Origin of the sequence: Neoakkermansia glycaniphila (assembly GCF_001683795.1) — a bacterium.
Taxonomy (GTDB): Bacteria; Verrucomicrobiota; Verrucomicrobiia; order Verrucomicrobiales; family Akkermansiaceae; genus Akkermansia; species Akkermansia glycaniphila.
The window spans coordinates 57,672-112,538 of sequence record NZ_LIGX01000026.1; the positions used below are offsets into that span (position 1 = coordinate 57,672).

45 protein-coding genes, 1 tRNA gene and 1 other RNA gene are annotated in these 54,867 nt (G+C 56.8%); 24 read left to right on the top strand and 23 right to left on the bottom strand.

Translation table 11 applies throughout. The features are described from left to right. The first annotated feature begins 91 nt into the window (after positions 1 to 91). From AC781_RS07735 to AC781_RS07760, 6 genes are read left to right on the top strand one after another with little or no spacing between them, the layout of a single operon-like run. Positions 92 to 583 (top strand): universal stress protein, encoded by a 492-nt coding sequence (locus AC781_RS07735; RefSeq protein WP_067776095.1) that lies wholly within the window; start codon positions 92 to 94, stop codon positions 581 to 583. Next, entirely contained in the window at positions 580 to 1,380 is an 801-nt protein-coding gene (locus AC781_RS07740; protein ID WP_245741084.1) for a TIGR00282 family metallophosphoesterase, read from the top strand. The genes AC781_RS07735 and AC781_RS07740 overlap by 4 nt, the downstream gene beginning before the upstream one ends. 3 nt (positions 1,381 to 1,383) lie before the next feature. Then, on the top strand, positions 1,384 to 2,178 hold the full coding sequence (locus AC781_RS07745; protein WP_067776098.1) for a tRNA threonylcarbamoyladenosine dehydratase: 795 nt from the start codon (positions 1,384 to 1,386) through the stop codon (positions 2,176 to 2,178). After that, positions 2,175 to 2,687, top strand: coding sequence for a hypothetical protein (locus AC781_RS07750; RefSeq protein WP_067776101.1), 513 nt, complete (start codon positions 2,175 to 2,177; stop codon positions 2,685 to 2,687). Before AC781_RS07745 ends, AC781_RS07750 begins: the two co-directional genes overlap by 4 nt. A gap of 42 nt (positions 2,688 to 2,729) precedes the next feature. Beyond that, complete coding sequence (locus AC781_RS07755) at positions 2,730 to 3,659, top strand: glycosyltransferase family 2 protein (RefSeq protein WP_067776104.1); 930 nt, start codon at positions 2,730 to 2,732, stop codon at positions 3,657 to 3,659. Positions 3,660 to 3,672: 13 nt separating this feature from the next. Continuing rightward, positions 3,673 to 4,149: a GNAT family N-acetyltransferase gene (locus AC781_RS07760; RefSeq protein WP_197677920.1), complete on the top strand. Its 477-nt coding sequence runs from the start codon at positions 3,673 to 3,675 to the stop codon at positions 4,147 to 4,149. Positions 4,150 to 4,156: 7 nt separating this feature from the next. Here the strand turns inward: AC781_RS07760 and AC781_RS07765 are convergent, their stop codons facing one another. Together AC781_RS07765 and AC781_RS07770 are read right to left on the bottom strand one after the other, a co-directional pair. Next, positions 4,157 to 5,809 (bottom strand): FAD-dependent oxidoreductase, encoded by a 1,653-nt coding sequence (locus tag AC781_RS07765; protein WP_067776107.1) that lies wholly within the window; start codon positions 5,807 to 5,809, stop codon positions 4,157 to 4,159. 25 nt (positions 5,810 to 5,834) lie between these two features. After that, the gene (locus AC781_RS07770; protein WP_083076783.1) at positions 5,835 to 6,353 is read right to left on the bottom strand and encodes a rhodanese-like domain-containing protein; all 519 of its coding nucleotides are present in this window, start codon (positions 6,351 to 6,353) and stop codon (positions 5,835 to 5,837) included. A 73-nt stretch (positions 6,354 to 6,426) separates the two neighbouring features. Here AC781_RS07770 and AC781_RS14050 point away from each other — a divergent pair, with 73 nt between their 5' ends. Then, positions 6,427 to 6,792: an ArsR/SmtB family transcription factor gene (locus AC781_RS14050; protein WP_067776110.1), complete on the top strand. Its 366-nt coding sequence runs from the start codon at positions 6,427 to 6,429 to the stop codon at positions 6,790 to 6,792. A 19-nt stretch (positions 6,793 to 6,811) separates the two neighbouring features. Here the strand turns inward: AC781_RS14050 and AC781_RS07780 are convergent, their stop codons facing one another. The 3 genes from AC781_RS07780 to AC781_RS07790 are packed head-to-tail and all read right to left on the bottom strand — an operon-like array spanning position 6,812 to position 8,934. Then, positions 6,812 to 7,369 carry a hypothetical protein gene (locus AC781_RS07780; protein ID WP_067776113.1) on the bottom strand — a complete coding sequence of 186 codons (558 nt, stop codon included), beginning with the start codon at positions 7,367 to 7,369 and terminating at the stop codon, positions 6,812 to 6,814. Positions 7,370 to 7,394: 25 nt separating this feature from the next. After that, positions 7,395 to 8,387, bottom strand: a complete 993-nt coding sequence (locus AC781_RS07785) for a hypothetical protein (protein ID WP_067776116.1) — start codon at positions 8,385 to 8,387, stop codon at positions 7,395 to 7,397. Next, positions 8,377 to 8,934 carry a DJ-1 family glyoxalase III gene (locus tag AC781_RS07790; protein ID WP_083076785.1) on the bottom strand — a complete coding sequence of 186 codons (558 nt, stop codon included), beginning with the start codon at positions 8,932 to 8,934 and terminating at the stop codon, positions 8,377 to 8,379. The genes AC781_RS07785 and AC781_RS07790 overlap by 11 nt, the downstream gene beginning before the upstream one ends. 141 nt (positions 8,935 to 9,075) lie before the next feature. Here AC781_RS07790 and AC781_RS07795 point away from each other — a divergent pair, with 141 nt between their 5' ends. Then, positions 9,076 to 10,002 (top strand): Fic family protein, encoded by a 927-nt coding sequence (locus tag AC781_RS07795; protein ID WP_067776119.1) that lies wholly within the window; start codon positions 9,076 to 9,078, stop codon positions 10,000 to 10,002. Between the two features lie 6 nt (positions 10,003 to 10,008). Here AC781_RS07795 and AC781_RS07800 read toward each other — a convergent pair whose 3' ends face one another. From AC781_RS07800 to AC781_RS07810, 3 genes are all read right to left on the bottom strand, one after another. Then, a complete protein-coding gene (locus AC781_RS07800) occupies positions 10,009 to 10,353 on the bottom strand; it encodes a DMT family transporter (RefSeq protein WP_067776124.1) in 345 nt (114 codons plus the stop codon). After that, a complete protein-coding gene (locus AC781_RS07805; protein WP_067776127.1) occupies positions 10,350 to 10,928 on the bottom strand; it encodes a TetR/AcrR family transcriptional regulator in 579 nt (192 codons plus the stop codon). The genes AC781_RS07800 and AC781_RS07805 overlap by 4 nt, the downstream gene beginning before the upstream one ends. A 299-nt stretch (positions 10,929 to 11,227) precedes the next feature. After that, positions 11,228 to 12,193: a thioredoxin family protein gene (locus tag AC781_RS07810; protein WP_067776130.1), complete on the bottom strand. Its 966-nt coding sequence runs from the start codon at positions 12,191 to 12,193 to the stop codon at positions 11,228 to 11,230. A gap of 239 nt (positions 12,194 to 12,432) precedes the next feature. On the opposite strand from AC781_RS07810, the gene nagA reads away from it, so the two are divergent. The 5 genes from nagA (at position 12,433) to AC781_RS07835 (ending at position 17,474) form a co-directional block, all read left to right on the top strand. Beyond that, on the top strand, positions 12,433 to 13,584 hold the full coding sequence (gene nagA / locus AC781_RS07815; RefSeq protein ID WP_067776133.1) for an N-acetylglucosamine-6-phosphate deacetylase: 1,152 nt from the start codon (positions 12,433 to 12,435) through the stop codon (positions 13,582 to 13,584). A gap of 36 nt (positions 13,585 to 13,620) precedes the next feature. After that, positions 13,621 to 14,394 carry an E3 binding domain-containing protein gene (locus AC781_RS07820; RefSeq protein WP_176712509.1) on the top strand — a complete coding sequence of 258 codons (774 nt, stop codon included), beginning with the start codon at positions 13,621 to 13,623 and terminating at the stop codon, positions 14,392 to 14,394. 202 nt (positions 14,395 to 14,596) lie between these two features. Beyond that, positions 14,597 to 15,043 (top strand): hypothetical protein, encoded by a 447-nt coding sequence (locus AC781_RS07825; protein WP_141675820.1) that lies wholly within the window; start codon positions 14,597 to 14,599, stop codon positions 15,041 to 15,043. Positions 15,044 to 15,131: 88 nt separating this feature from the next. Then, positions 15,132 to 15,227, top strand: an RNA gene (ffs, locus tag AC781_RS07830) — signal recognition particle sRNA small type. Between the two features lie 129 nt (positions 15,228 to 15,356). Continuing rightward, on the top strand, positions 15,357 to 17,474 hold the full coding sequence (locus AC781_RS07835) for an alpha-L-fucosidase (protein ID WP_071133319.1): 2,118 nt from the start codon (positions 15,357 to 15,359) through the stop codon (positions 17,472 to 17,474). Between the two features lie 25 nt (positions 17,475 to 17,499). Here the strand turns inward: AC781_RS07835 and AC781_RS07840 are convergent, their stop codons facing one another. Continuing rightward, positions 17,500 to 18,144 (bottom strand): hypothetical protein, encoded by a 645-nt coding sequence (locus AC781_RS07840; protein WP_067776146.1) that lies wholly within the window; start codon positions 18,142 to 18,144, stop codon positions 17,500 to 17,502. A 295-nt stretch (positions 18,145 to 18,439) separates the two neighbouring features. On the opposite strand from AC781_RS07840, the gene AC781_RS07845 reads away from it, so the two are divergent. Then, positions 18,440 to 18,850: a hypothetical protein gene (locus AC781_RS07845; protein ID WP_067776149.1), complete on the top strand. Its 411-nt coding sequence runs from the start codon at positions 18,440 to 18,442 to the stop codon at positions 18,848 to 18,850. A 96-nt stretch (positions 18,851 to 18,946) separates the two neighbouring features. Continuing rightward, positions 18,947 to 20,989: a clostripain-related cysteine peptidase gene (locus tag AC781_RS07850; protein ID WP_067776153.1), complete on the top strand. Its 2,043-nt coding sequence runs from the start codon at positions 18,947 to 18,949 to the stop codon at positions 20,987 to 20,989. 108 nt (positions 20,990 to 21,097) lie between these two features. Here AC781_RS07850 and AC781_RS07855 read toward each other — a convergent pair whose 3' ends face one another. From AC781_RS07855 to AC781_RS07890, 8 genes are all read right to left on the bottom strand, one after another. Continuing rightward, positions 21,098 to 22,417: a Gfo/Idh/MocA family protein gene (locus AC781_RS07855; RefSeq protein WP_067776156.1), complete on the bottom strand. Its 1,320-nt coding sequence runs from the start codon at positions 22,415 to 22,417 to the stop codon at positions 21,098 to 21,100. Between the two features lie 46 nt (positions 22,418 to 22,463). After that, positions 22,464 to 23,024, bottom strand: a complete 561-nt coding sequence (locus tag AC781_RS14055) for a hypothetical protein (RefSeq protein WP_067776159.1) — start codon at positions 23,022 to 23,024, stop codon at positions 22,464 to 22,466. 14 nt (positions 23,025 to 23,038) lie between these two features. After that, positions 23,039 to 25,261 (bottom strand): M3 family metallopeptidase, encoded by a 2,223-nt coding sequence (locus AC781_RS07865; RefSeq protein ID WP_083076791.1) that lies wholly within the window; start codon positions 25,259 to 25,261, stop codon positions 23,039 to 23,041. A gap of 35 nt (positions 25,262 to 25,296) precedes the next feature. Beyond that, positions 25,297 to 27,444: a M3 family metallopeptidase gene (locus AC781_RS07870; protein WP_067776162.1), complete on the bottom strand. Its 2,148-nt coding sequence runs from the start codon at positions 27,442 to 27,444 to the stop codon at positions 25,297 to 25,299. Next, complete coding sequence (locus AC781_RS07875) at positions 27,441 to 29,588, bottom strand: M3 family metallopeptidase (protein WP_083076792.1); 2,148 nt, start codon at positions 29,586 to 29,588, stop codon at positions 27,441 to 27,443. The genes AC781_RS07870 and AC781_RS07875 overlap by 4 nt, the downstream gene beginning before the upstream one ends. Beyond that, positions 29,585 to 31,720: a M3 family metallopeptidase gene (locus AC781_RS07880; RefSeq protein ID WP_067776171.1), complete on the bottom strand. Its 2,136-nt coding sequence runs from the start codon at positions 31,718 to 31,720 to the stop codon at positions 29,585 to 29,587. The genes AC781_RS07875 and AC781_RS07880 overlap by 4 nt, the downstream gene beginning before the upstream one ends. After that, positions 31,717 to 33,924: a M3 family metallopeptidase gene (locus AC781_RS07885; protein WP_083076794.1), complete on the bottom strand. Its 2,208-nt coding sequence runs from the start codon at positions 33,922 to 33,924 to the stop codon at positions 31,717 to 31,719. Before AC781_RS07885 ends, AC781_RS07880 begins: the two co-directional genes overlap by 4 nt. 115 nt (positions 33,925 to 34,039) lie before the next feature. Next, positions 34,040 to 36,142 carry a M3 family metallopeptidase gene (locus tag AC781_RS07890; protein ID WP_067776242.1) on the bottom strand — a complete coding sequence of 701 codons (2,103 nt, stop codon included), beginning with the start codon at positions 36,140 to 36,142 and terminating at the stop codon, positions 34,040 to 34,042. A 145-nt stretch (positions 36,143 to 36,287) separates the two neighbouring features. On the opposite strand from AC781_RS07890, the gene AC781_RS07895 reads away from it, so the two are divergent. Both AC781_RS07895 and AC781_RS07900 read left to right on the top strand, forming a co-directional pair. Continuing rightward, positions 36,288 to 36,569: a helix-hairpin-helix domain-containing protein gene (locus AC781_RS07895; protein WP_067776174.1), complete on the top strand. Its 282-nt coding sequence runs from the start codon at positions 36,288 to 36,290 to the stop codon at positions 36,567 to 36,569. A 60-nt stretch (positions 36,570 to 36,629) separates the two neighbouring features. Beyond that, entirely contained in the window at positions 36,630 to 37,964 is a 1,335-nt protein-coding gene (locus AC781_RS07900; protein ID WP_067776177.1) for a KAP family P-loop NTPase fold protein, read from the top strand. 60 nt (positions 37,965 to 38,024) lie between these two features. Here AC781_RS07900 and AC781_RS07905 read toward each other — a convergent pair. Further along, positions 38,025 to 38,099, bottom strand: a tRNA-Gln gene (locus tag AC781_RS07905). Positions 38,100 to 38,226: 127 nt separating this feature from the next. On the opposite strand from AC781_RS07905, the gene AC781_RS07910 reads away from it, so the two are divergent. The 3 genes from AC781_RS07910 (at position 38,227) to AC781_RS07920 (ending at position 41,962) form a co-directional block, all read left to right on the top strand. After that, positions 38,227 to 39,006, top strand: coding sequence for an ATP-binding cassette domain-containing protein (locus tag AC781_RS07910; protein WP_067776180.1), 780 nt, complete (start codon positions 38,227 to 38,229; stop codon positions 39,004 to 39,006). A gap of 323 nt (positions 39,007 to 39,329) precedes the next feature. Then, positions 39,330 to 40,556 (top strand): hypothetical protein, encoded by a 1,227-nt coding sequence (locus AC781_RS07915; RefSeq protein ID WP_141675821.1) that lies wholly within the window; start codon positions 39,330 to 39,332, stop codon positions 40,554 to 40,556. 653 nt (positions 40,557 to 41,209) lie between these two features. Further along, positions 41,210 to 41,962 (top strand): hypothetical protein, encoded by a 753-nt coding sequence (locus AC781_RS07920; protein WP_141675822.1) that lies wholly within the window; start codon positions 41,210 to 41,212, stop codon positions 41,960 to 41,962. A gap of 162 nt (positions 41,963 to 42,124) precedes the next feature. Here AC781_RS07920 and AC781_RS07925 read toward each other — a convergent pair whose 3' ends face one another. From AC781_RS07925 to AC781_RS07940, 4 genes are all read right to left on the bottom strand, one after another. Further along, on the bottom strand, positions 42,125 to 43,921 hold the full coding sequence (locus AC781_RS07925) for an OLD family protein (RefSeq protein WP_067776190.1): 1,797 nt from the start codon (positions 43,919 to 43,921) through the stop codon (positions 42,125 to 42,127). 244 nt (positions 43,922 to 44,165) lie between these two features. Beyond that, a complete protein-coding gene (locus AC781_RS07930) occupies positions 44,166 to 46,307 on the bottom strand; it encodes a RecQ family ATP-dependent DNA helicase (RefSeq protein WP_067776193.1) in 2,142 nt (713 codons plus the stop codon). Between the two features lie 71 nt (positions 46,308 to 46,378). Beyond that, positions 46,379 to 47,191, bottom strand: a complete 813-nt coding sequence (gene cysE / locus AC781_RS07935) for a serine O-acetyltransferase (RefSeq protein ID WP_067776196.1) — start codon at positions 47,189 to 47,191, stop codon at positions 46,379 to 46,381. A gap of 18 nt (positions 47,192 to 47,209) precedes the next feature. Beyond that, complete coding sequence (locus AC781_RS07940; protein ID WP_067776200.1) at positions 47,210 to 48,217, bottom strand: polyprenyl synthetase family protein; 1,008 nt, start codon at positions 48,215 to 48,217, stop codon at positions 47,210 to 47,212. Between the two features lie 192 nt (positions 48,218 to 48,409). On the opposite strand from AC781_RS07940, the gene AC781_RS14060 reads away from it, so the two are divergent. From AC781_RS14060 to AC781_RS07960, 4 genes are all read left to right on the top strand, one after another. Next, the gene (locus AC781_RS14060; RefSeq protein WP_067776203.1) at positions 48,410 to 48,817 is read left to right on the top strand and encodes a Minf_1886 family protein; all 408 of its coding nucleotides are present in this window, start codon (positions 48,410 to 48,412) and stop codon (positions 48,815 to 48,817) included. A gap of 27 nt (positions 48,818 to 48,844) precedes the next feature. Further along, complete coding sequence (locus tag AC781_RS07950) at positions 48,845 to 49,909, top strand: agmatine deiminase family protein (protein ID WP_067776206.1); 1,065 nt, start codon at positions 48,845 to 48,847, stop codon at positions 49,907 to 49,909. Further along, on the top strand, positions 49,906 to 51,486 hold the full coding sequence (locus tag AC781_RS07955) for an NAD(P)/FAD-dependent oxidoreductase (protein ID WP_067776245.1): 1,581 nt from the start codon (positions 49,906 to 49,908) through the stop codon (positions 51,484 to 51,486). The genes AC781_RS07950 and AC781_RS07955 overlap by 4 nt, the downstream gene beginning before the upstream one ends. A gap of 63 nt (positions 51,487 to 51,549) precedes the next feature. Next, positions 51,550 to 54,459 carry a glycoside hydrolase family 2 protein gene (locus tag AC781_RS07960; protein ID WP_071133315.1) on the top strand — a complete coding sequence of 970 codons (2,910 nt, stop codon included), beginning with the start codon at positions 51,550 to 51,552 and terminating at the stop codon, positions 54,457 to 54,459. Positions 54,460 to 54,489: 30 nt separating this feature from the next. On the opposite strand, the gene AC781_RS14065 is transcribed toward AC781_RS07960, so the two are convergent. After that, positions 54,490 to 54,867 (bottom strand): hypothetical protein (locus AC781_RS14065; protein ID WP_218107263.1); only part of this gene is annotated, 378 nt, incomplete at its 5' end.

Consider the following 54,867-nt stretch of genomic DNA (forward strand, 5'->3'; position numbering starts at 1 on the left):
TTTTCGCATCACGTGATTGAATGGAAAAGCGTGGCCTCTGGCGCGACTTTCGGCTTGATGATGGTGCGGTGCGGTGCTATCGTACCTTTGTATGATGAAGATTCTGGTTGCCATCGATTTTTCGGACGCCACCCCCGAGGTTGCCGAGCAGGCGGGCAAGCTTGCGCGTGCCATGCAGGGTGAGATTCACCTGATCCACGTTGTGGAGCCGCGTATTGCCTACGACGTGGCCGGAATTTTTCCGGAGGACGTCGTGATTCCGAAGGAGGAAGTAGGCAAGAGTATGACGATCAAGGCCCTTTCCGAGATGCGCCTGCGCCAGCTCGCCGAGGAGTTGAAGGATCAATGGGGCGTCGTCGTCCACTCGAAGGTGACGGATGAGTTCGACACGCAGGAAGCGATTGAAACCTATGCGGAGAAGGAAGGCGCGGATATGATTATCGTGGGCAACCACAGCCACAGTTTCCTTTCTTCCGTGTTCCTCGGCAGTGTGGCCGAGGAGGTGATCCGCCATGCGAAGGTTCCCGTACTCGTGGTGCCGGTGAAGGCGTTCGATGCCGATAAGCAAGGAGAAGGCGCATGATGCTGAATCTGCTGTTCATCGGCGATATCGTGGGGGAGCCGGGCCGTACTGCTGCCATGCGTGCGCTGCCGGAGCTGCGGGAGGAGTTCGGCCTCGATTTCATTGTGGTCAACGGGGAGAATGCCGCCGGAGGCCGCGGCATTACGCCGAAGATTGCGCAGGAATTGCTGCGGAGCGGTGTGGATGCGATTACGATGGGCGATCACGTATGGGATCAGCCCGATCTGATTCCGTGGATGGATGGGGAGCCCCGTTTGCTGCGTCCCATCAATTACCAGCAGGGTACGCCGGGCCACGGTTCCGTGCTGCTGGAGACGCCGAAGGGCAAGGTGGGCGTGGTGCAGGTGCAGGGGCGGTCGTTCATTCAGCCGCCGCTGGAGAATCCTTTTGTAGTCGGGGAGCAGGAGGTGCTTCGCCTCCGCGAAGAAGGCGCGCATGCGGTGCTGGTGGATGTGCATGCGGAGACGACGAGCGAGAAGATTTCCCTCGGTTATTTGTTGGACGGCAAGGCGAGCGTGGTGATAGGCACGCATACGCATGTGCAGACTGCGGATGATATGATTTTGCCCGGCGGTACGGCGTATCTGACGGATGCCGGGATGTGCGGGCCTGCCGTGAGCGTGCTGGGGCGCGACAAGGATGCGGTGCTGAAGCGGTTCTGTACGACGCTGCCTTCCAAGTTTCCCGTGGCGGATTGGCCCGTGCGCCTGTGCGGTGCGGTGGCTTCCATCGATATGGAGACGGGCAAGGCCGTCCGTTTCGAGCGCATTCAGCGCATGTATGAAAAGAATGCCTGAGCGATGATGACGGAGAGTTGGGAACAGAGGTTCGGCGGGATTGCGCGGCTTTACGGGCGCAAGGATGCCGAACGCCTCGCTGCTGCGCGGATGGCGGTGGTCGGGATCGGCGGAGTCGGTTCGTGGGTGGCTGAAGCCTTGGCGCGGACGGGAGTCGGCCATGTGATTCTGATGGATCTCGATGATCTGTGCATCACGAATACGAACAGGCAGATTCATGCGCTCGACGGTACGGTTGGCCGCTCGAAGACGGCAGTGATGGCCGAGCGGCTGCGCCTGATCAATCCCGAGATCGAGGTGGTGGAAGTGCCTGCCTTTTATACTGTTTCCAAGCCCGAACGATTGTTCGGCGAGAAGCCCGGACTGGTGATCGACGCTATCGACGCGATGAAGCCCAAGGCTCACCTGATTGCCACTTGCCATGCCGAAGGCGTACCCGTGGTGACCTGCGGGGGCGCAGGAGGCCGCATCGATCCTTCGCAGGTGAAGCTGGCCGATCTGGCGCGGACGCACGGCGATAACCTGCTTTCCACGCTCCGCAAGATGCTGCGCCGCGAGTATGGCCTCCCGTTGGAGGATAAGGCTCCGGAGATCGGCATTCCCTGTGTGTTTTCTCCCGAGAAACCCCGCTATCCGCAATGCGACGGCGGCACGGCTTGCACGCGCGACCCCGGTTTCACCGGTCGCATGGCCTGCGATTCGGGTTTCGGTTCCGCCACGCATATTACCGGGAGTTTCGGCTTTCTGGCTGCCGGGGCAGCCGTCAATCTTTACCTTTCGTCCAAGCAAGACCAATGAATACCACCGCCAAACGCACCATTGCCGCCGTGCTGCTCACGCTGACGCTGAGCCAGTGCGATACGACCAAGAGCGACCTCGAAGCGATCGCGAAGCAGAATGCCGTGATCATGAAGGAGCAGCCGGGCAATTATTTTGTCGCCCGCCGCTACCATGTGCCCGGAACCCGCTTCTGGGGTTATGTGCGCACGCCCCGTACACCCTGGGCAAAGGCCGATCTCGTGCTGATGGACGAGGAGCTTTGCCCCACGCCCGACCGAGGCCCGGAAGACGGTCCGAACAAGACGTATGGCCGTGACCAGAATTACGAGTATATTCTGTACGGCAACTATACGGGACGCTATGCCTACGATCCCAATTCCAACCAGAAGCTGAAGGTGTTCCGGGCGAAGAAGTACCAGCTTCGCAATGCCGATCCGGGCTGGCTGTTCAAACCGTCCGAACGTTATTCGACGAAGGAGGTTTCCATCCGTCCTGCGATCATTCCGGCGACGGCCAAAGTGCAATAATGGGCTGGACAGGGTGCGGCATCAGTATTAGTATAAGGGCTCATGAAGCTCTCTCTGATCGTTCCCTGTTATAACGAAGCCGAAGTTCTGCCCATCTTCCGCAAGGCCGTGCAGGATGTACGGCCGCAGTTGCGAGTCGATGAATTGGAAGTGGTGTTCGTGGACGATGGTTCGCGTGATGCCACTTTGTCCATTCTGCAGCAGTTCAACCGGGAAGATGCGAGCCTGCGGTATGTGTCGTTTTCCCGCAATTTCGGCAAGGAAGCGGCGATTTATGCCGGTTTGCAGCATGCTGCGGGGGATCTCGTGTGCCTGATGGATGCGGATATGCAGGATCCGCCTTCGCTGCTGCCGGAGATGGTGGGTGCCTGTCTGGATGAAGGTTACGATACGGTGGGTACGAGGCGCAGCACGCGCTCCGGGGAGCCGCCGATCCGGTCGTTTTTTGCGCGGTGCTTTTACCGCTTCATCAATCATATTTCCGATACGAAGCTGGTGGACGGCGCACGCGATTACCGCCTGATGCGCCGCCCGGTGGTGGCTGCCATTCTGGCCATGCCGGAGTACAACCGTTTCAGCAAGGGGATTTTCCAATGGGTCGGCTACAAGACGAAGTGGCTGGAGTACGAGAATGTGGAGCGCGCCGCCGGAGAGACGAAGTGGTCGTTCTGGAAGTTGCTGAAGTATTCCTTTGAGGGTATCATTTCGTTTTCCACCGTGCCGCTGGCTCTGGCTTCGTTCATGGGCATGCTGTTGTGCGTGATTGCCATGGTGACGATCGTGGTACTGGCCGTGCGCCATTTCCTCGATCCGATGACGGCCGTTTACGGCTGGACTTCTCTCGTGTGCCTGATCATGTTCATTGGCGGCGTGCAGCTGCTGTGCATGGGGATTCTCGGCCAGTATATCGCCAAGGCGTATCTGGAGGTCAAGAAGAGGCCGATTTACATAGTTGGAGGCAAGTCCGAATAAGATTGCGGATCAAATGATGCGTATTGTTCATGCTTGCGAGGAGGATTTGCCGGAGATTCTCGCCTTGCAGCGGCTCGCATTCCGTAGCGAGGCCGATTTGCTGGGCTGCGAGACGATTCCTCCGATGGTGCAATCGCTTCCCGATCTTGTGCGGGAGTTCGGAGAGGGTACGGTATTGAAGGCCGTTTCGGATGAGGGCGCGCTGGCGGGGTCGGTGCGAGGCTTCCGGGATGGCGAGACGCTGAGGATCGGCAAGCTGATGGTGCATCCCGGTTTTCAGGGACGCGGCCTTGGCCGAAGGTTGCTTGCCGCGATGGAGGAGGAATGCCCGAGCTGCCGCTACGAGCTGTTTACGAGTGTGGCAAGCAATCGGAATCTGGAATTGTACGGGAGCATGGGTTATGAACCGTTCCGTGAAACGGATCTGATGCCCGGCGTGCGGCTCGTTTATCTTGCCAAGATGCGGAACGGCGCGCCGGGGCGGGGTTGATGGGCGTTCAGGAACCGAGGCTCATGGTGATATAGCCGCCGCTGAGGTTGCGTGCGTCGAGGCCCATGTTGCAGAGGAAGCGCGTGGCGTTGTAGCCGCGTACGCCGACCTGGCAGAGGACGAGGATGGTTCGATCTCCGGGGAGTTCCTGCCATCTGGAGCGCAGCTGCGAGAGCGGGATGTTGACGGCTCCGGCAAAAGGCTGGCGGACTGTTTCCGCCACCTCGCGCACATCGAGCAGGAAGGTGCCGGGCCGGCCGATGTCTCCGGCATGTGCGAGGGGGTGCAGGCCTCGGAGGTTGTTGGCTGCGGCCATGCCGACCATGTTGACGGCGTCTTTGGCCGCTCCTTCCTGCGGGGAGTAGCACATTTCCGCTTCCTCAAGGTCGTACACGGTGCCGTTTTTGCTCATGAGGGCGGCGATGACGTCTATTTTGCGCGCGGCATCGTTTTCGCCGATGGCGGTGGCGCCGAGGATGAGGCCGTCTTTTTTGCGGTACACGAGGCGCATGTGGATGGGGGTTGCGCCCGGGTAGTAGGTGACGTGCTGGTATGGGTGGGCGTCGATGTATTCGTAATCGTCTTCATAGCCGAGGCGGGCGAGCGTGTCCGGGTTCATTCCGGTCATGGCCACGGTGGTGCCGAAGATGCGCAGGACGCTGGTGCCGAGTACGCCGTGGAATTCTTCCTGTCTTCCCATGATGGAAGCGGCGGCGATGCGCGCCTGTTTCTGGGCGACTCCGGCAAGGGCGAGGAGCATGGGCCTGCCGGTGACGCGGGAGACGACTTCGACGGCATCGCCCACGGCCCAGATGCCGGGGACGGAGGTTTTCATCTGAGTATCGACGATGATGCCGCCCGTTTTGCCCGTTTCGATGCCGGCGGTGCGGGCCAGTGAGGTTTCGGGGCGTACGCCGATGGAAAGGAGGATCATGTCCGCTGCCGGGCTTTCCCATGCGTCCGCGTATGCCTGCAGGCGGCCGTCTTCCGTGCGGCGGATGCCCTGGGCGATTTTCCCCGTTTCGATGCGGAGGCCGCGTTCTTCGAGCAGGCGGGAGACGTATCCCGACATGTGGGTGTCGAGCGGGGGCAGGATGTGGGGTGCGCCTTCGACGAGGGTGACCTCCAGTCCGAGTTCCCGGAGGTTTTCCGCGACTTCCAGTCCGATGAAGCCCGCGCCGACGATGAGGGCGGAGCGTACGTTGTGGCGGCCGATGTAGGCTTTGACGGCTTCGGCATCCGGGACGGTGCGGAGGGTCATGACCCCCGCAAGGTCGATGCCGGGCATCGGCGGGCGGAAGGGCGCGGCTCCGGGGGAGAGGACGAGTTCGTCGTAGGGTATGGGGAGTTCTTCTCCTGTGGCAAGGTTTCTGACGAGGAGGGTGGAGGAGGCTGCGTCGATGGAGATCGCTTCGTGGTTGAGGAGGACTTCGATGCCGTAGCGGCTGCGGAAGAGTTCCGGCGAGGCGAGGATGAGGGAGGATTGTTCGGGGATGACATCGCCGATGTAGTACGGCAGGCCGCAGTTGGCGAAGGAGACATAGCCGCCGCGTTCGATGATGACGATGCGCCGCCCGGCGCCGAGCCTGCTGAGGCGGGCCGCCGTGGTGGCTCCTCCGGCAACGCCGCCGACGATGAGGGTGGTGAGTTGTTTGTCCATGGTGGTGGTGACAATTGGTCGGTGGTTAATGTTCAATGCGGTTCCACGGCATTTTGGATAAAAGGACGGCGAGTCCGCAGAAGCCTGTCAAACCCGCCATCAGCAGGCCGAGGCTTGTCATGGCGGGCAGCAGGAGCCACCAGAAAGAGATCTGCCACGCGAGGACAAGGCCGAGAAGGTTGGCGGCGCCGATGATCATTTGCACCTGCCTGATGAGGGTGATGCCATGCGTGCCCCGGTTTTTCTGCACCGGCCTGCCGCTTTCCTGCCAGGCGTTCATGCCGCCTTCGAGGATGCAGCTTTCGATGCCGCATGCGCTTTGGAGGTGCGCGAGGGCCTTTTCGGCGCGTTTGCCGCTCTGGCAGATGATGCACAGGGGGCGGGCTGCGTTCTCGGGGGTGAAGGAGCCGTCGGCCTGCAGGCGGTCGAGCGGGATGTTCCTTGCGCCGGGGAGATGCCCCTGGTTGAATTCGAGTTCGGTGCGGACATCGAGCAGTTCGACGTCGCTGCGTTCCATGCGGGCATGCAGTTCTGATGCTTTCATGATTATATTCGCATATCGCGATATTGAGAATATAGACTTGACTCTTTCTTTCGTCAATTTTAAAATCGGGTGTATGACAAATCAGCAGTCCTTATGTGCTTCGCCCGGCATGCTTGCGGAACTGGCCGTTTTTTTCAAGATGCTTTCCGAGCCTGTGAGGCTCAGGCTTTTATCTTCCATTTGCACGGAGGGTGAGGCGACGGTCGGCGAGCTGGTCGAGCGGTTGCAGATTCAGCAGAGCGTGGCGTCGAAGCATCTGAAGCTGTTGTTCGAGTCCGGTTTCGTGGGAAAGAAGCCGGACAAGGGACGCACGCTTTATTTCCTGCCGGATGATACGCTGTGCGATTTGTGCGGTCTGGCGGCGGAGAAGATCATGTCCCGCGCGACTTATTACCGCGAGTTGCTGGATGGCGCCGCGCCGCGCTCGGAAGGGGTTTGAACGGCGAGCAGCGGGAGGTTTAGAGGAAGCGGTAGTCGGCGGCATAGGCCGCGAGTTCGTCTTCGCTGCCGAAGAGGGGCCAGAGGTGCCCTTCGAGCTGGATTTCGTCCGGATAGCAGCGGAGGACGCCGTTTTGCATGGAGATGATGCCGGTGACGGTTTTCTTCCCGGCGACGGAGTCGAGGATTTCCCTTTGAGGCGAGGCGTCGGGGAATCCTGCGGCGATGGCGGCGATGTCCGGATTGGCGCAGGTGCATGTTTCCAGGATGGCCAGCCAGCCGTCCGGCAGGAAGTGGAAGTCGGTGGCGGCATGTTCTCCGTCATTGAATCGGAAGGTGTCGCGAGGCTCTTTCCGGTCGCTCCATCCGCACTCTCCGGGAAACCGGTCTTCGACGGAGAGCAGGGTTTCGAGCATGCCCAACCGATGCCTGAGGGTTTCGCTGCTTTCGTTTTCGGTAGCCGGCCGTTCCGTGTGTTCATCGCCGGACGATTCCACGGGGATGTCCTTGTGCCTGCCGACGAGGAAGACCGGTACGGCGATGCCGAGCAGGATGACGGCTAGGACGATGTAGATCATGGCGGTGCGGCAGTGCGGTGCTGGGTTATTCGGCAAACCATTTCAACGCGTCGGCGATGTGCGGGCGGTAGAAGCTGTGGCCTCCTTCGTGCCATTCGACGCGGGTGTTTTTGCAGCCTTTGGCCTGCATTTTGGAGATGACGTCCTGCACGAGGGCGGGAGTGGCGAGGTTGTCGCGCCTGCCGTTGGAGAAGAAGTATTTGACCTGGGTGGATTTTTCCGGCGGGCATTTGTAGGCGTTCGCCAGGTCTTCATAGACGTAGAAGCGCGAGCCGCCGACGAGAGCCCCCTTGACGGTGATGCCTGCCTGATGCAAGCCGCCGATGGCATGGACGGAGGAGGTGCCGCCGCCGGAGAATCCGCCCGTGGCGAAGGTCCAGGAGCGGAAGGCAGGCCATGCCTGCTCCAGCATGTTGCAGGCCGTGCGCAGGGTGGCGGCGTCCAGAACGTTTTCACGGGGAATGCCGGCGGGATTGTCTGCCGAGACGATGATCCAGCCCAGCTGCTGGGCCGCTTCCATGAAGGCGGGGATGGCGATGCGGTGGCCGCCCGATCCGGCATTGCCCGAGATGGTGGCGCGGACGAAGATGACTTTTTGCGGTTTTTCCGGGTCGAAATCGGGCGGTACGGTGACGGACAGGCGCAGGATGGGCTGCATGGGCAGTCCTGCCGAAGGTCGGATTCTTCGCTCGACGACCTGTTTTTCTTCCTGTGCGAAGGGGATTTCGTAGAGGTATTCCTTGCCGGGCTCCAACGGGCCCGCGAGTTCGCGGACGGGGGATTCCGCCAGCATTTGAGCCCGCTTCTGCGAGTCCGGCGAGAGTTTTTCCATCGGGACGGAGACTTTTTTCCCCTTCATGTCGAGGGAGACTTTGTTGCCCTCCAGTGCGAGGAATCCGGCGGTGATGGTTTTGCCCCGGGTGTCCGTCCACGTTTCGGCGGACAGGGCGGAAGCCGCGAGCATGCTGCCCGGCATGAGCAGGCAGAGGACGCGGCGGTTGAGGGATTCAGGCTTCATAGACCATTTCCTTGCGAAGGGTTTCCACCTGTTTGCCGAGGCCGAGATAGGAGGCGATGGCGAAGCCGAATTCGAATGCTGCGCCCGGGCCGCGTCCGGTGATGATATGGCCGTCCCGTTCGACGGGGGCATGCGTGACCGTCGCCACTTCGGAAACGGCGGCGATGACTTCGTCCGCCGGGTAGGCTGTGACCCGTTTGCCGTCCAGAACGCCTGCGGCGCGCAGCGCGATGGGGGCGGCGCAGATGGCAGCGACGAGGCCGCCTTTTTCATGTACCATGCGGACGAGCCGCAGGGCTTCGGGCGTGTCGCGGAGAACCCATGATCCGGCTCCGCCCGGGAGGATGATGCCACCGACTTCCGATTCGTCGACATCGTGCAGGAGGATGTCCGCCCGCATGGAGATGCCTCGTGCGCTTTTGACTTCCCGTTCGCCGACGCTGGCAGTGACGACGGGGATGTTCAGGCGGCGCAGGATGTCGACAGGCGTGCAGAATTCGACTTCTTCGAAACCGGGCGCCATCAGGACGAGTATGGTGTCTATCATACCTGTTTCATATCATGGTTGATGCGGGAGTGCAAGCATGGAGTGGCCGTATTCCGGCAGGTGTGCAGGATGCCGTGTGAAGCATTTGGCGAAACAGGAACTTTTTCTTGCTTTTTACGCATCATTTGATATGTATGGCGTATGCCGAAGCTTTCCTCCCTTTCTCCGACTGCTCTTTCCCGCCTGCTGGCTCTGGCGGGGAAGCTGGGAGAGGTGCGCGGGTTGAAGGCGCAGCAGCCGGATGCGGCGTTTCGGGAATGGGTGCACATGGAGAATGTGCGGGGCGCGATGGCTCTGGACGATTGCCCGCTGGAGAGGGAGCAGGTGGAGGCGATTCTGAAGCAGGAGCCGGTGTATGTGGCGGCGGAGGTGCGGGCGGGCTGCGCCTTTCTGGCGGATGCCTTTGTGCGGGCGGAGTCGATGGATCCGTATCGGTACGAGAGTCTTGAGGGGTTGGCTCCCGGGCTGCGGAAGGAGCAATTCGTGGTGCGCCGGGGCGAGAGGTTTTCCTATGTGGTGCCTCCGGCCGGGCAGGTGGAAGGGCTGCTGAAGTTTTTCTTCGGCGGGCTGGAGGGTGAGAATGCGGTGCTGTCGAGCTGCCGCTGGGTGTACGAGATGCTGCTGCTGGCGCCGTTTGCCCGTTGGAATGCCAGTATGGTTTGCCTGTGGCAGTCGGTTTTCCTGTGTGCCTGTGATCCGGTGTTTTCCGTGCTGCCCGTGGCAGCTCTGATGCATGAGCGTGAGCCGGAACTGGACAACGCCCTGGAGGCGGGGTATCTGGCGGGGGACGCGATGCCGTTCGTGGAATGGATGCTGGGTGTGCTGGCGGATGCGGTGGATGTGCTGCTGGAGCATCACCATGGAGCTCCCAAGGCTCCGAAGAGGCTGGAGCTGTTCCGCGCAGGCTGGCGTGGAGGGATGTTCGGCCGCCGCGATTATGTGGCTTTTTTCAAGTCGATTTCCGTGCCGACGGCGAGTCGCGATCTGGCGCAGGGCGCGGATGCCGGGCTGCTGCGGGTGTACGGCAACGGACGAGGCACCCGCTACGGATTTGCCCGGAGAGGGTAGAAATTGTCAGTGGGCTCCGGTCTTCGACATGATATTGATGATGAGGATGCCGAGGACAATGAATCCGAGGCCGATGCAGGCGGAGAGGTCGAGGCGCTGCTTGTAAATGACGATTCCGATGATGCTGAGGAGTATGATGCCGGCTCCGCTCCAGATGGCGTAGGCAATGCCTACGGGCATTGCTTTCAGAGTGACGGAGAGAAGGTAGAAGGCGCACGCATAGCCGAAGACGGTGATGAGGGATGGGACAAGCCGGGTGAATTGCTCGCTTTGCTTGAGGCTGGTGGTGGCGATTGTTTCGCAGATGATGGCGAGAGCCAACGCTCCGTAGGTGATGACCGATGGGTTCATGGCGCGTCCGGGGCAAGATGGAAGGTTTGGGCGGTGAGCAAGGCGAGTACTGAGCTGCGCATGGCGGCGGGCAGGGCCGTGTGTGAGCAGTCCGCCAGCCAGAGGCCGTCTGCGGCGCAACGGATGGCTGCGGCTGCGGGACTGCGGTCTTCTTCGCCGCTTCGGGCGATGTGGGCGGCAATCCAACGATTCCATGTTTCGGCAAGATGGAGGTCGGAGCTCATGGCAAGTGCGGCGGCGCCCAGAAGGCGGCTTTCATCCGGTGAATCGCCGGGCAGGGCGACGGCGGACAGGTAGGCGCGGGTGAACCGGCCTACCGGTTCGGAGTCGTTGGCCTGTATGTTGCGGATGCGCTGATCAAGCCGGGACAGGAGTGCGGCATACAGCGCTTCGATCAAGTGCTGCCTGCTTGGATAATGGTGCAGCAGGCCGCCTTTGCTGACTCCGGCCATGCGAGCTACGGCATGAAGGGTGATGGCGGCGAGTCCCTGCTCGGCGGCGATGCGTGCAGCTGCCTCGAGGAGCTTTGCGCGAACGGCGTCAGGTTCGTTTTTGCGATGAGGCGGTGTATTCATGAATAAAACATACCGTCTGGACGGTTTTTTGGAAAGGAGAAACACTGTCATATTGCCGGCAGAGATGGAGCCGGACGGCTGTGCGCGGGATGTGTGAGAGGTGCATGGTGCAGGTTGTCTCGCGGTTTCGGCATGTGGTTCGTAAAAGGGCCTGTTGCGGGCTGGAAGATAAAGTTCGGCATTGCGCGACGGAGTGCAATCCGATTCTGCCGCTTATCCAGGAATGGAAAAAGCCTCCTGAACGCTGGTTTCATTCAGGAGGCGAGAGGGGAGTGGCTGCTGTTGTCCGTGGCTTGCCGTTATTGTTTTGCGGCAGCTTCTTTTCTTTTGGCAGCCATGTTTTTATTGAGCTGGATGAATTGCGCGCGGCCCATTTCCAGTTCCTGAATTTCCCGGGTTATTTTTTTTGCCTGTTCGCTGTCTGCGGGCATCAGGTCGAGAGCTTTCTTGTAGGCGTCGAGACACTTGTCGAAGGCGGCATCGTCGACGGCAGCCGGAAAAAGAGCTTTCCCTTTCAGGATATGGGCTTGCACGGTGTTTTCGGGCAGGAGGTCTTTTGAGATGAGTTCATCGATGGCGTTGTTCTGTTCTTCGGGAGTTTGCCCGCTCAGTCTGATGTCCCTCAATTGGCTCTGCTCACGCATGTTGCGCGCCTCACGAGCGAATTGGAGGGCCTTGCCGGATACGTTGCCGGGATCGCTTTTGGCGATCGCTTCCTTGAGATCGGTATAGTAGGGGCGGAAGTTTTCGGGAATGGTGTCGTAGGCTTCCAGAAGTTTTTGCGTTTTTTCCGTGCCGCTCAGGCGTACTGCATGATCGAGGAGCGTTTTGTAACGGGCATAGTTTTGGAGGGCATTTTCCATTTCTGCAGTTGCCTGCGGAACGCCTCCCTTGGCGCCTACCATGCTGCCGTAGGGCAGGCCGTCCGGCGTCATGAAGAGGACAGTCGGGAAGGTGCGGATGTCGAAGCGGTCGCGGACACGTTCGTTTTTGAGTTTGACGTCCGCCGGGATTTGCTTGTTGGGATAGTCCAGTTCGAGAAGGACAAAGTGCTGGCTGGCGCGGTCCTGAAATTCCGGTTTGCTCAGGACGTTCTTTTTCTGGATCATGCAGGCCTTGCACCAGTCCGAACCGGTGAATTCGACGAAGAGGTGTTTGTTTTCCTTTGCCGCAGCGGCTTTGGCGGTGTCGTAGTCGGTCTGCCATTCCGCGGCAAAGGCGGTTGCGCAGAGGGCGGCAAGAGAGGCGATCAATGGACGAATCATAGTGTTTGTGTTCTATCATGTTGGCGACGGGATGGCAAGCGGCAAAGGAGCGTTCCGATATTCTTGTGCGGCATCGTGCATGATTGCGGACGTATTGTTTCGCGGGCGGTTTCCTTCGTGTTTTGAAGGGTCTGTCGGACATTGGGCTTGCAAGGCGATGGGGCAGGCGGGTATAATGGCGCTAATGAAAGTGTTGGGCCGCCAGTCCGGCCGCCCTGCCGATCAACCAGAATAATATCATGAAAACGCTTATTTCCAATGCTCATATTATTTCTCCCGGTGTTGAGATCGTGGGAGGTTCGGTGCTCGTCGACGGCAGCCGGATCGTTGCGGTGATTCAGCCGGGCGATACTTTGCCGCAGGCCGATGTGGTGATCGACGCCCAGGGCCAGATGCTGATGCCGGGCTTTATCGATATTCACAGCCACGGCGCAGGCGGTTGCGATACGTGCGACGCCAAGCTGGAAAGCCTGCATACGATTGCCGAGTGCAAGATGAAGGAAGGTGTGACGAGCTGGCTGCCGACGACGCTGACGCTCGCTCCCCAGACGCTGGTGGATGTGTGCAAGACTGTGGCCGAGTACCGCAAGGATATGAAGTTCGCCAAGGTGCCGGGCGTGCATCTCGAAGGGCCGTTCATCAATCCGAAGTGCTGCGGTGCGCAGAATCCCGCTTTTGTCCGCATGCCGGATTTCGAGGAAGTGGCAGCCCTGCATGCCATTACCCCCGTGAAGTTGATTTCCCTGGCTCCCGAAATGCCTGGTGCAAACGATTTCATCCAGAAGGCGACTGCCGAAGGGATGACCTGTTCCGCTGGTCACAGTGCGGCGACGCATGCCGATTTCACGAAGGCGAAGGCCGCCGGCCTGAAGCACCTGACGCATTTCTGCAACCAGATGTCTCCGCTGCACCACCGCGAGATCGGTCTTGTGGGTTCCGGCCTGCTCGATAACGATATCAAGATCGAAATCATTTGCGATACGATCCATCTTTGTCCGGATATGCTTGAGACGGTGTTTACGACGAAGCCCGCCGAGCAGATGCTGATGATTACGGATTCCCTTTCCTGTTCGTGGATGCCCGACGGCCCCGGCGATCTCGGCGGTCTGCCGATCGTCGTGAAGGGTGGTGTGGCCCGCCTTGCCGAATCCGGCAATCTGGCCGGCAGTACGCTCCACTTTGCCCATGGCCTCCGCAATGTGTTCGAGATTACCGGTATTGCCCTGAGCGAGCTTGTGAAGGCGACTTCGTGGAATCAGGCCCAGTCTCTCGGTCTGCACGATCTGGGCAAGATCGCGCCCGGTTTCACGGCTGATATGGTTCTGCTCGACGAGCATTTCGATACGCTTCAGGTGTATATCGACGGCGCTCTCGTCTGGGAGCAGGAATAAGAATGTTTAACCCCATATCCGCAGCCTGATATGTCCATGCCTTTGATTCGTGTGAGTCCGCTCGCCCGGAAATTGTGTGTCCAGTTCGGCTTGTCTCCGCAAGGTATTCCCGGTACAGGGCCGCGAGGCAGGGTGATGGCTGCGGATGTGGAATGTTTTCGTGCGGGGCAGGATGCGGAGCCTGCCCGCGGGTCGGGTTCTACCAAGCTCGGCAGTTCGGCGCTGGCTCCTAACAGGGAGATGGCAGGCGATTATTTCCATTTTTCGATGGAGGCGGATATGGCGAAGCTGGCCGCGATCAGTACGCCGATCGCCGTCCAGTGCGAGAAGCTTCTCAACGGCCGTTATTCCCTGTTCGATTATATCGTGCGCGCCGTGGTGAAGGCCTGCCTGACGCAGGCCGACTGGCTGGCGGAACGGGGAGATTTGAATGTGCTGCTGGTCGAGGACGGAGGGACGAAGCTGATCGGTATTGAGAAAGCCGCCTCCAAGTCGATTTACAAGATTGCGCAGGAATCAAGGGAGGGTGCGACGCTTCCGGAAGGGGCGCGTACCGATGTGGTGGTGTGCGATGTGGGCCTGTCTCCGGAGGAGGTGGCCGATCGCATGGGTGCTGCTACTTCCGTGGTGGTGAAGATCGAAGGTACGTCTCCCAAGGTGCGGATCGAGTGTGGCAGGCCGGTGTCCAAGCTGATTCTTCCGGTGACGCTGTATGTGAATAGCCGGATTTTGGATGAGCCTGCTGCTGGGTTGGTGGCGGGAGAGCTCAAGACGCTTCTTGAGAATCCTGTGATTCTTCTGCTTTTGTAAGCGGGGAAGAAATTGGCGGTTTGCCGGTGTTTGTGCCTTTTGCCGATTGCCGGCAAGATGTTGGCGTCCGTTTTGTGAGGGATGAGCGCGGAAGGTGTTTTGTGACGATGTTGTGATGCTTGTGACGCTTCTGTTACACTTCTTTTTCTCGCATCTTTTCCGGAGCGGTGGTATTGCATAGGTAATCCAAACGTTCATGCCGATGATAGGAACCCTGTTGAAAAGTTGTGTGTTGAATGAAGCCGCCGGACGGTTCGCCGGATGCGATTCTGCGGATTCTCCGGATCGCCTGCCTCCGCAGGCATGGAAGAAGCCTCCGGTGAAGTTGAGCCTCGAGGTGCGCGACGGCGTGGTCGAATTGTCGATTGCGCCTGCAGAGGGTTATCCGGGCGACGGTTCGTCGTTCGTGGCGGGGCTGAGCGTGAGGAACCGGAGCCGCCTGGCCCGCAATGCGGTGATCTGGGGGCAGTGCTGTTCCGGCAAGGAGTGTTGTTATTCGTGGCCCGTCGAGAAGCTGGCGAAGCTGGTGACGCCGTCTGCCAATCGTGGGCTGTATGCGGTGACAGTGTCGATCGTGTTTCTGGATGAGCAGGAAAAGGAATGCGGCGAGCTGTGGCGTTCCGAGGAGCTGGTGTCGTTTTATTTGTAAGTGTGTATGCGGCGGATGGCGATGTTTGGCGTGAACCGCGCGCTTTGTTCTTGACTCCGCGGGGCCGCTTCGCTATGCTGCCTTTGCCGCCGGGAGCCCATGGAGGGTCGGCTGGTCAATCCCGCCAGGACCGAGAGGTAGCAACGGTAGCTTGTCCGGCTTTGCCGTGTACGTTCCCGGCGGTTTTTGGTGCCCTGTGAGACGGGCTGTTCCCGGCAGGATACGCTGTTTTCCGTTGTATCTGCAAGTAGAGGCTCCTGTTTTTTCTTGCATTGGTTTTTTAACATTATATAATGAATTCATGTGGAATTGGATGAACGTTAATGTCTGCCGTGTTGTTGCCTCTTCCGGTTTCGTTTTCGGAGCTGTTGCCGCCTTTGGCGGAGATGTGTGGGTGAGGCCTTATATTGACGGGCAGGAAGTAGTCGGTACGCCGCTGAAAGCGGTGGTTTCATCTCCGGATGGCAAAGCGGTTCCGGTGTTTCGCTGGGAGCGCAGTGATGAACGAGGCGGCACGGCATCGGTCGTGAAGGAAGGGAAGGATGCCGGTGTGTATACCCTGTCCGCGCAGGATGTGGGGCAGTATATCCGTATGGTTGCCGGTGCGGGTAAAGATGCCGAAGAGAGTGCATGGATCGGCCCGGTCATTACCCGGGAACAGGCGGGGCAAATCCATAGCTATTTTGACAATACGCGCCCGTATCAGGATAATGTAGCGGAGATTCGGCAGGAGGTGGATGCCAGACTGGCTGATGCCGTGTATTTTACCGTTGCGCATGGGCGTCTGCACGGTTCTCCCTATGCGATGGTTCGCGGCAAGCGCGTGGCTCTGACGGATGAAACGCGCCCGCTGTCGATGGGTGGGAAGATATATGTACCGGAGGCGTTTCTTTCATCCTTGTGCCATGTTGTTGTGCCTTCAAAGGATGTGAAGAGAGTCGCAGGGAAAAAAGTGTGCGGGTTGGCAACAGCCGCCCGGCTTTTACAGCTGAAAGTCTGGCTGGCGGATGAGCATCAGAGCCCGGTACCCAATTTCCGTATGGCGCATATGGGCGAAGGGCTTGTTGTGTTGTCTCCGAAGGATGAAGTGTTCATGCCGGTGCGGGATCGGGATCTGGTGAACGAGGCATGCAACGGGTTGTTCGATATGAAAGCGAACGACAGGCAGCTGCAATGGCTTCGCGATTCGAAATTCGGCATGTTCATCCATTGGAATCCCTCGTCTCTGGCCGAGGCCGAGATCAGTTGGGAGCGCAAGGCGAGTCGTCCCAAGGACAGCGTGAACAAGGGCTGCAACAATGCGCTGGATTTCGAATACGACCGTTTGTACAAAAAGTTCAATCCGGTGAAGTATGATCCTGCCGCCTGGATGGATGTGGCGAAAGACAGCGGGATGAAGTATGCTGTGCTGACGACGAAGCATCACGACGGGTTCAGTAATTTCCCGTCCGAATTCGATGTGTACACGATTTCGAAGTCTCCGTACGGCAAGGATATTGTCAGGCAGTTTGCCGATGCGGTTCATCAGGCCGGGATGAAGCTGGGCTTTTATTATTCCGCTCGCGACTGGTATCATCCCAATTATCTGACGAACCAGCATTACCGCTATCTGGAATATTATATCGGGCAACTGACGGAACTGCTGACCCGCTATGGGAAGGTGGATGTGCTGTGGTTCGACAGTGTGGGCAACAGTTCTCTCAATGATTGGGATCCTCGCACGGTGCTGCGCCGTTTCAAGCAGTTGCAACCGGATATTCTGGTAAATGACCGTATGAATGTGGTGCGCATGCAGAGGAACGATTTTCCGGCCGAGTTGAAGGGCGATTTCAAGACGCCGGAGTGCAGGCTGGGCGGTTTCGACGATTCCGTGCCGTGGGAAAGTTGCATGACGGTGGCCAATGTGCCGAATACGGGCTGGACAGGCAGCTGGTCGTACAGTTCCAAGGCCAAAACGGTTCCCGTAGAAAAATCGATTATGTTTCTGGTGAACAATACGGTGAAGGACGGCAATCTTCTGTACAATATCGGGCCTGCGCCGGACGGTACGCTGGTGCCTGAACAGGCGGACGTCTTCAAGGCCATGGGCAAGTGGCTGAAGGTATATGGCGAAGCCGTGTACGGAACACGAGGCGGCCCCCTGAAGAATCAGCCGTGGGGTGGAAGTTGCTACAAAGTGGACGGCAACGGGAAAAAGACGGTCTATGTGCATGTATGCCCGCTGATGGCCGGAAAAGGCAACGCGTTGACGGGGAGTGTACCGCTTGAGCTCAAGGATTTGAAGGATTCTTTCACGGAAGCGACGGTGATCGACGACAGCAGTTTCAACGGAAAGCCCGCAAAGCTGGAAAAGACGGACAACGGATACAGTATTTCCCTACCCGAAGGAATGTCGTGGAATGCCGTCGATACGGTGATCCGTTTGCGCTGACGGTACCCGGAGCGCGTCGTGCGGTTTACATGCCGCTTATCTGGCCGGGCTGGGTTTCCTGCAGGCGCGTGAAGATGGAGTCGTAGGTGTCTTCGAGGATGGTGTTGTCCGGGTAGGTTGTTTCGAAGAGGTCGAAGGCTTCTGCTGCATCGGGGCATTCCGGGTAGTATTTGAGGGCCGCGGTTTCGTCGAAGAGCATGTCGGCTTCAGGCATTATGGGTGCGCCCTCGCAAAGAAGGTCGAGTACGTAGCCGTGTTCGGTATGGCGTTCGATGGTGAACTGCTTGCAGGGAAAGTCGCTGTGTCCGTCTTCCTGATAGAGGTAACTTCCTTCGAGGACGAGTACGCGTCCGTTTTCCAGTTCGAGGAAGTAGCGGAGGCTGTCCCGTTCATTGCCGCGGAGCCGGAAGGCGCGGCGGGCGGTGTAGGTGGTGGTGGTCAGCAGGCCCGCTTGTTTCATGCGTTCCAGTTCTTCGATGATGGCGCGTTCCCTCATTCTGCGGGCGCTGAGCCAGGCAATGACTCCAAGGGTAGCCAGAGTGGCGCAAAAACCGTAGGCGAAGACGAGGTCGGCCAGCCGGGGATCGCTGCTGCGGAGGTATTCGCGGATGAGCCAAAGAATGGCGATGATGACGGCCAGGGCGAGGAGGAAGTATCGGTTGGTGCGCATGATCGGCCGATATGGTAGCAGGTCGTCAGAGGCATGGCAAGCTGCATTGCCGCATGGTTGAATGTGGACGTGTATCTGGCAATATTCGTGCGTATGCTGTTTTCAAGGAGTTCGAGTATTTTTCACGATTTTTTTATTGCTTTTTTCCATTTGCTTTGTAAGACTGTGTTTACTTACTATTGCAGATCGTTCTGTATTGATGCAAAGTGTTCTGTGCATGCAAGTGCCATGACGCGGTATCTGGTCATATCGAGACATGGGTTTATCAACACATATAACTGATAGAAATAGAATAATGAAATATATTTTGTCCGCCGCCATGCTCGCTCCGGTCGCCATGGTTCAACCCGCTTTTGCTCAGGATGCAGATGAAGCTCCTGCGAGCAAGGAACAACAGGTGCTGGAAGCCATGGTGGCTGTGACGGCAGGCGCTATCGAAATTATTGCCGAGATCAAGGATACGGCTACCGCCGATGCGGCCGCTCAAGGGCTTGAACAATTGGCAACGCTTGCTGCCCAGGTGTCGGAAGCCGCCAAGGGTGTCGATCCGGAAGCCATGGGCAAGTTGATACAAGAGAATGCCGAAGATATCGAAAAGCTGGATACGACGTATCAAAGTATGTTGAAGGTTCTGGCCGAGAAGGAATATTTCGGCAGCGCCGCCCTGAAAACAGCCGTCGAGAAGCTCGAAGCCGCTCAAAAGTAAGCGGGTCGATTCGATAGGCAGGGCTGTTTTCCTCCGGCAGGAAACAGCCCTTTGATTTTATGCCGGTGCGAGCCGATTGATATTATTTTTCATACGATGAATGCATTTTTTGTGGCGGTGTTCCGCTGGGTAGGTTGTTTTTGCCTGTTTTCCGGTGCTTTGGTGCAGGCGAAGGAGAAGGAGGAGACATGGGCCATTTATTGGTATTTGTGCGGCAGCGATTTGGAGAGAAAGCATGGTGCCGCCAGTGCAGATCTTGAAGAAATGCTGGATGCCGATCTGCCGGAGAATGTGAAGGTGGTGATTCAGACGGGCGGTGCGGCTGTATGGCATTCGGAGGAGGCGGATATTCCGGCCGACAAGATTGCCCGCTTTGTGTACAGCGAAGGAGAGTTGGAGAGGGTGGCTACGCTGCCGCAGGCGAATATGGGGGATGCTTCCACGCTGGAAGGTTTTCTGAAGTTCTGCAGGGAGAATCACGATGCGGACCATAAGGTTTTCATTTTCTGGAATCACGGGGGAGGCAGCATCGGCGGTGCGGCCTGCGATGAAAATTTCGAAATGGATGCCTTGTCCCTGAAAGAGATGAAGGAGGCTTTCGGCAAGGTGTTTGAAGCATCTGAGGAGGAGCCTCCTTTCGAGGTTATCGGGTTCGATACATGCTTGATGGCTTCGCTCGATACGGCGAAGACGTTTCAGGGGCTGGGGCGCTATCTGGTGGCTTCCGAAGAGTTGGAGCCGGGCAACGGCTGGTTTTATACGGGTTGGCTGGATGCTCTCGGTGAAGATACGTCAATGGACGGCAAGGCTCTCGGCAAGGTGATTTGCGATTCCTATCTGGAGGGATGCCGGGAGGCCGGAACGGAGGACGAGGCGACACTTTCCGTTGTGGATCTTTCCGGAATCGGCAAGCTCAGCGATGCGTACGATCTGCTGGGTTATGAGGCGGTCATGCGGGCTTCCGAGGACAGTAAGGTATTCGCCAAGCTGGGAAGGCAGGCGCAGAAGGCGGAGAATTACAGCAATTCTTCCAAGGGAGGCTATTCCAATATGGTGGATATGGGTCAGATGGTGAAGAATGCCGGCAAGTTGCTGCCGGAGCATTCGCCTACGGTGCTGAAAGCACTGCAGGAGTGCGTGGTGTATAAGGTGAACGGTCCGTACCGCAAATCGAACGGTCTTTCCTGTTATTATCCGTTCGACGGCGATAAGGAGAATTTCGGTACGATGCTGGAGCAGGGGCCCAGTTCGTTTATTGCCTATTACGGCTGGCAGTTCGGTTTTGTCGATTTGGAGACGGCTTCGAGTCTGGCGGAGGTGTGCGCCGCCGCCGCGCATGATGCCTTGTTCGGCGAAGAGGGAGGGGAGGAGAATGAGCTTGAGGCTTTGCCGGAGAAGCTGGAGGAGGTGAAGTCCGATATCGATAAGCTGGAGGATTTTCCGGTGAAGATTACCGATGACGGTAATGCCTTGCTTGCGCTGGGCGCAGACCGTGCGGAGTGGATCGACCGAGTGAATTGCGTGCTCGCCATCGTGGATGCGAAGGAGGATATCATTGTGTTTCTCGGCAGTGATGCGAATCTCGATGTGAATTGGGATGCGGGTACGTTCGAGGATCGTTTCAATGGCAAATGGGCTCATCTCGACGGGCATTTGCTTTATATGGATTTCAAGGAGAACGGCGAGACGTTTTACCGGTATGAGGTTCCCGTGTTGCTGAACGGCGTGAAGCATCATTTGTCTGTCGTGTACGATTTCAAGGAAGAGGGCTACAAGATTCTGGGTGCGCGCAAGGTGGAGGAAGGGTCGAAGATGGGAGAGAAGAATTTGGTGAAGCTGAAGGAGGGCGATAAGATTACGACGCTGATGTACGGTCTTCAGATTTCCGGAGAGGATTCCGATCCGACGGAGGTGGAGATTGATACGTTTACCCTGGGCAAGGCGTTCGGGATCAAGGATGAAGATATGGGTGACGGTGAGTTTGCCTATTTGTTCGATATGTATGATGTGCAGAACCGTTCGGCAATGTCGGATATTGTGTTTTTCACGAGTAAGGACGGCAAAATTTCCGTTAGCGATTCGCTGGACGGGGCTTCGAATGAGGACTCGGAGGATCAGAAGGACGAGAAAGAAGAGTGATTCGGGCTTAGGCCGGGGTTCCGGCAGGAACGGTTGACCAGATGTTATGCAAAACGGCCATGGCTCGATTGAGCCATGGCCGTTTGGTTGGATGGGAGGCAGTATGCTTCAGTAGTTCAATTCGCCGGAGAGGACTTTGCGTTCGAATTCGGCGAGGTCGATGACTTCTCCGGTGCGGCGGGCGTGTTCGATGGCGAAGGCGATGACGTGGGAGTGCGCCGAGGCGGCGATGGAGGTGGTCATGGCGTCGGCATCAGGTACGGTGCGCATATCGTCGTAGAGGCTGTCCACGAGGCCCCAGTCGCCGCCGCCGTGTCCGGCGTAGCCGCCATCGGGTTCTTCGACTTCGACTTTGCGGATGGTTTTGCTGAAGTGTTCGGTGACGGTTATTTCTCCCGGGCCGTTGTCTTTGTAGAAGGCTCCGGCGCGGAGTTTGGCCTTGGTGCCGTAGATTTCGATGTGGCGGCCTTCTTCGAAGGCGGTCATGGTGAAGGTGCCGGTGAGACCGCCCATGAAGCGCATGATGGCGACCTGGTGGTCGGGCTGGTCGTTGTCTTCGCACTGGAAGGCGTCGCGGCCCCATTTGGAGGTGCGGAGCCATTCGGTGATTTCTTCTTCGGTGGCGGTTTCCGCGCCGTCCATGACCATGCGGAGCCAGCGGCGGCAGCTTTCGTCGGAGATGTATTTGCGGGCGTCCCACGGGTCTTCGCCGACGGGGGTGGTCCAGTCGACGCAGCGGACGGGGCGCGGTTCCCTGAGGGTTTCCTTGCGGAAGAAGGAGAGTTCGCCGAAGCTGGCGACGTTTTCGCATTTGCGGCCCATGAGCCAGTAGAGGATGTCCATGTCGTGGCAGCATTTGGCGACGATCATGGGCGTGGAGGCGATGCTGCTGCCCCAGTGTCCGCGGACGAAGGAGTGGCCGAAGTGCCAGGCTCCGACGCCTTCATTGGCGTTGAAGGTGATGATTTCACCGAGTTCTCCGCTTTGGATGACGTTGCGGATGGCGTTGTAGAAGGGGGTGTAGCGGAGGACGTGGCAGATGGCGACGCGGCGGCCGAGTTTGGCGGCGAGGTCGCGCAGTTCGAGGGCTTCGCGGAGGGTTTTGGCGATGGGTTTTTCGAGGAGGACGTCGTAGCCGAGTTCGAGGGCTTTTTTGCAGGGTTCGAAGTGGTAGTCGTCCTGCGTGCCGATGATGGCTACATCCGCCATTTTGGGCTGGGCGAGGAGTTCGGCGGCACTGGAGAATAGGCGTACGCCGGCACGTTCGTTTTCCGGGGCGTAGTCGCGTACCTGTTCGGCCCGTACAGGGACGATGTCGGCGGCGGCGGTGATTTGGAAGCGGTCGGGCCGTTCCATGGCGAGTTTCATGTAGGTGCGGGTGCGTGCGCCGCATCCGATGCCTGCGAGTGTGATTCGAGTGTTGCTCATGTTGTGTGTATGGACAAGGGGTTGGGCGGCGTGCGCCGCCTTGCGTTCAGGAGCCGGGATGGGGAGCCTGGGCGATTTCGCCGTTGGCCGGGGTGGTGTAGTAGAAGGGGTGTCCCCAGAGGACGAGGAGTTCTTCGTCGGTGAGAGGGGTGAAGGAGAGGTCGTTGTTGTCGAGGGCGTACCAGCCGGGGTGAGGGGCGTTTTCCCGGGTGGCCCCGAGGTGGAGGAACCAGCGGTGGTTGAAGGTTCCGTCCGGCATGGGGACGGGGTATTTCCAGATGTGGCAGTTGCAGTCAGGGCTGTGGACGTCGTGTCCCGTGCGGTCGGCGAGTATGCGGCAGAGGCAGCGGAGGAGGAGCCGTTCGTTTTCGCTGAGTGCACCGATGCCTTCCTGCACGAGGAGGTCGGCAGGAAGGCTGTAGAGGGCGTTGCCGTCTCCGGCGGCAGAGAAGATGTCCTGCGTGTAGAGGATGCATGGGCCGGGTTCGTCCCATGCGGTGTATTCTTCTTCGGTTTCGAGGATGCCGACGATGCGTGCGATCTGGATGCCTTCATCGGCCCAGATGAGGTCGTCGATTCGTATTTCCGTGCCGTCGGGGTACTGCATGTCGAGTGTTTGCGTTATTTTTTGTCGTCGGCCGGTGCGGGGAGGATACCCGTTTTGATGAGCAGGGCATCCGGGTTCGGGTCGCGGCCCATGAAGTCCCGGTAGAGTTCGGCGGCGGGTTTGCTGTCTCCCTTGCTGAGGATGGTGCGGCGGAAGTCCGCACCGACTTTGGGATTGAGTACGCCTTCCTTGAGGAAGCGGGAGAAGGCGTCCGCTTCGAGGGCTTCGGCCCATTTGTAGGAGTAGTAGCCTGCGCTGTAGCCGCCGGAGAATACATGGGTGAGGGAGCGCATGAGGGATGGGCCCTGTTCCGAATAGTCGGGACGGTAGTCGGCGAGGACTTCGCTGTCGATTTCATCGATGCCGCGGCCTTTGTATTTGTCGTAGTTCATGTGCAGTTCGAGGTCGAACTTGGCGACTCCGCATTGGGCCATGGCCATGGAGGCGCTCATGAAGTTGCGCGCGGCGATCATTTTTTTGTAAAGGTCGTCCGGGAGTTTTTCGCCCGTTTTGTAGTGGCGGGCGAAGATGTCGATGGGTTCGCGTTCCCACGTCCAGTTTTCATTGATTTGGGAGGGAAGTTCGACGAAGTCCCAGGCCACGCTGGTGCCGGCGAGAGCCTTGACGTCGACATCCGAAAGCATGAGGTGGAGGAGGTGGCCGAATTCATGGAAGACGGTTTCGACGTCGAGGTGGTTGAGCAGGGCGGGCTGGTCGCCAGCGGGCGGTGTGATGTTGCCGTTGATGGAGCCGATGTGCGGGATGCGCGGTTGGCCGTTCATGGCCGGGAGGCCGTGGCTGAATGGGCTCATCCATGCTCCGCCGCGTTTGGTGGCGCGGGGGTACCAGTCCATGTAGAAGGAGCCGAGGAGTTCTCCGGTGGCGTTGTCTTTGATGTCGAAGAAGCGCACGTCGTCATTCCATACTTCGACCGTGCCTTGCGGGGCGGTTTTGCCACTGCCGGGTTCGATGTAAGAGGTAGGCCGTTCGGTGATGGAGATGTTGTACAATTTGGAGTAGATGTCGAACATTCCCTTGAAGACATTTTCCGCCGAGTAGTAGGGTCTGAGGGCTTCGGCATCGAAGTCGTACTGTTCCTTGCGCAGTTTTTCGGCATAGTAGGAGCGGTCCCACGGGTCGAGTTTGGCGACGGGTTTGCCCGTTTGCTTTGCCTTGAACTGGCGCAGGGTTTTCTGTTCTTCGAGGAATTTGGGCTTTACCTTGTCGTGCATGTTTTCGATGAAGGAGAGAGCCTTGGCTCCCGATCCGGCCATGCGGCGCACGGTGGTGAGGTCCGCATAGTTTTTGAAGCCGAGCAGACGGGCTTTTTCATCGCGCAGGGCGAGGATTTTGGCGATGATGGGAGCGTTGTCGTACGGAGCCTGTCCGACGGTGTTGTCGGCACGCCAGACTTTTTCGCGCAGAGCGGCATTGTCGGCGTATTTCATGATGGGGCCGTAGGACGGGTATTGCAGGGTGACAAGCCATTGGGGATTTTTCGCGTCGCCGTGTCCCTTGGCTGCGGCTGCGGCCTGCGCCGTTTCCATCCATGATTCGGGCATGCCCGCGAGTTCCTTTTTGTCCTTGATGACGAGTTCCCACGCGTTGGTGGAGTCGAGGACGTTTTCGGAGAATTGTTTGGAGAGGGTGGAGAGTTCTTCGTTGATGGAGGCGAGGCGTGCCTTTTTGTCCGGCGGCAGGTCGGCGCCGTTGTCGCGGAAGCTGTCCATCGTTTCGGTGACGAAGCGTTTTTGCGTGGGGCTGAGATTTTTCATCCATTCGCACTGTTCGGCCTTTTTCAGGACGCTCCAGAGTTTTTCGTTGTAGGCGATGGAGTTCCCGAAGCGGATGATGTCCGGCATGAGCTGGGTGATGACTTCTCGTTGCTTCGGGTTGTCGCGGACGGAGTCGAGCGTTTGGAGACGGTCCCAGGCGCGGTCGAGCGGTTCGGAGACTTTTTCAAGGGCGCCGAAGGTGTTTTCATAGGTGGGTTCGGTGACGCTGCACAGGGCTTCGAGCCGCTGCCGGGAGAGCTTGAGGGCGATGGGGATGTCGATTTGCGCCTGTTCAGGGGTGAGTTTGGACCACTGGGGAAGGAGGCCTTCGTCGAGGAAGGGGTGCTTGGCGGTTTCGTCCGGTTTGGCGGAGGTTGCAGGAGCGGCCTTGGCTGCGTTTTCGGCATGCAGGGGCAGGTTGCCGATGCAGAAAGCGCACAGTGCGAGTGCGAGTTTGTTCATGTTGTCCAATGTGTACGTTAATTGTTGAGTGGATTTTAGCGCGTTTTTGCGTCCGAAGGAATCTCTTTTTGCGGCTTGATGCCGAGGCTGTGCAGCAGGGCGTCCGGTTTGGGGTCGCGGCCCATGAAGTTGCGGTAGAGTTCGGCAGCCGGTTTGCTGCTGCCTTGGCTGAGGATGGTGCGGCGGAATTCGTCTCCTGTTTCCGGGTTGGTGAGGCCTTTTTCACGGAAGCGGGAGAAGGCATCTTCCGCCAACATGTCGTTCCATGCGTAGGTGTAGTATACTCCTGCGTAGAAGTTGGCAAAGATGTGGAGGTTGGTTCGAAGCGGGCAGGAATTGAAGGCTGTAGCAGGGAGGGAGTTTTTGCGGATGATTTCCTGTTCGACGGTGTCGATGTCCTTGCCTGCGTATTGTTCGTAGTGCCTGTGCAGTTCGAGGTCGATCAAAGCCTGATGGTATGGGACGATGGCGTCGTATGCCTGAAAGAAGCGATGATTGGCCGTGAATGCGGTGAGGAGTGCTGCCGGGATGGCAGGTTGCGAGATGCGGGCGAGGATTTCGGGTTCTCTGGCCAGTTTTTCGTGAAGGATGGAAGGGAATTCTCTAAAGTCCGGTTCCAGTGCGTAGTTACCCAGGCTGGGGCATTCGACTTCTTCCAGCATTTGGTGAAGGATGTGTCCGAATTCATGGAAATAGGTGGCGATGGCTGTGCTGGAAAGTGTTCCGGCAGATGGAAGGGAGGTCGTGATGGCGGCGTAGTGGGGAATGAGAGGTGATTGGGGAGAAGCCGGTTTGCCGATGCTGATGGTTTGCGTCCATGTGCCGGGCTTTTTTCCGGGCCTGGGATCGCCGTCGATGTAGAAGGAGCCGAGGTGCGTGCCGGTTGTTTTGTCGCGCACTTCATAGTAGCGTACGCCCGGAGCCCATACTTCCGCTGTGCCCGGCAGGATGGCGGGTTTACTCCCCGGTTTTGCGAAGGCGGCGGGACATTCGGTGATGCTGATGCCATACAGTTCCGAGAAGATGGCGAAGATACGGGGCAAGACGTAACGAGTCGGGAGATGCCGGCTGAATTCGTATCCGTTGAACGGCGCTTCGTCTCTGGAAAGCCGTATGGTGTAGTAGCCGGTATCCCATGGCTGGAGGATGGCGGCTGCATTGTGCGTGTGTTCGGCTTTGGCCTTGCGAAGGTTTTCCAGAGCGGTTTCATGCTGCGGAGTGAGGTGGTGGAGCATGGAGCGGATGTGCCGTTCGGCGGCTTCGGAGGTTCCCATCATGCAGCGGGCGGCCACAAGATCCGCATAGGAGGCGTAACCGAGGATGCGAGCCTGCTCATGGCGCAGGGCAAGGATGCGTTGAATGACGGAGCTATTGTCGTGCGGCGTTTTGCCGAGAGTTTTCATGGCTGTCCATACGGCTTCGCGCAATTTTTCGTCGTCGGCGAAGCTAAGGATGACGAAAGCCTGGTCCAGCCGGGCCATGCGGCGGTTTCCCTCCTGTTCGAAGTGCAGGGTTTCGATGCCGCCGAGATCGGCGTATGGCGTCAGATCGAATTGCCATTCACGGCGGGAGTCGATCAGATTGGCGGAGAATTGCTGGGCAAGATCAGTCAGTTCCTGTTTGATGGCAGAGAGCCGGGCTCTCCGGGCGGGCGGGAGGTCGATGCCTTCCATCCTGAAGCGTTGGATGACTTCTTGCATGAAGTAGCGGCGATGTGGCGGCAGGGTTTTGGCCCATTCGCTGGCAGCAGCCTGTTGCATGATTTTCCAAATGGTTTCGTTTTGCCAAAAAGCGGTGTCGAATGTGGTGAACCGTGCGAGGAGTTCTTGTGTGGCGGTGCGCCATTCAGGGGAATCACAGGTGGAGGAGAGGAGGCTGGTACGCATGACAGTGTTGACCATCGTCATGTCGTTGGCCAGTTTGCCGAATGTATTGTCATAGGTCGGTTCGGTGACCTGTTCGATGACTCGCAGCTTGTCCATCGCGGCTTGCAGGGCGATTTCGGAATCGATGCGCAGTTGTTCCGGCGTCATTTTCGACCATCGGGGCGGCCCGCTGTTGTCGAGGAAAGGGTGATCTTCCGATGTGGCCGTTTCGGCCTGCCGTACAGGAGCCGGTACAGTCGGCTCCGCATGCAGAGGCAGCAGGACGAGGACGACGGAGAATAGGGAGCGAAGGATCATGGTTTTATTGGGGCGGGAGTGGTTTCGACGTTTTCGGGATATTCGAGGTCGGGATCAAGGTAGAGGTAGCGCTGGATGGAGGCGGGAGAAGGGTCGATTCCCATGAAATTGCCGTATAGTTCGCTTGCCGGTTTGCTGTACCCTTTTTCGAGGAAGGTTTGGCGGAACCGCATGCTTTCGTCGAAAAAGCGGTGGCGGGCACATGTGGCCAGCTCTTCACTTCTGAAGTATGTATAATAGAGTCCGGAATAACCGCCCGCGAAGATGAAGGTGTTCCGGCAGAATGGGAGGTATTCCGTCAGGTTCTCCCCCTGCGGGGTGAGGTAGAGGTAATCACGCAGGATTTCCTTTTCGGAGGCAGCGAGGTCCTGACTTGCATCAAGGTTGCCGTGCATGTGGATTTCGAGATCAAGCAGGGATTCGCAAAGAATGCGGAACTGTGTCTGGATGTCCTCATATTCTTTCAGATTGTTGTAATTGAGGTATGCTTCAGTCGTGAGCGCCGGCTGCATCAGAGATGTGAGGACATCGCGCCGTTTGGCCAGGTTGGCATGAAGCGTAGCCGTGAATTCGTCGAAATCGTCCACGCTGGTTTGGAATCCGAGGTAATCCTGTTCTGTATTGCTCATGAATCGGTGAAGGACGTGGCCCAGTTCGTGCAGCATGTGCTGAATGCCGGCTGGATACATGAGTGCCTGAATTCCATGCGAAGATGAAATGACCGAACAATGAACCTTTTGCAATGGATGCGGATAGGTGGTGACCGGTATGGTCCAGATGCCGGTTTCCTTGTTCTCCCGATATTCCAGATCAAGGTAGATGGCGCCTCGGCGAGCATTACTTGTCTTGTCGGTGATTTCAAAGTAGCGGACTCCCGGATGCCATACTTCGACTGTGCCGGCAGGGGCTTTTTTGTTGCTTCCCGGTTCAAGATAGACAGTTGTTCTTTCCGAGAAAGTGATGCCGTACATGTGGGAGAGTCGGTCAAAGATGCGCTGGAGAACCATGTCGCTGGTGAGCATCTTGTCGAAGTCTGCAAAATGCTTAAGGTAAATGGAAGATAAGATGTATGAATAGTAGGGGACATCCCATGGTGCAAGTTCTGCCTGCGGATTTTCGGTAAGTTGCGCTTTGATATCCTGCAGGCGTTTCATATTTCTTACGTATGCCGGGTGAAGGCGCTGCAGGCTGTTCCGCACGTATTCGGCGGCTTGGGCTCCGGTATTGATGGAGCAGCGAGAGGCGATGCGGTCGGCGTGGTTGGCATATCCAAGCACTTCTGCCTGTTTTTGGCGGACGGCGAGGATGCGGCGGATGAGGTCGGAGTTATCGTGAGATTCTTTGCCGATGGTTTGAAGGCTGCGCCATAAGGCTTCACGCAGTTTTTCATCGGGGCATATGCCGAGTATGGTTTCGGCGATATGGTACCGCAGGAAGCGGCGGCCGTTTTCCTGTTTGACGTATTCAGGCGGTAGTTTATCCAGTATTTTGTAGTCCGTGATGTCGAATGTCCATGCAGCTTGTGCATCGGCCAGATTGGCTGCAAATTGGCGTTTGAGAGCAGCGAGTTCATTTTCACGTATGATGAATTGAGCTTTCTGGTCGGGTGGCAGATCCGCACCATTGTCGCGAAATTCGGCCATGAATCGGGTAATGAAGTGATGGCGACCGCCGTACTGGCGACGCATCCAGTCCTGGGTCACCATTTTTTTAAGGATGGGCCATATGTGCTCGTTATGAAAGAGAGCTTCTTTGACCTGATTGTATTTTTTGTCGAGTTCGGTGGCGAGTTTGCGGTGTTCGGGTGAGTCTCGCAACCGAATGAGCACTTCCGCCCTGTAAAAAGCATCCATGAGAGTGGCGTTTTCCAGAAAGATGAGGAGCGTGTTGTCATAGGTCGGTTTTTCGACGGTTTCAGCCGTGCGTATTCTTTCTATGTACTTCCTCATGGCCGCGTCGATGTCTGCGTGTATCTGGCCGGGGAGCAGGCGCGACCATTCCAGAGGTTTTGATATCTCAAGAAGCGGGTTGTTTTCCGATGACGGGATACGGTACGACAGCGGAGGGGGTGGGAGAGCACCATCCGGTTCCGCATGCAGGGGGAGAAGACTGAGAAGAGCAAGGGCTAGGTGTCTTATGTTCATGGTTCTTGGTGAGCGGACTGTGTGTGCGGGGTGGTGGGCTGTATGCCGAGAGTTTGCAGCAGGACGTCGGGTTTGGGGGCGCGGCCCATGAAGTTGCGGTAGAGTTCGATGGCGGGTTTGGAGTTGCCTTTGCTGAGGATGGTGCGGCGGAATTCGGCTCCGGTTTCCGGGTTGGTGAGGCCTTTTTCACGGAAGCGGGAGAAGGCATCCTCTGCCAGCATTTTGTCCCACAGGTAGACGAAGTAGAGTCCGGCGTAGGCGCTGTTGCTGAACAGGTGCATGTTTTCCCGCAGGTTGGCGAGGTCGAGTTCCGCATGGGGGACGTTGTTTTGTTCCATGATGGTTTTGACGAGGTCGTCGAGCGGGGTTGCATCGTCGATGTGCCTGCTGTGCAGTTCCAAGTCGAGCAGGGCCATTTTGTACTGGAAGATTTCGTTGCCGATGCGGAAGAGGTTCCGGTTGGCAAGGATTTGTTCGTAGGCGTCGTCCGGCAGCGGGCCTTGGCAAAGGCGCTGGAGGATGTCGCGATCCCATGTCCACAGTTCATTGATGATGGAGGGGAATTCGTTGAAGTCGCGGGCGATGGAGATGCAGCCGAGGTCTGTTTCCTCACCGTCGTAGAGGATGCGGTGGAGGGCATGGCCGAATTCGTGGAAGAGTTGTTCGATGCTTGCATGGTCGAGGTCGTCGTCCCATTCGTGAGCGAGGCTGATGCAGACGATGCCGGGTGTGCGGGATGAGCCGAGCCGGATTTCCTGTGTCCAGATGCCGGGGCGTTTATCGGGGCGGTTGCCTGCATCGATGTACAGGGAGCCGAGGAGTTTGCCGGTGGCTTGGTCGTGGATTTCGAAGAAGCGTACATGGCGGTTCCAGACTTCGACGGTACCCGGCAGGACGGTTTGTTTTCTGCCGGGTTTGGCGGCTTTGGCAGGGCATTCGATGACGGAGATGCCGTAGAGCTGCGAGTAGATGCCGAACATGCCTTGGAGGACGTTGTCGGCAGGGAAGTGCGAGGCGAGCGCCCAATAAGAGATTTTGCTTTGTTTTTCGTAGTGGCGGGCGATGTAATAGGCCTGGTCCCACGGTTCGAGGCGGGCGTCCGGGTTGTTCGTTTCGTCGGCTTTGAGGCGGCGCAGGGTTTCTGTTTCTGCGGCGTATTGCGACCGGAGTTTGTCGATCATGCCGCAAATGTGCCGTTTGGCGGCGGCGCCTGTGCCGAGCATGGTCCGGGCGGCGACCATGTCCGCGTAGGTGGGATATCCCAGTAGCTGCGCCCGTTCGCGGCGAAGAGTGAGGATTTGTTTGATGAGGGGTTCGTTGTCGTAGGTTCCGGTGGCGATGGTTTGGAGGGCCTGCCAGATTGTTTTTCGCAGTTGTTCATCTTTTGTGACGGCCAGTGTTGGGCGGGCGTTTCCGTAGTTCAGGATGCGGCGGGGCGTGCCGGTATGAGGGGTCGGTTGTTGGGTGGCCTCCGGAGCGTTTTCTTCGCCAATGGAGAGTTCGAATGTTTTCGTAGAGTCGATGATGTTGGCGGTGAAGCATCGGCTGAGTCGGGAGAGTTCCTGGTCGATGGCGGCAAGGCGTGTTTTTTTCTCAGGCGGAAGGTCGGCGCCTTCTTCTCGGAAGAGATTCACGGTTTCGGCTATCAGGCGTTGCCGGGCGGGGGAGAGTGTGCGAACTTCGTCACTGCCGGCAACTTTTTTAAGCGTATTCCATAATTTTTCACTGTGGAATGCGGCTGAAGAAGCCTGGAGGTAGAGAGGTTCCAGTTTTTCGGTCGCTGTTCTTGTTTCGGGGGTGTCGTGCAGTTTGACGAGGATGAGCCAGCGAAGCCACGCTTGGAAGAGTTCGTGATTGCCGGTGTAGAGGCCGAAGGTGTTTTCGTAGGTGGGTTCGGCGGCGTTTTCGATCGCCTGTATGATGGCGGCATGCCGCTGCAGGGCAATGGTACAGTCGATCTGTGCCTGTTCCGGCGTCATTTTCGACCAAGCCGGAAGTTGCGTGTCGTCGAGGAAGGGATGGTTCTGCAGCCGGATGGCTGCAGGCGGGGCGGGTGGAGCAGCGGGCGTTTGTTCCTGCGCGTGGCAGGATCCGAGGGCGAGGAGGAGCAGGAGGCTGCGAGTGAAGGTCATGGCTTGGAGGGTTCGCCGGGGGCGGAGAGTTTGCGGATGAAGGCGTCCGGCTTGGGGTCGCGGCCCATGAAGTCGCGGTAGAGTTCGATGGCGGGTTTGGAGTTGCCTTTGCTGAGGATGCAACGGCGGAATTCGGCTCCGACTTCGGGGTTCAGGATGCCTTTTTCCTTGAATTTGGAGAAGGCGTCGGTGGTGAGCATTTCTCCCCAGAGGTAGGCGTAGTATCCGGCTCCGTAGTTGTCGACGAAGAGGTGGGTCTGGTCGTAGAGGGGGATGGGGGCATGTTCGGTGGTTTCCGGGCAGTAGCCGGCAAGGATTTCGCGTTCGATGCGTTCGGGCGGCATGTCCTTGTATTTTTCATAGTTCATGTGTACTTCAAGGTCGAAGTGGGCGATGGCGCATTGATTCATGATGCTGTTGGCCCGGAGGAAGTTTTGCGAGGCGAGCATGCTGCGGTACAGTTTGTCCGGGAGGGGTCTGCCGGTGGTGCGCTGTTTGGCGAAGCGGTTGAGGGCTTCCCGTTCCCAGACCCAGTTTTCGTTGATTTGGGAAGGGAATTCGACGAAGTCGAGGACGGTGTTGGTGCCGGAGAGGTCGCGGATGCCGACTTCCGAGAGGCAGTGATGGAGGGTGTGGCCGAATTCATGGAAGAGGGCCTGGATGTCTTCCGGGGACATGGTGGTGGGGCGTGTTTTGGTGCCGATTCCGGTGTAGCTGCAGATGGCCGCCAGCCGGGGGATGCGGGGGTGTCCGGCACGGGGCGGAGAACCCGATTCGATGGTCTGCATCCAGATGCCGTCGCGCTTGTTGTCGCGGGGGTTCATGTCCATGTAGAAGGATCCGATGTGTTCGCCGGAGGCGGTGTCGCGGATTTCGTAGTACCGGACTGCGGGATCCCATACTTCAACGGTGCCTTCCGGTGCGGTTTTGCCGCTGCCCGATGCGATGCAGGCGGTGGGGCGTTCGGTAATGGTGAGGCCGTAGAGCCCGGAGAAGATGTCGAACATGCCCTGGATGACGTGGTCCGCGCGGAGGTAGGAGTCGAGTTTGCCTTTCTGGTCGTCTGCCTGCGTTTCGTATAGTTGGTGGCCGTAGTAGGCGACGTCCCACGGGTCGAGGAGGGTTTCGGCGTTGCCGGTATGTTCCCGTTTGAGGCGGCGGAGTGTTGCCATTTCCTGCCTGTAGGCGGGCATGATGGAGTCGTGGATGGTTTGCAGGAATTCGGCGGCATGGGACGCCGTGCCGACCATGCGGTCGTCGGCAGCCATTTCCGCATAGTTGGCATATCCGAGGAGGCGCGCTTTTTCATGGCGGAGCTGCAGAATGCCGCTGATGAGGGGGGCGTTGTCGTGCTTGCCCCTGCCGATGGTCTGGAGGCTTCTCCAGATTTCTTCCCGCAGTTTCGGGTCGTCGCCCTGGGCGAGGATGCTGTAGGCGCTGCCGTCCTGCGCGGTGACGAGCCATTGGGGGTGTTCTTCATCGCCGAAGCCCTGTTCCTGTGCCCGTGATTGGAGGTAGCGGACGGTGGAGTACGGCAGTCCGGCGAGGCGGGAGCGGTCTTTGATGACGATTTTCCAACTGTTGGCGGAGTCGAGTGCGTTGGAGGCAAAGCGGCTGGAGAGGGCAAGGAGTTCCTGATTGATGGCGACGAGGCGTTTTTTGCCTTCAGGCGACAGGTCTCCTCCGTTTTTGCGGAAGAAGTCCATGATCTGTTCCTTGTACCTGTTTTGTTCGGGGGTGAGGTGTTTGGCCCATTCGCAAGCGTCGGCTTTTTTCAGGATTTTCCAGATTTTTTCGTTGATGAGGACGTCGTCGAGCCCCTGTTGTATGGTGGTTGTGATGCCGGTGACGGCATCCCGCTGCCCGGTTTCGTTGCACAGGGAGGAGAGTACTTCGAGCCGCAGGCAGAGGCGTTCCAGGTTTTCGTCGATGTTGGCGAGTTCGCCGAAGGTGTTTTCGTAGGTGGGGTCGGTGACGTTTTCAAGCTGCCGGACGCGTTCGCGGTATTGGCTCATGGCGTGGTCGAGGTCTATTTTGGCCTGTTCGACGGTGAGTTTCGACCACTGGGGTGGCCCGTTCCATTCGAGGAAGGGGTGTTCCGCCGCCGGAGCGGTTGTCTGCGGCGCAGGGGCGGCAGGAGGTTCGGCATGCAGCGGGAGGAAGCAAAGGGAGGCAAGAAGGAGGATGCGGGGCAGTAGAGGCATGGTTTTGGAGAGTTGGTTTGTCGGTGGGGCAGGAGGTTTTGCCCCACGATGGCGGCGCCCCGTTTCCCGCTTGGGTGGATGCGGGAGGGGGCGCCGATGCCGTGAGGCGGGGAGGTCAGGCGATGATGCCTGTTTTGATGAGCAGTGCGTCCGGGTCGGGGTCGCGGCCCATGAAGTCGCGGTAGAGTTCGGCGGCGGGTTTGCTGTTGCCTTTGCTGAGGATGCAGCGGCGGAAGTCCGCACCGACTGCGGGATTGAGTACGCCTTCCTTGAGGAAGCGGGAGAAGGCGTCGGCTTCGAGGACTTCAGCCCATTTGTAGGAGTAGTATCCGGCGGCATAGCCCGTGGAGTCCGCGAAGAGGTGGGTCATGCGGCGGAGGACGGACGGCGCTTCGATGGGGTTGGGCATGCGGTAGTCCGCGAGGATTTCGCGGTCGATTTCTTCGAGGTCGCGGCCGCGGTAGCGGTCGAGGCGGGTGTGTAGTTCGAGGTCGGGCTTGCCGAAGGAGAGCTGGCGCATGCAGGCCGTGGCGCTTTGGTAGTTGCGTGCGGCGAGCATTTTGGCGAAGAGGGCGTCCGGGATGGTTTCGCCCGTTTGGTAGTGGCGGCCATAGAGGTTGACGGATTCGCGTTCCCAGCACCAGTTTTCATTGATTTGGGAGGGGAGTTCGACGAAATCCCACGCGACGCTGGTGCCTGCGAGGCTTTTGACTTCGACATCGGAGAGGAGCTGGTGGAGGAGGTGGCCGAATTCGTGGAAGACGGTTTCGACTTCGCGGTGGTCGAGCAGGGCCGGGGCGGCGCCGACGGGTTTCGTCATGTTGCCGCACATGAGGCCGAGATGGGGGATGCGGGGCTGGCCGTCCATGGGCGGAAGCCCGGTCTGGAGGCAGTTCATCCATGCTCCGGCGCGTTTGCTGTCGCGCGGGTGCCAGTCTGCATAGAAGGAGCCGAGGTGGTCTCCGGTGGCGGTGTCGTGGATGTCGTAGAAGAGGACTTCGGGGTGCCAGACTTCGACGGCGCCTTCGGGCAGCGGTTCGCTGCTGCCGGGTTCGCGCCATGCGGTGGTGCGTTCGGTGACGCGGATGCCGTAGAGAGTGGAGTAGATGTCGAAGAGGCCTTTCATGACGTTCGGTACGGAGTAGTACGGGCGCAGTTCTTCACTGTCGAAGTCGTAGAGTTCCTTGCGCTGTTTTTCGCTCCAGTAGCCGATTTCCCACGGGTTGAGGCGTTCGGCGGGCTGTCCGGTGATGCGCTCCTTGTAGCGGCGGACGGTTTCCTGCTCTTCAATGAATTTCGGGTGGACTTTTTCGTGCATCGTGTCGATGAAGCGCAGGGCGTTGGCCCCGGTGCCGGCCATGCGGCGGGAGGTGGTGTAGTCCGCGAAGTTGGCGAAGCCGAGCATTTCGGCCTTTTCCTGCCGGAGGTCAAGGATTTTGGCGATGAGGGCGGCGTTGTCGTACTGTTCGCCGCTGCCGATGGTGTTTGCCCCTTCCCAAAGGGTTTTGCGGAGGGAGTCGCTGTCCGCGAACTGCATGACGGGGCTCATGGAGGGGAATTGGAGGGTGAAGCGCCACTGCGGGGCTTCCTCGGTGCCGTATCCTTTGGCGAGGGCGTTCAGGCGCGCGGCTTCGCGGGCGGAGTCGGGCAGTCCGGCCAGTTCCGATTCATCCGTGACGATGTGTTCCCACGCGTTGGTGGAGTCGAGGACGTTTTCGGAGAATTGCTTGGTGGCCAGCGAGAGCTCGGTTTCGATCTCGGCATAGCGGGCCTTTTTGTCTTCGGGGAGGTCGGCGCCGCTTTCGCGGAAGTCGGCGAGGGTTTCCTGAATGAAGCGTTGTTTCGCGGGCGAGAGCCCGGCTACCCACGGCTGTGCCGCAGCATGCTTCAGTACCTGCCACAGGCGGGGATTCAGGGCGATGGAGGAAGAGAAGACGACGACTTCCGGCATCAGTTCGGCAATGGCTTCGCGCTGTGCGGCATTGTCGTTCACGGAATCGAGGTGCATCAGGCGGCCCCAGGCGCGGTGAAGCGGTTCGGAGGCGGATTCAAGCGCGGCAAACGTATTGGCGTAAGTGGGTTCGGTGACGCTGCAAATGGCATCGATGGAGGCTTGGGCCTGCTTGACGGCTTCGCGGATATCGGCCGATGCGCGTTCGGGAGTAAGCTCGGACCATGCGGGGAGCATGACCGGGTTCAGAAAGGGATGGCTGTTCATGATGTGTCGCTTCCTATCGAACACCTGCAAGGCCTTCGAGTCAAGCCAAGGAAGCGTATGCAGCGGGGTGAATTGCTGCATGGCGGAAGCACGAAAGCGTAAAAATGCCTTGCCGGGAAATACCTTTCGACCTATCATGTAAGGGATGGACGGCGAAAGCGAAAAGAAGAGGGGTCTGCGCGAGTTGCGCCGGCTGCCGGGCGTCGGCAAGGTGATTGCGGAGGATTTGTGGAATTTGGGGCTGCACGGGGTGGAAGAACTTGCCGGGCGTGATGCGGATGAATTGTACGAGGCGCACAATCGCTATCGCGGTGCGGTGCAGGACCGCTGCATGCTGTACGTCTTCCGCTGCGCCGTTTATTATGCCCGTACGCCTGAGGAGAAGCGGGAGCCGGAGAAGCTGCTTTGGTGGAACTGGAAGGGGTGATGTTTTTTATTGACTCTAGTGAGGGATTCTATTCTTATATCCTTAATAACAAATTTATTTATGATGGACAAACGAAGAAAAACATTTCGAGATCGTGATGAATATAATCGCATAATTGTTGCTGAAAATATCGTGAAATTTCTCCATTCCGAGGTTGATGTGTTTCCCATGTTACTTGATGGGCCTTGGGGATGCGGGAAGACGGAATTTTGTGAAAAATTTCAATCCTACATTGAAGAAGAAGGTGTTTTACCCAGTTACAAATGTATTTATATTGATACATTCAGGGCAGACCATCTGGACGATCCGATCATTATGCTTCTGGCAAGTTTAGTAAATATGAGTCCCCATCCGGAAGAATTTGGAAAAGTGGCAAGGCGTGTAGCTGGTTCTTTCATAAAAGGCGTGTTGAGATTGTGTGCCGGAGAACGTGAAGAAAAGTTGCTTGAAGGAGTTGAGGATTTGTGCCAATCAATCAAAAATCCGGTAGAGTTGGCTGTATATCAATCTATGCAAGAATATGAGAGTAGCCAACAAATGATTGATCAGTTAAAAAAATGTTTGTCAGAATTGGTGAAAGAGCAAAAAATCATCTTCTTATTGGATGAATTGGATCGCTGCCGTCCCGATTTTGCAATTGAATTATTGGAACACATGAAACACATATTTGATGTCGAGGGTATCAAATTCATGCTTGTTGCCAATTCGGCCCAGTTACACGCGATCATTAAGCAGCGATACGGTAATACGGTGGATGCGAAGAGGTATTTGGATAAATTTATTAAAATTAATATCTCTTTTCCACGTACAGCAAAACGTGGTTCGAGAGAGCGAAAGGTAAGTCTTCTGCATTTGCATGCCGAATTAGCTAAACACAAAGAAACGGATTACATTATTGGTCAAAAGTACGTCAGGGAGTTCCTTGAACTTTTATTCGATATGCAATACCGTTCATTGAGAGAGATTGAAACATATAGTAGATATATTTATATATTTCAATTAGTTGCGAATGATGGATTGAGAATGGCAGATGATGATTCTCCCGCACACATTATTCTTTGCATGATGTTGATCTATTGTTATTGCTTTGAAGAAAAGATTATGGAGCGAATGCTGACTTCTTCGATTCCCACTGAAGAAATTATTGCATTGTTTGCCCCTAATATATCTCAAAAGGAGATACTAGTTGCAAAAGATCAATATGATATTCTAGAAAAATGTTATGCCTTGTTTTCTCTTTTGTCGACTTGTACTACATGGAGAGATGGTTTCTTGAATATGTGCAAAGATTTATATAAATGCGATGAACGCGAAGGATTTGATAAAATGTTGAAAGAGAGATGGAATGATGGCATTGCCTGTCTCAGCCTTATGCGATTGAGTACTGCTTTGTAACGTGCGAAATGAGAGAAAGCAAAAACCCCTGAAGCATGTTCAGGGGCTTTTTGTTTGAATTGGTAGGCCTATAGGGACTCGAACCCCAAATATCGGTGCCAGAAACCGGTGTGTTGCCAATTACACCATAGGCCTGTTTTCAGGTACGGACGGAAATTATCACGGTAGAGGGTGGAAGTCAAGAGGGAAAATGATGCCTGAAGCGGAGATGGGCGATTTTTTCGGGCTTGAATGCCTGCCTGCCTGTTTGTAGAATGCGCGCATGGCCTATCTGGAGCTTCAGGACGTATGTGTGCATTTCCCGGTGCGGAAGGCTTGGGGCGTGTCGCGCGATGTGGTGAAGGCCGTGAACGGTGTAAATCTTCAGGTGGAGCGGGGCGAGATTCTGGGGCTGGTGGGCGAGTCGGGCTGCGGCAAGTCCACCCTTTCGCGGGCCATCATGCAGTTGCAGCCGCTTACTTCGGGGCGCATCGTGCTGGATGGCGAGGACCTGTCGCAGCTTTCCGGTGCGGAGGTGCGCCGCCGCAGGCCGGATTTCCAGATGGTGTTTCAGGATCCCTACGCATCGTTGAATCCGCGCTTCAGTGTCTTTGCGACGCTGTGGGAGGCGCTTTCCCGTCGCAAAGCTTTGCCGAAGAGCGGGCGGGAGGAGGCTGTGGCAGAGCTGATGGAGCGTGTGGGATTGAGTCCCGAACTGATGTTCAAGTACCCGCATGAGTTTTCCGGCGGCCAGCGGCAGCGCGTTGCCATTGCCCGCGCCATTGCGCCGGAACCTGCCTTGGTGATTGCGGATGAACCTGTGTCCGCGCTCGATGTTTCGATCCAGTCGCAAATACTGAATCTGCTGACGGATCTGACAAAGAACCTCGGCCTGACGATGATTTTCATTTCGCACGACCTTTCCGTTGTCCGCTACATGGCCGATCGCATCGCGGTGATGAGGAAAGGGGAAATCGTGGAATACGGCGACGGTGAGCGGGTTTTCACCGCTCCGGAGCATGATTACACACGCCGGTTGCTGGCGGCGGTGCCGCATATTTGAACAAGACGGCAAAATTTTTCGATTTGTCGTTTGCAGAAATGATAGAAAAATCATTTTGAAAGATGCAGCGTTGGCTCAACGCGTGTTGTGCTTGAAACGGGGGATTAAAGGCAAAACTCAATAAAAAACGCGAACTATTGAGATGAAATTCGCCTTTTGTCATTACAGGTGAAGGCGCAGTGCGTTGAAAAATAGATGTTGACAGGTGAAGTGGGTTTCTGTATACAAAAACAGCATGGTTTTGTTATACGTGTTTTGTTGTTTTGGACAGAATAGCAAGCACGCATAAGGAGAGGATGCGACCCCCGACCCAAAAAACAGTGATGAAATTTATTGTGTCTTGTGTTTGCCTTGTTACATGTTTTCTTTTGCAATCAGTTGATGCAAAGACATCGTTTCAGGAAGATCGTCCGGAATGGTTCGTGAATCGGTGTGTCGTTTTGCCGGAACATGGATCGGTGCTTGTTCATATTATCCTCCCGGAAGCTCAGGCAAAGGATGAAATCGCGGCTTCCCAAGTGAGTATAGCCGCATACGATCATTTGCACCGCAGGGTGGAATCTTGGGAACCCGGCCATGTGCTGAATGCTCCCACGCCTGATTATTGGGACGGTATGGCTCCTGACGGTATGCAACGGTTGGTGCGATGGATGACCGTGCCTTTGAAACGGGGGATGAATTTCATTGTGGTCCGAAATGAGGTGGGTACTCCGTCTCAGGAAGTGATTCCGCTGTTTTGTGCAAGAGATTTCCGCATTTTCCTTGCTCCATCATCCAAAATACTTGCAGGAAATGGATTGAGAGACAAGAATCATCCGTTGGCAATATCTACGCCAACGCTGGGATGGATCGTCGGGGAGGATGCTCAAGGATCGCTTGTTTTCGATGTGAGTCTTGCTCTTAAAGTACGGAACGTGCGGTATGACCGTTCGGCAGAGAGGCTTTCTTGCAAGCTCGTTTTTCAAAATACTTCCCGTCAGCCTGTTGAGATTCCTGTATGGGGGTACCGTTTTGCGCTGCGCGATCAAGCTAGCCGTATAAATCTGCTTGTGGATGATGATTTTCTCTATTCCGGAGATTGCTTTTGTCCGGATGATGAAGTTCTGCAAGGTCTTGTGCCTGTATCTGTCCAGTTGCAGCCCAGGCAAAGTTTTGAAAGGGAGTTTTCTTTTTCCAATGTGCCGTTACCTCCCGGGAGGCATGATTTGAGGCTTGAGCATGCTTTTTTTCCTTTAGAATATCCATCTTTTGTTCTCCATGTTGTAAAAAGTGACGATTCGACTGACCAGTCAACAAGGGATCATGCCGATGATTATAGTCTGCCTCCATATTTGATTTTTCTCTCGGAGAAGGATAGGGGAAAAGAGCTGAAGCAGGAAGAGACCATAGATGGTGTGCGGTATAGATTATTCTATGCGCCTGCGGGTGAATATAACCCGCCGCAAGGTTCTTTTGTCGTGCCTGATTTAGGACAAGATAAATTTGATTTTCATATGTATGCATATTATCAGGAATATTTATCAAGAATGAAACCCATGAACAAGGAGTAATGTATTTTCGAAGTGACTCTTCATGTTCAGGGTTCAGTATTATGTTTTTCTATGAGTCGATACAGGGCGTATCATCAAATTTTCCCCCATCTGTGGTTCAAAAACAATGGACGAATTTTCGCCTTTCACATTTCACATTAATATAAATAACAATGACTTTCTTCCGATTATTGGTGCTCCCGTGCATCATGTGCGCAACGTGCTGTACATCGTGTATTCAACAGCAAATACGGCAACATTATATGCCTACATGGTCCGAACCTTCGGAAGAATCCTATCAAGCGACGTATGCGAAGAAGATCACCGAAGATGAAATGACTTCTCGATGTGCGAAAAGTGGATATGCGGTTGCCGGTACCTACCGAACATCTATTATGTTCCGGAATCGGCAAGAAAAGGTGCGGGCTGTTGTTTATCGCAAGAAGGGAGATCGATATTCCAATGCCATCGTTTGTCTTTTTCAGAGAAATGATCCGCAATTCCTTTTGAATGAGCGGGGGTATGGGTATGTATACCTCCGCAATGACGATGGTTCTCCCGCTGAATAATTTGTTCTTTGTCTTTTGAATATGAAAACATCCATATAACTTATGAATTTCCATTTTTTATTCATTCTGCCTGTTTTTACCCTGTTCTGTTCTGCTCATGGCAGTGTGGCACAAAGGCAAAGTGTCGTCCAACAGGAGGTTTCTCCTCTGAAGGTGGAGGTGGGCGATGTGTTGCGTGATAGCCAGTCTGTGCATGTGTTTTTGAAGGCTGGGTTGAAGGTGCCGGGGATGACGATGTTCGGCATGGATGATGCCGCCTTTCTTCACTTGAAATCCAAACCGAATAGCAGGTTGTTATGGATGACGTATGGACATTTCATGTTCAATGAAGAAGGCGCGGTACGGAGCGATACGGATATGACGATTCTCCTTTTGGAGCCGCTGCCGAAAGAGGCGTTCGAGGTAGAGGGGGAGGTTGCTATACTGGCAGCGGAGCGGGATGAGCCGATGAAGGCCGTGGAGGTGACGCTGCGCGAGAATACGGAGTTTCTTGTCGGCGATATGCCCGTGCTTTTGCGTTCACTTGAGACAGGATCTGATTCGGTTGCTTTGGAATTGAAGTTTCGTGATGTCGTCGGGGTTACACGGTTCGAATTCATGAGGGAGGATGGACAGCCGTTGCGAGCGATGCGGGAGAGCGTGGTGATGCTCGGGCTGGGCAATACGCAGTATACGTCCTACCGCATTTTTACGGATGGTAAGCCGTTGAAGTCGGTCAAGGCGGTGCCTTACCGGTGGAGCCAGCCGAAGGTGTTCCGGGTGCCGGTGAAGTTTTCCGTTCCGGCAGTGGTCAAGGAGCAGGAATGTTCCGAGTCCGGCGAAGTGCAGGAGGCAAATGTTGAAATGGTTGTTTTGTGAGAAACGGATGAATAGGCGAACGCCTATGAGAGTTTGTGAAGATTGCCTTCGTATTGAGGTAAGAAAATTTGTGACATCTCTTCAGCACGTATGTACATAATAATATATAGAGAGGATTTAAATATATTCATAATTGAATCATTAATTCTTGATGTGTGTCGATTATGAATGAATGCATTGTATGATTGAATCTGGATATGCCAGATCTACTATATTTACAATCATCTTTTTTATAATAGGATGAGTGAGTTTAGCTGAAATCGGTGGAATAGTGTCTTGATTTGGTGACCAATGTAGACCATCATCAAAAATTATTCGTAAAAGATAGTGGCTTTCAGGGATATTGGCATTTAAACTGGTTGCATAATCCAGTTTGTGTCTGGTCGTGTGTGTATCGAAAAATTTAGGATTAGCGTTGGGCAGATGTTCAATTTGTTGGAATGCCAGTTTTTCGATCGAATATCTGGTTATTGCGCAAATCGCAAGAGGATCACTTGGCTGGTCGCCTTTATACTTTTTAAATTCTTTCATAAGAAATTCTTGGAACTTTCCGGCTTTTCCCCAGCTTGATTTTGTACCAGAAACTGTACGTAATTCAGTCCTGAAATCATAATCATCCGTATGATAATGCACGAGATATTTGGAAATATTCTCAAGTAATGTATTTGGAATTGTTTTGTCTGAACGCGCGGCGATAAGCTTTTGCATAGCTGGGGTAGAATGATGCTGCAGATCTGTTTTCAGATATACTATATTTTGCTTACTAAATACATAATTATAAAAAAAGGATGGATTTAAATGAGTTAAAATTATTGTGTAAATGGACCTGCCTTGATGTTTGTAATCATTAATGAGTTGGGATATATAATATTGCGCTACAGTAAGATTGGCGTCATCCAAATAGTCAAAAATTTCATCTATTATTAATATTGCACGTTCTTTTGTTAAATTGTATCGAGTGATATATAGTAAAGAGATAAGTATTAATATATCTCGTTGACCATTTGAGATGTGTTCCGGATCAGGTAGTTCAACAACTAAATTACCTTGGGTTTCTTTTATAGAAACATCTTTCCATGACGTATTGAGATCTTTTATACTTTGTGTTAATGATTTTTTGATATTTGAATAACGGAGCCATTTCAAATGCTTTATTAGAGCATTAGGTGTGTTCGTCTCTATTATCAATATTTGCCAAATCAGTAAGAAAGCATCTATCTGGTCGATACTCCCTGTTTTTTCGATAAGAGTCATAAATTCCTTTAGCTCTGGCAAATGATTGATTAAAGCAGTTAAAGATTGGTTGATTGCATTTTTTGCTTCTTCCATTGTACCTTGGTAGGAAGATAATTGCTTCCGGATCTCATCAATTTTATCAAAATGTATTTTTTTTGTAAGAGTTAAGATATAAGGATTGCATTCGAGACATCTCATAATAAATATATTTGATTCTAAAAGTACAGATTTCATATTTGGGAGTGCATCAGCGTGCAATCCAAATATCTGTTTGAGTTCTCTTATTTTGTATGGGGATACTTCACGCGAGATTTTCTCGCATATAATGATTGGGGGTATGATCATTTTTCCTTTAGGTCTTCTTGAACCGTACTGTGTATGGGCTTGGATTTTTCGCAAGTCGGAAATGACTTGAATATCAAAATATTTACGGACGGTATTGGTACGTGTATTCTCTGTAGCTTTTAAATTTTCTGGACATCCATTTCCGTCCACAGTCAATTCGATTTGTGGTTTGTTTTCTTCGCTATGCATGTGGCGATCCTTATCAGCTAATTTAATGGATGTGTGTTTTGATATACTGCTAAACGCTGTAGCAATGGATGTTTTCCCAAAACCGTTGGGGGCTACTAAGATATTGGGGCGATTTTTGATTATGTCATCGTTGATTATCATTTCACGGATACCTCGAACGTGGCTAATTCTAATATTCTTGATTGTCATATTGTATAATGAAAGTTTAGTGGAAATAATAATGGGTTAGGCGGGCACAATTAAATTTTATTAATATATCGCAAGATGGATATTATAAATTTCGTGCTAATTATCAATCTTAATATCTATATAAATATAATAAAATACAATAGTATACTAATTTGTTATTTTATTTTGGCGTAAACAAATAGCAAAATACCATCTATCCAATCTTATGGATATGACTTAAAAACGATATTGCACGGTTGTTTTGTTATCCTTCCAAATATTCGGCGATGAGTTCGAGAAAGTGGGGGAGGTATTTTTCCGCGGTGGCGGGGCCGATGCCTTTGATGGGCATGGCGGCTTCGGCTGTGAGAGGTTTGACGGCGGAGAGGGCGAGGAGGGTTTCGTTGGTCATGATGCGGTAGGGCGGGATGCCCTGTTCATGAGCGAGGTTTTTCCGGAGGGCGGAGAGGAGGTCGTAGAGGGCGCGGTCGGGTTGGCCGAGGGCGATGCCGTCGATGGTGCGGGAGGAGGTTGTTCCGCGCATGGGGCTGTGGGTGATGTTGCCCGCCCAGCCGGTGGTGGGGATGGTGGCGGGGGTTTGACCGGTCATGATGTCGTGGCCGCGACGGCTGAGGGTGAGGAGGGGGCGGTCGCCTCCGGTGGTGGCGAGGCAGCCTGCTTTGGCGAGGCAGCGGAAGAGGGCTTTGATGGCGTTTTCGCTGAGGTTTTTGAGGATGCCGTAGGTGCTGAGGTCCGTCATGTGGGCGATGGCTGGGCTTTGGACTCCACGGAGCATTTGCATGATTTTGTTGCGGCCGAAGATGGCTTCCCATGTGCCGTCGCTGCGGCGACGGGAGGCCCGTGCGATGCCGCTGAGGGCTTTGCGGACGGTGAGGAGGGGTTCGCCTTCGAGGGCGGGGTAGGAGGCGGCATCGGGTGGGAGGCAGATGTCGCACCGGCCGCAGGGCTGGGGGTCGGGTTCGCCGAAGTAGTCAAGGATCCACTGCTGGCGGCAGGTGTGGCTGTAGGCGTATTGGGTGACGGTGTCGATTTTGGCGTGGTCGCGGGTTTCTTTTTCGCGGAGGTGTTCGCGGTCGATGCCGAGGCGGGTGGCGGGGAGGTCGGGGTGGCAGATGCGGGTGCCGCGGGCTGTTTTGCCGGGGATGTCGTAGCGTTGGATGGCTCCGGCATGGACGAGTGTGGCGATGGCGGAGCTGATGCCCATGGTGTTTTTGATGCGGAGGGAGTCGGCTATTTCGTCGATGGTGGCTTCGATGGTGTGGGTGTCGGGGTCGCTGTGGCGGCGGAGCCAGGTGTAGATGTCTGCGATGGTGTTGTAGCCGGGGTTGGAGCCTTCGAAGAAGTATTCCTGTGTGCGGAGGTCGGCGTGGTTGAAGAGGAGTTCGCAGTGGGCGGGCCGGCCGTCGCGTCCGGCGCGGCCTGCTTCCTGGTAGTATGCTTCGACGCTGCCGGGGATTTCGTAGTGGGCGACGAAGCGGACGTCCGCACGGTCGATGCCCATGCCGAAGGCGTTGGTGGCGACGGCGATGTCCGCCTCTCGGTTGATGAATTGGTTTTGGGCGTATTCGCGTTCGGCGTCGGTGAGTCCGGCGTGGTAGGCGATGGCGTTGATGCCATGTTCTTTGAGGTCGCCGAAGACGGTCATTACTTTTTTGCGGGTGGAGCAGTAGATGATGCCTGTTTTCCATTCGCGAATGAGCTGGTGGAGGCGGAGGAGTTTTTCCTGCTGGGTGTCGCAAGGAGTGGTGCGGAAGGTGAGGTTGTCGCGGGCGAAGCCGCTGATGATGACGGCGGGGTCGCGGAGGCGGAGGTGGTTGAGGATGTCTTCCCGGACCTGGCGGGTGGCGGTGGCGGTGAGGGCGATGGTTTGGGGGTGGCCGAGTTGTTCGATGACGCGGCCGAGGCGGAGGTAGTCGGGGCGGAAGTCGTGGCCCCACTGGCTGAGGCAGTGGGCTTCGTCGATGGCGATGAGGCTGATGGGTGTTTCCGCGAGGAGGCTCATGAAGGAGTCCTGAGCGAAGCGTTCGGGGGCGACGTAGAGGATTCTGCAGGTTTGCTGCCGGAGGGCGCGCAGGCGTTCGCGGTGTTCTTCAGCGGTGAGGGTGCTGTTGATCATGACGGCGGGGATGCCGCGCTGTTCGAGGGCATCGACCTGGTCTTTCATGAGGGCGATGAGGGGGCTGACGACGAGGGTGAGGCCGGGCCTGCAGAGGGCGGGGAGCTGGTAGCAGAGGGATTTGCCGCCGCCGGTGGGCATGATGGCGAGGGTGTCCTTCCCGGCCATGACTGCCTGGACGACGCTGTCCTGCCCGGGGCGGAGGGAGCTGAAGCCGAAGGTGGCCTGCAGGGTGTCGAGCGGGTCGAGGTGGGCGTTTTGTGGTGGCATGTCCGTGTGGCGGCCGTGCGGGCAGGTGCGGCGCGGCGGGTTGGTGTGTAGGTTTCCGGGCCTGGAGGGGCCTAGAGGTTCTGGTTCATGTCGAGTGCGGGGTTGGGTTCGCACGTGGTGCCGACGATGACGGCAGGTACGCCCGCCACGGTGGTGTGGGGCGGTACGTCGGTGAGGACGACGGAGGATGCGGCGATTTTCGCGCATTGGCCGATTTCGACGCGGCCGAGGATTTTGGCCCCAGCTCCGATGAGGACTCCGGAGCGGACGATGGGGTGGCGGTCGCCGTCTTCTTTGCCGGTGCCTCCGAGGGTGACTTCGTGGAGGATGGAGACGTTGTTTTCGACGATGGCGGTTTCACCGACGACGAATCCGGTGCCGTGGTCGAGGAGGATGCCGCAGCCGATGCGGGCGGCTGGGTGGATGTCGATGGCGAAGGTTTCGGATGCGAGGCTTTGGAAGAGGTAGGCCATGAGGTGGCGGCCTTCCTGCCAGAGGGCGTGGGAGACGCGGTAGGCTGAGATGGCGTGGTAACCTTTGAAGTAGAGAAGGGGGGCCAGGGGGGTGTGGCAGGCGGCATCACGCTCGACGATGGCGAGGAGGTCGGCGGCCATGCTGCATTCGATGGCGGGGTGGTCCCGGTAGATGCCGAGGATGAGGGGTTCGAGGCGGTCGCGGGCGATGTCCGCCCGGGCGAGTTTGCGAGCGAGGAGGGCGGCGGAGGCTTGGCCGAGGCTGCTGCTGCTGAGGACGATGTCGTCGAGGATGCCGGCGAGGCTGGGTTCGGTTTCGCGCGCAGTCCGGGCTTCCCGGCGGATGTGGTTCCAGAGGTTCCGGGTTTGTTCGGGGGTGGGCGGGATGTTTTTGTCCGGGTTGCAGGTCATGGTTGTGGCCGCCTGCGGTCAGTTGCGGCAGTTTTCGAGGAGTTCGTCGAGGCGGTAGGTCATTTCGACGAGGGCGTCGCGGTAGGGAGTTTGCGGGAGGAGCCAGAGGGATTCGCGGGCGGCAGCGGTTTGGGCGAGGCCTTCGTCGACGGAGCGGGAGATGGCTTCCTGAAAGGCGTTGGTGCGGGAGATGCGTTCGTAGTCGATGCCTTCGCGGCGGGCGATGGCGTCGTGTACTTCGGCGGCGATGTCGTCGCTGCTGGATTCGAGGAGGAAGTAGACGGGGAGGGTGAGTTTGCCTTTTTCGGCGTCGGTGTGGAGGGTTTTGCCCGCGCTGTGTTCGTTGCCGACCATGTCGAGGCAGTCGTCGTAGATTTGGTAGGCGATGCCGAGGAGGGTGCCCATGCGGTTGAGTTCGTCGACGATGTCCGCAGGCATGCCGGAGATCCACGCGGCGCCTTTCATGGCGGCTGCGAAGAGGGAGGCTGTTTTTTTGCGGATGAGTTCGTAGTAGTCCGCCCGGGTCATGTCGAGGTCGAAGAGGCGGGAGGATTGTTCGACTTCGCCCTGGCAGACGTCGCGGACGATTTGGGCGATCATGCGGCAGAATTCGGTGTCGCCGAGTTCGGTGCCCATGACCATGGCGTGGGAGAGCATGACGTCGCCGAGGAGGACGGCGAGTTCGTTGCCCCAGAGGGCGTTGGGTGTGGGTTTGTCGCGCCGGGTGTCGGCATGGTCGAGGACGTCGTCATGGACGAGGGTGGCCATGTGGACGAGTTCGAGCATGGCGGCGAAGGTGATGTGCTCGGGTTTGATGCCGCCGGTGGCACCTGCGGTGAGGAGGACGAGGCCGGGGCGGATGAGTTTGCCCTGCGCTTTGCAGATCTGGGCCATGTAGTCCTGCACATGCGGTTCGAAGCTGGTGACCTGTGCAGCGATTTGTTTTTGCACGAGCCTGAGTTCGTCTCGGATGAGGTCAAGCTGTTGTTTTTGGCTGCGTGCCTTGGTGAAGAAAGGAAAGCTCATGTGCTGGTGGGTCTTGCCGTGCAGGCGCGGGAGAGCGATAGCATATCATGCGGTGCGGATTTTGCAATACTAAAGTGGTTTTCGGCGGCTGTCGGCAAGGGGTTGCGTGTGTTGTGCCCGTTGTTGCGGGCAAGTTGTTTTCGGACGCGATGCGTTCTTGTGCAGCGGTTGTTTTGGTGGTATTGTTCCGGCATGGAGTTTGCGAATTGTTTTGAAGACGGCGTGGAGCTGGCCTGCCGCAAGGATCCCCGTTTCAAGGCGGATGCCTACGATTTTCTTCGGAAGGCGATGGATGTGGCGACGGAGCGTTATGCCTGCAGTCGGAGCAATAAGCATTTGTCCGCCGAGGAGTTGTATATCGGCTGCTGCGCCCATGCTCTGGAGGAGTACGGGCCGCTGGCGAAGCTGGTGTTGCAGTCGTGGGGGGTGCGGAGTTCGGAGGATGTGGGTTGTCTGGTGTATAATTTGATTGAGGTGGGTATTTTCGGGAAGCAGAAGGGGGATTCCCAGGACGAGTTTGCCGGGTTGCCGTCGATGGAGAAGATTCTGGATGAGCCTTATTGTCCGGAGGAGCAGGACGGCTGCCGGGCGCAGGGTTGAGGGTGGAGTTTTGATTTGTTCGAGTTTATGTCAGAGGCGTTGTTCGGTTCCGATGTGAGGTGGCCTGCCGAGTGGGAGGCTTTGGAGGCGGTGTGGATTTCATGGCCGCACCGGGAGGATTTGTGGCAGGGCGGTTTGGCCGAGTTGCAGGGGATTTATGCGGGGCTTGCGGCGGCGATTGCCGGGCAGGCGGAGGTGCGGATCAATGCGGCGGCAGGGTTGCATGCGGGGGTTCGCCGTGTGTTGCAGGAGCGTGGGGTGGAGAGGTTTTCTTTGTTCGATCATGCGACGAATGATGTGTGGTGCCGCGATCACGGGCCTATTTTCGTGCGGCGGAGGGATGGCGGTTTGCAGGTGACGGATTGGCAGTTCAATGCATGGGGCGGGAAGTTCGCGCCGTGGGATTTGGATAACGAGGTGCCGGAGAGGGTGGCGGAGTCGCTCGCGCTGCCGAGGTCTTCGTCGAGGCTGTTTCTGGAGGGCGGTGCGATTGAGGGGAATGGCGCGGGGCTGTTGCTGACGACGGAGGCGGTGTTGCTGAATGCGAACCGTAATCCGGAGTGGAGTAAGGCAGATGTGGAGGCGGAGCTTGGCCGGATGCTGGGTACGAAGGAGGTGTTCTGGCTGGGGCAGGGGATCGAGGGGGACGATACGGACGGGCATATCGATGATATGGTGCGGTTTGTGAAGGAGGATGCGGTGGTGTCGATTGTGGAGCCGGATGTGCATTCTCCGCATTACCGCAGTCTGGCAGAGAATAATGAGAGGCTGCAGGGGCTGCGGACGGTGTCCGGTTCCCGGGTGGAGGTGGTGCCTTTGCCGATGCCTGATCCGCTGGTGGCGGAGGATTGGCGGCTGGAGCAGTTGCCCGCGAGTTATGCGAATTTCCTGATTGTGAATGATGCGGTGCTGGTGCCGGTGTTCTGCCAGGAGCGGAATGATGACCGAGCGCTGGGGATTTTGCGCGAGTGTTTTCCCGGGAAGCAGGTGGTGGGGCTGGATGCCCGCCGTTTTGTGATCGAGGGCGGCGCGATTCATTGCGTGACGCAGCAGCAGCCGGTCGTTAGTGGAGTGTGGGAGGTGCAGGGATGATTGAGGTGGTGGATGTGCTGCTGCCTTTGCGGAAGGCGGTGAAGGAGAGCGCCTGGCTGAAGGCTGCGGCGGGGAAGCTGGGTGTTTCGCCGACGCGGATCGGTGGGGTGCGGCTGGTGAAGAGGTCGATTGATGCGCGCCGGAAGCCGATTTGCGAGTTGCTGCGGCTGGAGGTGGCGGTGGATGAGGTTTTGCCACCGGAGGAGTTGCCGCAGTGCGCCTATGCTCCAGTGGCAGGCGAGGCGAAGAGGGTGGTGATTGTGGGGTCGGGACCGGGTGGTTTGTTTGCGGCGTTGCGGTGTCTGGAGCTGGGGTTGAAGCCTGTGGTGCTGGAGCGCGGGAAGGATGTTTCTTCCCGGCGGTTCGATTTGGCTCCGCTGATGCGGGAGGGGCGCGTGATGGAGGATTCCAATTATTGTTTCGGCGAGGGCGGAGCAGGGACGTTTTCGGACGGGAAGCTGTATACTCGGGCGACGAAGCGCGGCCCGGTGCAGCAGGTGTATGAGGTTTTCGTGGCGCATGGCGCGCCGAAGGATATTCTGGTGGATGCTCATCCGCATATCGGTTCGAATTTGCTGCCGAATGTGGTGAAGGCGATGCGCGAGTCGATTTTGAAGGCTGGCGGCGAGGTGCATTTTTCGACGCGGGTTTCGGGGCTGCTTCGGTCTGCGGACGGGAAGCGGTTGTGCGGGGTGGTGTCGAGCGATGGGCGCGTGTGGGAGGGCGATGCTGTGGTTCTGGCGACGGGGCATAGTGCGCGCGATGTGTACCGGTTGTTCCATGAGGAGGGGTTGAGGCTGGAGCGGAAGCCGTTTGCCGTGGGGGTGCGTATCGAGCATCCGCAGGCGTTGATCGATGCGGCGCAGTATCATTTGCGCCCCGGCGAGGCGAGGCCGGAGCTGCTGCCTGCGGCGCGGTATGCGCTGGCGACGAAGATCGCAGAGCGCGGGGTGCATTCGTTCTGCATGTGCCCGGGCGGGTTTATCGTGCCTGCGGCGACGGAGAATGACGAGGTGGTGGTGAATGGGATGTCGCTGTCGAGGCGGAATTCGCCGTTTGCGAATTCGGGGTTCGTGGTGACGGTGGAGCCGGAGGATACGGATGCGTTCGCTGCCGAGTATGGTGTGCTGTCGGGTATTGCGTATCAGAAGGCTTTGGAGGTGGCGACTTCGCAGGCGGGAGGCGGTTTGCAGAAGGCTCCCGCCCAGCGGGTGGCGGATTTTCTGGCGGGGCGGGTGAGCGGTTCTCTGCCGGAGACGAGTTACCATCCGGGGCTTTCGCGTTGGGATTTGAATGCTTTGCTTCCGCAGGAGGTGGCATGGCGGATGCGGGAGGGGCTGAAGTTTTTCAACGGGAAGCTGCGAGGTTTTGCCGGGGAGGATGCGCTGCTGATCGGTTGCGAGACGCGGACGAGTTCTCCGGTGCGTATTCCCCGCGATGCGGAGTCGTTGCAGCATCCGGAGCTGGAGGGGTTGTTCCCCTGCGGGGAGGGTGCGGGCTATGCGGGCGGTATCGTGTCCGCCGCGCTGGATGGCCGCCGCTGTGCGGAGGCTGCCGCAGGGTGGCTCGGGAGGTAGTTTGTTGCAGGGCTGCGAGATGAGCCGGGTGGTGGCAGCGAGGTGGTGAAAGTTTGAGGGAGTATGTTGCGTATCCTTGTCTGTATGCAAGGCAAGGGTTCGGTTTTTTTCCGTTTTTCGTTTGTGCTTTCCGGCCGTTCGGCGGTGTGGTGGGTGTTGGCGTTTTTCCTCCTGTTTGCCGTTCCGGGATGGAGCCGTGAGGTTCTGCCTCTTTCGGGAGATTGGCAGCTTTCTTTCACTCCGGACAAGAAGGAGGATACGGTTGTTTTACCGGGTACCATGGATGAATGGGGCAAGGGGAACGCCAATACGAATCGCAGCGAGACGAAGCATTTGTCCCGCCTTGTGACGTTTGAGGGAGAAGCCCGGTACAGGAAGGAGGTTCTGATTCCGGAGTCTTTCAAGGATAAGAGGGTTTTCCTTCATCTGGAAAGGACGAAGTATACGAGCGTTTTTGTTGACGGGCATGAGGCAGGGACATGCAATTTGCTGCAAACTCCGCATCGTTACGATCTGACGGGGTTTTTGACCCCCGGGGTGCATACGATTACGGTTGTTGTCGATAACAGGAAGAGCCACTATCCCGGCGGCGTGGGCAATTCCCATGCTTTGGTCGAGCATACACAGACGAACTGGAACGGGATACTCGGCGAGATTTTTCTGGAAGCCCGTCCTTCCGCTCTGGTTGAATCTGCCATGGTTTTTCCTCGTCCGGAGGACGATGCGGTGCGTGTGCGGTTGAGGCTGAGGAATTACGGGGAGGCGCGTCCGGCCCGGATCGAGCTGCAGGCGGTGCCCGGTTCTGCGGAGGCCAGCCGCCCGGCGGGGATGTCTCGCGATTTGGCTTTGAAACCGGGGCTCAATGAGGTGGTTCTGGAGTATCCGATGGGGAAAGATTCTCTGCTCTGGAGCGAGTTTTCACCCGCTCTTTATGTGATGTCGTGCCGGCTGGAGGCCGGAGGCGAGTCGGATGAGAATAAGACGGCGTTCGGTATGAGGAGGTTTTCCACGTCCGGCACACATTTCTGCATCAACGGGAAGAAGACGTTTCTCCGGGGCAAGCACGATGCCTGTGTTTTCCCGTTGACGGGGTATGCGCCGATGGATAAGGAGGCATGGTTGAAGTATTTGAGGAAGTTGTCGTCGTATGGCATCAATTATGTGCGGTTCCATTCGTGGACTCCTCCGAAGGCGGCTTTTGAGGCGGCGGACGAGCTGGGGATGTATCTTCAACCGGAGATTCCCTATTGGGGCGGCGTGGACGGTTCCAATAAGGAGTTGATGGATTTTTACCGGCGCGAGGGCGCGGCTTTGATCGAAGCCTATTCTTCCCATCCTTCGTTCGTGATGTTTGCTCTCGGTAATGAGCTGGGAGGCTCCGGCGAGGCAATGCGCGCCATTATCGACGGTTACAGAGGTTTGAATGCCGATGTTCTGTATTCTTTCGGGTCCAATAATAATCTGGGCCGCGACGGGTACCAGAAGGGGGAGGATTTTCTGACGACCTGCCGAATCGGAAGGGATGAGAATCGAAATTTCGAGAATCATGTGCGGTCGTCTTTTTCTTTTGCCGATGCCGAGCATGGCGGTATTCTGAACGGGGTGTATCCTTCGACGAGGATTACTTACGAGAAGGCTCTTGCCGGATGCCCCGTTCCCGTGATCGGGCATGAGACGGGGCAGTTCCAGGTTTATCCGGATTATCGGGAGATGGAGAAGTATAAAGGTGTGCTTCGTCCGTGGAATTTGCAGGTGTTCAAGGAGCGCCTTGAGAAAGCGAAGATGGGGGATTTGGTGGAGGCGTTCCACCGGGCGTCGGGTGAATGGGCCGCGCAGTGCTACAAGGCGGATATTGAGCTGGCAATCAGGACGCCGGGGTTCGGCGGGTTCCAAATGCTGGATTTGCAGGATTTCCCCGGTCAGGGTTCGGCGCTGGTGGGTTTGCTGGATGCATTCATGGATAGCAAGGGGATTATGGAGGGCGAGGAGTTTTCCGGGTTTTGCCATGCGGTCGTTCCGCTGGCTTTGTTCGATAAGTTTACGTGGACGAATGCCGAAGATTTGGCGTTTGATGTGCAGGTGGCCAATTACGGGGCGGATGCCTTGCATTCCTCTTTGCTCTGGAAGCTTGCGGATGCGAGTGGCAAGGTGGTGAAGGAAGGCCGTGCCGAGGTGCGTGCCGGCCAGGGAGAGTTGAGCCCGCTTTCACATGTGGCGGTTCCTCTGGACGGGATCGACAGGCCTTCCATGCTGACGCTTACTCTCAGGCTTGAGGGTGAATCGCGCGAAAACAGGTATCATTTGTGGGTTTACCCCGAGCGGAAGGAGGAGGTGAAGCCGGTGAGTTGCGAGGTGGCTACCCGAATGGACGATGCGATGTTGAAGCGGTTGAGCGAGGGCACGGCCGTGTTGTGGTTCCCGGATCACCGGGATGTGGCCGATATGTCCGTCGGCGGTATGGCTACGCCCGATTATTGGAATTTCGCGATGTTCAAGGGTATTTCGGAGGGGATGAACAAGCCCGTTTCTCCCGGTACGCTGTCTTTGCTGATGGATCCGGAGCATTCGTTGTTCAAGGAGTTTCCGACGGAGGGGCATACGGATTGGCAATGGTGGAGTATTGTCAACAATTCGCGGCCTTTTATTCTCGATGCTGCTCCGGAAGGTTTGCGTCCGGTGATCCGGATGGTGGATAATGTGGAGCGCAATCACAGGCTGGGGCTCGTGTTTGAATTGTCCGTGGGGAAGGGCAGGCTGCTGGTTTGCATGGCCGATCCGGCGGCTCTTCTTGATAAGCCGGAGGGGAGGCAGTTCCGTGCTGCTCTGATTTGTTATGCCGATTCGGAGGATTTTCGGCCGGAGTTCAGGTGTTCGCCCGAGGAGTTGAAGCGCATTTTTTCGCAAAAAGCTTTTTCTCCGGATATTATCAAGGTGGAGAATGCGACGGATTACAAGGATCAGGCGCCCAAGTGACGGTTTTCTCTGCGGTAAGCGGGGGTGTCGCTATGCCTGCTTGTCGGCGGGCGGTTCGTTGCCGGTTTTCAGGCGGCGGGCGATGAAGGCGAATTCGGCGAGGTAGAGCCACGCGACGGCAAGGAGAAAGAGGAGGGCGAGCGCCTGTTCCCATCCTTCGGTCCAACCGTATGCGGCCGGCAGGGCGATGGTGGCGGTGATTCTGAAGAGAGGTTTCTTCAAGGCTTTCAGGATGTAGGCCAGCAGCAGGGCAAGCAAGGAGAGGATGAAGCCGAAGATGGCGATTTCCGGTTCGGGGGGCGCTTCTGATGAGAGGATGCTGTTCACATAGAATAGGATGCCGAGGAGGATGGAGTTGATCCAGAAGCAGATCGGAGTAAAGAGGATGATCACGGGATCGGGTGGGTG

Excerpts from the sequence above, each read along its gene's own strand:
- AC781_RS07735 (WP_067776095.1), top strand. The coding sequence starts at position 92 with ATGATGAAGATTCTGGTTGCCATCGATTTTTCGGACGCCACCCCCGAG.
- AC781_RS07740 (WP_245741084.1), top strand. The coding sequence starts at position 580 with ATGATGCTGAATCTGCTGTTCATCGGCGATATCGTGGGGGAGCCGGGC.
- AC781_RS07745 (WP_067776098.1), top strand. The coding sequence starts at position 1,384 with ATGATGACGGAGAGTTGGGAACAGAGGTTCGGCGGGATTGCGCGGCTT.
- AC781_RS07750 (WP_067776101.1), top strand. The coding sequence starts at position 2,175 with ATGAATACCACCGCCAAACGCACCATTGCCGCCGTGCTGCTCACGCTG.
- AC781_RS07755 (WP_067776104.1), top strand. The coding sequence starts at position 2,730 with ATGAAGCTCTCTCTGATCGTTCCCTGTTATAACGAAGCCGAAGTTCTG.
- AC781_RS07760 (WP_197677920.1), top strand. The coding sequence starts at position 3,673 with ATGATGCGTATTGTTCATGCTTGCGAGGAGGATTTGCCGGAGATTCTC.
- AC781_RS07765 (WP_067776107.1), bottom strand. The coding sequence starts at position 5,809 with ATGGACAAACAACTCACCACCCTCATCGTCGGCGGCGTTGCCGGAGGA.
- AC781_RS07770 (WP_083076783.1), bottom strand. The coding sequence starts at position 6,353 with ATGAAAGCATCAGAACTGCATGCCCGCATGGAACGCAGCGACGTCGAA.
- AC781_RS14050 (WP_067776110.1), top strand. The coding sequence starts at position 6,427 with ATGACAAATCAGCAGTCCTTATGTGCTTCGCCCGGCATGCTTGCGGAA.
- AC781_RS07780 (WP_067776113.1), bottom strand. The coding sequence starts at position 7,369 with ATGATCTACATCGTCCTAGCCGTCATCCTGCTCGGCATCGCCGTACCG.
- AC781_RS07785 (WP_067776116.1), bottom strand. The coding sequence starts at position 8,387 with ATGAAGCCTGAATCCCTCAACCGCCGCGTCCTCTGCCTGCTCATGCCG.
- AC781_RS07790 (WP_083076785.1), bottom strand. The coding sequence starts at position 8,934 with ATGATAGACACCATACTCGTCCTGATGGCGCCCGGTTTCGAAGAAGTC.
- AC781_RS07795 (WP_067776119.1), top strand. The coding sequence starts at position 9,076 with ATGCCGAAGCTTTCCTCCCTTTCTCCGACTGCTCTTTCCCGCCTGCTG.
- AC781_RS07800 (WP_067776124.1), bottom strand. The coding sequence starts at position 10,353 with ATGAACCCATCGGTCATCACCTACGGAGCGTTGGCTCTCGCCATCATC.
- AC781_RS07805 (WP_067776127.1), bottom strand. The coding sequence starts at position 10,928 with ATGAATACACCGCCTCATCGCAAAAACGAACCTGACGCCGTTCGCGCA.
- AC781_RS07810 (WP_067776130.1), bottom strand. The coding sequence starts at position 12,193 with ATGATTCGTCCATTGATCGCCTCTCTTGCCGCCCTCTGCGCAACCGCC.
- nagA (WP_067776133.1), top strand. The coding sequence starts at position 12,433 with ATGAAAACGCTTATTTCCAATGCTCATATTATTTCTCCCGGTGTTGAG.
- AC781_RS07820 (WP_176712509.1), top strand. The coding sequence starts at position 13,621 with ATGCCTTTGATTCGTGTGAGTCCGCTCGCCCGGAAATTGTGTGTCCAG.
- AC781_RS07825 (WP_141675820.1), top strand. The coding sequence starts at position 14,597 with ATGATAGGAACCCTGTTGAAAAGTTGTGTGTTGAATGAAGCCGCCGGA.
- AC781_RS07835 (WP_071133319.1), top strand. The coding sequence starts at position 15,357 with ATGAACGTTAATGTCTGCCGTGTTGTTGCCTCTTCCGGTTTCGTTTTC.
- AC781_RS07840 (WP_067776146.1), bottom strand. The coding sequence starts at position 18,144 with ATGCGCACCAACCGATACTTCCTCCTCGCCCTGGCCGTCATCATCGCC.
- AC781_RS07845 (WP_067776149.1), top strand. The coding sequence starts at position 18,440 with ATGAAATATATTTTGTCCGCCGCCATGCTCGCTCCGGTCGCCATGGTT.
- AC781_RS07850 (WP_067776153.1), top strand. The coding sequence starts at position 18,947 with ATGAATGCATTTTTTGTGGCGGTGTTCCGCTGGGTAGGTTGTTTTTGC.
- AC781_RS07855 (WP_067776156.1), bottom strand. The coding sequence starts at position 22,417 with ATGAGCAACACTCGAATCACACTCGCAGGCATCGGATGCGGCGCACGC.
- AC781_RS14055 (WP_067776159.1), bottom strand. The coding sequence starts at position 23,024 with ATGCAGTACCCCGACGGCACGGAAATACGAATCGACGACCTCATCTGG.
- AC781_RS07865 (WP_083076791.1), bottom strand. The coding sequence starts at position 25,261 with ATGAACAAACTCGCACTCGCACTGTGCGCTTTCTGCATCGGCAACCTG.
- AC781_RS07870 (WP_067776162.1), bottom strand. The coding sequence starts at position 27,444 with ATGATCCTTCGCTCCCTATTCTCCGTCGTCCTCGTCCTGCTGCCTCTG.
- AC781_RS07875 (WP_083076792.1), bottom strand. The coding sequence starts at position 29,588 with ATGAACATAAGACACCTAGCCCTTGCTCTTCTCAGTCTTCTCCCCCTG.
- AC781_RS07880 (WP_067776171.1), bottom strand. The coding sequence starts at position 31,720 with ATGACCTTCACTCGCAGCCTCCTGCTCCTCCTCGCCCTCGGATCCTGC.
- AC781_RS07885 (WP_083076794.1), bottom strand. The coding sequence starts at position 33,924 with ATGCCTCTACTGCCCCGCATCCTCCTTCTTGCCTCCCTTTGCTTCCTC.
- AC781_RS07890 (WP_067776242.1), bottom strand. The coding sequence starts at position 36,142 with ATGAACAGCCATCCCTTTCTGAACCCGGTCATGCTCCCCGCATGGTCC.
- AC781_RS07895 (WP_067776174.1), top strand. The coding sequence starts at position 36,288 with ATGGACGGCGAAAGCGAAAAGAAGAGGGGTCTGCGCGAGTTGCGCCGG.
- AC781_RS07900 (WP_067776177.1), top strand. The coding sequence starts at position 36,630 with ATGATGGACAAACGAAGAAAAACATTTCGAGATCGTGATGAATATAAT.
- AC781_RS07910 (WP_067776180.1), top strand. The coding sequence starts at position 38,227 with ATGGCCTATCTGGAGCTTCAGGACGTATGTGTGCATTTCCCGGTGCGG.
- AC781_RS07915 (WP_141675821.1), top strand. The coding sequence starts at position 39,330 with ATGAAATTTATTGTGTCTTGTGTTTGCCTTGTTACATGTTTTCTTTTG.
- AC781_RS07925 (WP_067776190.1), bottom strand. The coding sequence starts at position 43,921 with ATGACAATCAAGAATATTAGAATTAGCCACGTTCGAGGTATCCGTGAA.
- AC781_RS07930 (WP_067776193.1), bottom strand. The coding sequence starts at position 46,307 with ATGCCACCACAAAACGCCCACCTCGACCCGCTCGACACCCTGCAGGCC.
- cysE (WP_067776196.1), bottom strand. The coding sequence starts at position 47,191 with ATGACCTGCAACCCGGACAAAAACATCCCGCCCACCCCCGAACAAACC.
- AC781_RS07940 (WP_067776200.1), bottom strand. The coding sequence starts at position 48,217 with ATGAGCTTTCCTTTCTTCACCAAGGCACGCAGCCAAAAACAACAGCTT.
- AC781_RS14060 (WP_067776203.1), top strand. The coding sequence starts at position 48,410 with ATGGAGTTTGCGAATTGTTTTGAAGACGGCGTGGAGCTGGCCTGCCGC.
- AC781_RS07950 (WP_067776206.1), top strand. The coding sequence starts at position 48,845 with ATGTCAGAGGCGTTGTTCGGTTCCGATGTGAGGTGGCCTGCCGAGTGG.
- AC781_RS07955 (WP_067776245.1), top strand. The coding sequence starts at position 49,906 with ATGATTGAGGTGGTGGATGTGCTGCTGCCTTTGCGGAAGGCGGTGAAG.
- AC781_RS07960 (WP_071133315.1), top strand. The coding sequence starts at position 51,550 with ATGTTGCGTATCCTTGTCTGTATGCAAGGCAAGGGTTCGGTTTTTTTC.